67 protein-coding genes, 1 tRNA gene and 1 pseudogene (1 of these 69 running past the window's edge) are annotated in these 52,559 nt (G+C 67.1%); 30 read left to right on the forward strand and 39 right to left on the reverse strand.

Features of this window, described 5'->3' with window-relative positions; all coding sequences use genetic code 11:
* The 3 genes from BLT59_RS22670 to BLT59_RS22680 all read right to left on the reverse strand — a co-directional run.
* The coding region (locus BLT59_RS22670) for a helix-turn-helix domain-containing protein (RefSeq protein ID WP_139174101.1) at positions 1-288 on the reverse strand (288 nt) is incomplete at its 3' end.
* 55 nt (positions 289-343) lie between these two features.
* On the reverse strand, positions 344-586 hold the full coding sequence (locus tag BLT59_RS22675; protein ID WP_091785874.1) for a hypothetical protein: 243 nt from the start codon (positions 584-586) through the stop codon (positions 344-346).
* Positions 587-619: 33 nt separating this feature from the next.
* Positions 620-874, reverse strand: coding sequence for a hypothetical protein (locus tag BLT59_RS22680; RefSeq protein ID WP_091785877.1), 255 nt, complete (start codon positions 872-874; stop codon positions 620-622).
* Between the two features lie 251 nt (positions 875-1,125).
* Between BLT59_RS22680 and BLT59_RS22685 the strand changes: the two are divergent.
* Positions 1,126-1,811: pseudogene (locus tag BLT59_RS22685) on the forward strand (Y-family DNA polymerase); the annotation flags it as partial.
* Positions 1,812-2,244: 433 nt separating this feature from the next.
* Here the strand turns inward: BLT59_RS22685 and BLT59_RS30765 are convergent.
* Positions 2,245-2,463: a hypothetical protein gene (locus BLT59_RS30765; RefSeq protein WP_139174102.1), complete on the reverse strand. Its 219-nt coding sequence runs from the start codon at positions 2,461-2,463 to the stop codon at positions 2,245-2,247.
* Positions 2,464-2,754: 291 nt separating this feature from the next.
* A complete protein-coding gene (locus BLT59_RS22695) occupies positions 2,755-3,630 on the reverse strand; it encodes a transporter (protein WP_091785884.1) in 876 nt (291 codons plus the stop codon).
* Positions 3,631-4,841: 1,211 nt separating this feature from the next.
* Here BLT59_RS22695 and BLT59_RS22705 point away from each other — a divergent pair.
* From BLT59_RS22705 to BLT59_RS22715, 3 genes are all read left to right on the forward strand, one after another.
* Complete coding sequence (locus tag BLT59_RS22705; protein ID WP_091785890.1) at positions 4,842-5,066, forward strand: hypothetical protein; 225 nt, start codon at positions 4,842-4,844, stop codon at positions 5,064-5,066.
* Between the two features lie 73 nt (positions 5,067-5,139).
* The gene (locus BLT59_RS22710) at positions 5,140-5,289 is read left to right on the forward strand and encodes a hypothetical protein (protein ID WP_244514114.1); all 150 of its coding nucleotides are present in this window, start codon (positions 5,140-5,142) and stop codon (positions 5,287-5,289) included.
* Positions 5,273-5,491, forward strand: a complete 219-nt coding sequence (locus BLT59_RS22715) for a ubiquitin family protein (RefSeq protein WP_091785896.1) — start codon at positions 5,273-5,275, stop codon at positions 5,489-5,491. The genes BLT59_RS22710 and BLT59_RS22715 overlap by 17 nt, the downstream gene beginning before the upstream one ends.
* Before the next feature lie 357 nt (positions 5,492-5,848).
* Here the strand turns inward: BLT59_RS22715 and map are convergent, their stop codons facing one another.
* The 9 genes from map to BLT59_RS22755 all read right to left on the reverse strand — a co-directional run bounded on the left by map (position 5,849) and on the right by BLT59_RS22755 (position 9,715).
* Entirely contained in the window at positions 5,849-6,601 is a 753-nt protein-coding gene (map, locus tag BLT59_RS22720; RefSeq protein ID WP_091785899.1) for a type I methionyl aminopeptidase, read from the reverse strand.
* Between the two features lie 666 nt (positions 6,602-7,267).
* Complete coding sequence (locus tag BLT59_RS22725; protein WP_091785902.1) at positions 7,268-7,471, reverse strand: hypothetical protein; 204 nt, start codon at positions 7,469-7,471, stop codon at positions 7,268-7,270.
* A gap of 30 nt (positions 7,472-7,501) precedes the next feature.
* A complete protein-coding gene (locus tag BLT59_RS22730) occupies positions 7,502-7,720 on the reverse strand; it encodes a hypothetical protein (protein ID WP_091785905.1) in 219 nt (72 codons plus the stop codon).
* Positions 7,717-8,001, reverse strand: a complete 285-nt coding sequence (locus BLT59_RS22735) for a hypothetical protein (protein ID WP_091785908.1) — start codon at positions 7,999-8,001, stop codon at positions 7,717-7,719. Before BLT59_RS22735 ends, BLT59_RS22730 begins: the two co-directional genes overlap by 4 nt.
* Positions 7,998-8,258, reverse strand: coding sequence for a hypothetical protein (locus BLT59_RS22740; RefSeq protein WP_091785911.1), 261 nt, complete (start codon positions 8,256-8,258; stop codon positions 7,998-8,000). Before BLT59_RS22740 ends, BLT59_RS22735 begins: the two co-directional genes overlap by 4 nt.
* Before the next feature lie 24 nt (positions 8,259-8,282).
* On the reverse strand, positions 8,283-8,411 hold the full coding sequence (locus BLT59_RS32190) for a hypothetical protein (protein ID WP_280141070.1): 129 nt from the start codon (positions 8,409-8,411) through the stop codon (positions 8,283-8,285).
* A gap of 375 nt (positions 8,412-8,786) precedes the next feature.
* On the reverse strand, positions 8,787-8,981 hold the full coding sequence (locus BLT59_RS22745; protein WP_091785914.1) for a hypothetical protein: 195 nt from the start codon (positions 8,979-8,981) through the stop codon (positions 8,787-8,789).
* Between the two features lie 162 nt (positions 8,982-9,143).
* Positions 9,144-9,461 (reverse strand): hypothetical protein, encoded by a 318-nt coding sequence (locus tag BLT59_RS22750; RefSeq protein WP_091786119.1) that lies wholly within the window; start codon positions 9,459-9,461, stop codon positions 9,144-9,146.
* A 71-nt stretch (positions 9,462-9,532) separates the two neighbouring features.
* Positions 9,533-9,715 carry a hypothetical protein gene (locus BLT59_RS22755; RefSeq protein WP_091785917.1) on the reverse strand — a complete coding sequence of 61 codons (183 nt, stop codon included), beginning with the start codon at positions 9,713-9,715 and terminating at the stop codon, positions 9,533-9,535.
* Between the two features lie 409 nt (positions 9,716-10,124).
* On the opposite strand from BLT59_RS22755, the gene BLT59_RS22760 reads away from it, so the two are divergent.
* The 6 genes from BLT59_RS22760 (at position 10,125) to BLT59_RS22785 (ending at position 14,108) form a co-directional block, all read left to right on the forward strand.
* Complete coding sequence (locus BLT59_RS22760) at positions 10,125-10,985, forward strand: glucose 1-dehydrogenase (protein ID WP_091785920.1); 861 nt, start codon at positions 10,125-10,127, stop codon at positions 10,983-10,985.
* A gap of 34 nt (positions 10,986-11,019) precedes the next feature.
* Complete coding sequence (locus BLT59_RS22765) at positions 11,020-11,334, forward strand: hypothetical protein (RefSeq protein WP_091785923.1); 315 nt, start codon at positions 11,020-11,022, stop codon at positions 11,332-11,334.
* Positions 11,335-11,845: 511 nt separating this feature from the next.
* Positions 11,846-12,064 carry a hypothetical protein gene (locus BLT59_RS22770; RefSeq protein ID WP_091785926.1) on the forward strand — a complete coding sequence of 73 codons (219 nt, stop codon included), beginning with the start codon at positions 11,846-11,848 and terminating at the stop codon, positions 12,062-12,064.
* Positions 12,065-12,194: 130 nt separating this feature from the next.
* Positions 12,195-12,812, forward strand: coding sequence for a cell wall anchor protein (locus BLT59_RS22775; protein WP_091785930.1), 618 nt, complete (start codon positions 12,195-12,197; stop codon positions 12,810-12,812).
* Positions 12,813-12,884: 72 nt separating this feature from the next.
* The gene (locus tag BLT59_RS22780) at positions 12,885-13,463 is read left to right on the forward strand and encodes an NADPH-dependent FMN reductase (RefSeq protein WP_091785933.1); all 579 of its coding nucleotides are present in this window, start codon (positions 12,885-12,887) and stop codon (positions 13,461-13,463) included.
* Positions 13,464-13,775: 312 nt separating this feature from the next.
* Complete coding sequence (locus BLT59_RS22785) at positions 13,776-14,108, forward strand: hypothetical protein (protein ID WP_091785936.1); 333 nt, start codon at positions 13,776-13,778, stop codon at positions 14,106-14,108.
* Between the two features lie 201 nt (positions 14,109-14,309).
* On the opposite strand, the gene BLT59_RS22790 is transcribed toward BLT59_RS22785, so the two are convergent.
* Positions 14,310-14,525, reverse strand: a complete 216-nt coding sequence (locus tag BLT59_RS22790; RefSeq protein ID WP_091785939.1) for a hypothetical protein — start codon at positions 14,523-14,525, stop codon at positions 14,310-14,312.
* Positions 14,526-14,840: 315 nt separating this feature from the next.
* Here BLT59_RS22790 and BLT59_RS31440 point away from each other — a divergent pair, with 315 nt between their 5' ends.
* On the forward strand, positions 14,841-14,993 hold the full coding sequence (locus BLT59_RS31440) for a hypothetical protein (protein ID WP_173009151.1): 153 nt from the start codon (positions 14,841-14,843) through the stop codon (positions 14,991-14,993).
* A 3-nt stretch (positions 14,994-14,996) separates the two neighbouring features.
* Here BLT59_RS31440 and BLT59_RS22795 read toward each other — a convergent pair whose 3' ends face one another.
* Together BLT59_RS22795 and serA are read right to left on the reverse strand one after the other, a co-directional pair.
* Positions 14,997-15,476: a hypothetical protein gene (locus BLT59_RS22795; RefSeq protein ID WP_091785942.1), complete on the reverse strand. Its 480-nt coding sequence runs from the start codon at positions 15,474-15,476 to the stop codon at positions 14,997-14,999.
* Between the two features lie 175 nt (positions 15,477-15,651).
* Positions 15,652-16,902, reverse strand: a complete 1,251-nt coding sequence (gene serA / locus BLT59_RS22800; protein ID WP_091785944.1) for a phosphoglycerate dehydrogenase — start codon at positions 16,900-16,902, stop codon at positions 15,652-15,654.
* A 329-nt stretch (positions 16,903-17,231) separates the two neighbouring features.
* Here serA and BLT59_RS22805 point away from each other — a divergent pair, with 329 nt between their 5' ends.
* Positions 17,232-18,080: a transglutaminase-like domain-containing protein gene (locus tag BLT59_RS22805; RefSeq protein WP_091785947.1), complete on the forward strand. Its 849-nt coding sequence runs from the start codon at positions 17,232-17,234 to the stop codon at positions 18,078-18,080.
* 12 nt (positions 18,081-18,092) lie between these two features.
* On the opposite strand, the gene BLT59_RS22810 is transcribed toward BLT59_RS22805, so the two are convergent.
* Positions 18,093-18,860, reverse strand: coding sequence for a Crp/Fnr family transcriptional regulator (locus BLT59_RS22810; RefSeq protein WP_091785950.1), 768 nt, complete (start codon positions 18,858-18,860; stop codon positions 18,093-18,095).
* 548 nt (positions 18,861-19,408) lie between these two features.
* On the opposite strand from BLT59_RS22810, the gene rpsA reads away from it, so the two are divergent.
* The 4 genes from rpsA (at position 19,409) to BLT59_RS22830 (ending at position 23,175) form a co-directional block, all read left to right on the forward strand.
* Positions 19,409-21,121 carry a 30S ribosomal protein S1 gene (rpsA, locus tag BLT59_RS22815; protein ID WP_091785953.1) on the forward strand — a complete coding sequence of 571 codons (1,713 nt, stop codon included), beginning with the start codon at positions 19,409-19,411 and terminating at the stop codon, positions 21,119-21,121.
* A gap of 342 nt (positions 21,122-21,463) precedes the next feature.
* On the forward strand, positions 21,464-22,426 hold the full coding sequence (gene sppA, locus BLT59_RS22820) for a signal peptide peptidase SppA (RefSeq protein WP_091785955.1): 963 nt from the start codon (positions 21,464-21,466) through the stop codon (positions 22,424-22,426).
* A 50-nt stretch (positions 22,427-22,476) separates the two neighbouring features.
* Positions 22,477-22,788 carry an integration host factor subunit beta gene (locus tag BLT59_RS22825; protein ID WP_091785957.1) on the forward strand — a complete coding sequence of 104 codons (312 nt, stop codon included), beginning with the start codon at positions 22,477-22,479 and terminating at the stop codon, positions 22,786-22,788.
* Positions 22,789-22,806: 18 nt separating this feature from the next.
* Positions 22,807-23,175 (forward strand): LapA family protein, encoded by a 369-nt coding sequence (locus BLT59_RS22830; protein ID WP_091785958.1) that lies wholly within the window; start codon positions 22,807-22,809, stop codon positions 23,173-23,175.
* Positions 23,176-23,208: 33 nt separating this feature from the next.
* Here BLT59_RS22830 and BLT59_RS22835 read toward each other — a convergent pair whose 3' ends face one another.
* From BLT59_RS22835 to BLT59_RS22875, 9 genes are all read right to left on the reverse strand, one after another.
* On the reverse strand, positions 23,209-23,871 hold the full coding sequence (locus BLT59_RS22835; RefSeq protein WP_091785960.1) for a phosphoribosylanthranilate isomerase: 663 nt from the start codon (positions 23,869-23,871) through the stop codon (positions 23,209-23,211).
* Positions 23,872-24,268: 397 nt separating this feature from the next.
* Positions 24,269-25,375: a DUF2125 domain-containing protein gene (locus BLT59_RS22840; protein ID WP_091785962.1), complete on the reverse strand. Its 1,107-nt coding sequence runs from the start codon at positions 25,373-25,375 to the stop codon at positions 24,269-24,271.
* A gap of 135 nt (positions 25,376-25,510) precedes the next feature.
* Positions 25,511-25,957 carry a hypothetical protein gene (locus tag BLT59_RS22845; RefSeq protein WP_091785964.1) on the reverse strand — a complete coding sequence of 149 codons (447 nt, stop codon included), beginning with the start codon at positions 25,955-25,957 and terminating at the stop codon, positions 25,511-25,513.
* A 403-nt stretch (positions 25,958-26,360) separates the two neighbouring features.
* Positions 26,361-27,140 (reverse strand): lysophospholipid acyltransferase family protein, encoded by a 780-nt coding sequence (locus BLT59_RS22850; RefSeq protein WP_091785966.1) that lies wholly within the window; start codon positions 27,138-27,140, stop codon positions 26,361-26,363.
* Between the two features lie 75 nt (positions 27,141-27,215).
* The gene (locus BLT59_RS22855) at positions 27,216-27,731 is read right to left on the reverse strand and encodes a hypothetical protein (protein ID WP_091785969.1); all 516 of its coding nucleotides are present in this window, start codon (positions 27,729-27,731) and stop codon (positions 27,216-27,218) included.
* Positions 27,732-27,837: 106 nt separating this feature from the next.
* The gene (locus tag BLT59_RS22860; protein WP_091785971.1) at positions 27,838-31,035 is read right to left on the reverse strand and encodes an efflux RND transporter permease subunit; all 3,198 of its coding nucleotides are present in this window, start codon (positions 31,033-31,035) and stop codon (positions 27,838-27,840) included.
* Positions 31,036-31,142: 107 nt separating this feature from the next.
* The gene (locus BLT59_RS22865; protein WP_091785973.1) at positions 31,143-32,297 is read right to left on the reverse strand and encodes an efflux RND transporter periplasmic adaptor subunit; all 1,155 of its coding nucleotides are present in this window, start codon (positions 32,295-32,297) and stop codon (positions 31,143-31,145) included.
* A 145-nt stretch (positions 32,298-32,442) separates the two neighbouring features.
* Positions 32,443-32,763, reverse strand: a complete 321-nt coding sequence (locus BLT59_RS22870) for a rhodanese-like domain-containing protein (RefSeq protein WP_091785975.1) — start codon at positions 32,761-32,763, stop codon at positions 32,443-32,445.
* 162 nt (positions 32,764-32,925) lie between these two features.
* Positions 32,926-34,206 (reverse strand): glycosyltransferase family 4 protein, encoded by a 1,281-nt coding sequence (locus tag BLT59_RS22875; RefSeq protein ID WP_091785977.1) that lies wholly within the window; start codon positions 34,204-34,206, stop codon positions 32,926-32,928.
* 140 nt (positions 34,207-34,346) lie between these two features.
* On the opposite strand from BLT59_RS22875, the gene BLT59_RS22880 reads away from it, so the two are divergent.
* Positions 34,347-34,423: transfer RNA gene (locus tag BLT59_RS22880), tRNA-Pro, on the forward strand.
* 38 nt (positions 34,424-34,461) lie between these two features.
* Here BLT59_RS22880 and BLT59_RS22885 read toward each other — a convergent pair.
* Positions 34,462-34,821, reverse strand: a complete 360-nt coding sequence (locus BLT59_RS22885; RefSeq protein ID WP_244514115.1) for a tyrosine-type recombinase/integrase — start codon at positions 34,819-34,821, stop codon at positions 34,462-34,464.
* A 34-nt stretch (positions 34,822-34,855) separates the two neighbouring features.
* Between BLT59_RS22885 and BLT59_RS22890 the strand changes: the two genes are divergently transcribed.
* Genes BLT59_RS22890 through BLT59_RS22900 form a run of 3 tightly spaced genes read left to right on the forward strand, consistent with a single transcriptional unit; the run spans position 34,856 to position 36,224 of the window.
* Positions 34,856-35,623: a phage portal protein gene (locus tag BLT59_RS22890; RefSeq protein ID WP_244514116.1), complete on the forward strand. Its 768-nt coding sequence runs from the start codon at positions 34,856-34,858 to the stop codon at positions 35,621-35,623.
* A gap of 12 nt (positions 35,624-35,635) precedes the next feature.
* A complete protein-coding gene (locus tag BLT59_RS22895; protein WP_091785980.1) occupies positions 35,636-35,905 on the forward strand; it encodes a hypothetical protein in 270 nt (89 codons plus the stop codon).
* 7 nt (positions 35,906-35,912) lie between these two features.
* Positions 35,913-36,224 carry a phage major capsid family protein gene (locus BLT59_RS22900; RefSeq protein WP_244514117.1) on the forward strand — a complete coding sequence of 104 codons (312 nt, stop codon included), beginning with the start codon at positions 35,913-35,915 and terminating at the stop codon, positions 36,222-36,224.
* Positions 36,225-36,636: 412 nt separating this feature from the next.
* Here the strand turns inward: BLT59_RS22900 and BLT59_RS22905 are convergent, their stop codons facing one another.
* The 3 genes from BLT59_RS22905 to BLT59_RS22915 all read right to left on the reverse strand — a co-directional run bounded on the left by BLT59_RS22905 (position 36,637) and on the right by BLT59_RS22915 (position 40,329).
* Entirely contained in the window at positions 36,637-37,893 is a 1,257-nt protein-coding gene (locus BLT59_RS22905; RefSeq protein ID WP_091785986.1) for an adenylate/guanylate cyclase domain-containing protein, read from the reverse strand.
* Positions 37,894-38,268: 375 nt separating this feature from the next.
* Positions 38,269-39,038, reverse strand: a protein-coding gene (locus tag BLT59_RS22910; protein ID WP_091786121.1) for an IS5 family transposase whose coding sequence is annotated in 2 segments (ribosomal slippage) — positions 38,269-38,723 and positions 38,723-39,038 — 771 coding nt in all. Because the reading frame shifts where the segments join, the coding sequence is not laid out codon by codon here.
* A gap of 304 nt (positions 39,039-39,342) precedes the next feature.
* Positions 39,343-40,329, reverse strand: coding sequence for a helix-turn-helix domain-containing protein (locus tag BLT59_RS22915; RefSeq protein ID WP_091785989.1), 987 nt, complete (start codon positions 40,327-40,329; stop codon positions 39,343-39,345).
* 292 nt (positions 40,330-40,621) lie between these two features.
* Here BLT59_RS22915 and BLT59_RS22920 point away from each other — a divergent pair, with 292 nt between their 5' ends.
* Both BLT59_RS22920 and BLT59_RS22925 read left to right on the forward strand, forming a co-directional pair.
* Positions 40,622-41,947: a hypothetical protein gene (locus BLT59_RS22920; protein WP_175544100.1), complete on the forward strand. Its 1,326-nt coding sequence runs from the start codon at positions 40,622-40,624 to the stop codon at positions 41,945-41,947.
* 140 nt (positions 41,948-42,087) lie between these two features.
* Positions 42,088-42,285 (forward strand): hypothetical protein, encoded by a 198-nt coding sequence (locus BLT59_RS22925; RefSeq protein ID WP_091785992.1) that lies wholly within the window; start codon positions 42,088-42,090, stop codon positions 42,283-42,285.
* Between the two features lie 16 nt (positions 42,286-42,301).
* Here the strand turns inward: BLT59_RS22925 and BLT59_RS22930 are convergent, their stop codons facing one another.
* On the reverse strand, positions 42,302-42,556 hold the full coding sequence (locus tag BLT59_RS22930; RefSeq protein WP_091785997.1) for a hypothetical protein: 255 nt from the start codon (positions 42,554-42,556) through the stop codon (positions 42,302-42,304).
* Positions 42,557-42,564: 8 nt separating this feature from the next.
* Positions 42,565-42,810 (reverse strand): DUF6894 family protein, encoded by a 246-nt coding sequence (locus BLT59_RS22935; protein ID WP_091786001.1) that lies wholly within the window; start codon positions 42,808-42,810, stop codon positions 42,565-42,567.
* Positions 42,811-42,933: 123 nt separating this feature from the next.
* Between BLT59_RS22935 and BLT59_RS22940 the strand changes: the two genes are divergently transcribed.
* A complete protein-coding gene (locus BLT59_RS22940; RefSeq protein WP_091786004.1) occupies positions 42,934-43,152 on the forward strand; it encodes a hypothetical protein in 219 nt (72 codons plus the stop codon).
* Positions 43,145-43,639, forward strand: a complete 495-nt coding sequence (locus tag BLT59_RS22945) for a hypothetical protein (protein ID WP_091786007.1) — start codon at positions 43,145-43,147, stop codon at positions 43,637-43,639. The genes BLT59_RS22940 and BLT59_RS22945 overlap by 8 nt, the downstream gene beginning before the upstream one ends.
* A 110-nt stretch (positions 43,640-43,749) precedes the next feature.
* Here BLT59_RS22945 and BLT59_RS22950 read toward each other — a convergent pair whose 3' ends face one another.
* Complete coding sequence (locus BLT59_RS22950; RefSeq protein WP_091786010.1) at positions 43,750-44,631, reverse strand: SDR family oxidoreductase; 882 nt, start codon at positions 44,629-44,631, stop codon at positions 43,750-43,752.
* A 105-nt stretch (positions 44,632-44,736) separates the two neighbouring features.
* Between BLT59_RS22950 and BLT59_RS22955 the strand changes: the two genes are divergently transcribed.
* On the forward strand, positions 44,737-45,624 hold the full coding sequence (locus tag BLT59_RS22955) for a LysR family transcriptional regulator (RefSeq protein ID WP_091786013.1): 888 nt from the start codon (positions 44,737-44,739) through the stop codon (positions 45,622-45,624).
* A gap of 173 nt (positions 45,625-45,797) precedes the next feature.
* Here BLT59_RS22955 and BLT59_RS22960 read toward each other — a convergent pair whose 3' ends face one another.
* Together BLT59_RS22960 and BLT59_RS22965 are read right to left on the reverse strand one after the other, a co-directional pair.
* Complete coding sequence (locus tag BLT59_RS22960) at positions 45,798-46,058, reverse strand: DUF6894 family protein (RefSeq protein ID WP_091786017.1); 261 nt, start codon at positions 46,056-46,058, stop codon at positions 45,798-45,800.
* Positions 46,058-46,774: a Crp/Fnr family transcriptional regulator gene (locus BLT59_RS22965; RefSeq protein ID WP_091786020.1), complete on the reverse strand. Its 717-nt coding sequence runs from the start codon at positions 46,772-46,774 to the stop codon at positions 46,058-46,060. Before BLT59_RS22965 ends, BLT59_RS22960 begins: the two co-directional genes overlap by 1 nt.
* A gap of 268 nt (positions 46,775-47,042) precedes the next feature.
* Between BLT59_RS22965 and BLT59_RS22970 the strand changes: the two genes are divergently transcribed.
* Positions 47,043-48,203 carry a helix-turn-helix domain-containing protein gene (locus tag BLT59_RS22970; protein ID WP_175544101.1) on the forward strand — a complete coding sequence of 387 codons (1,161 nt, stop codon included), beginning with the start codon at positions 47,043-47,045 and terminating at the stop codon, positions 48,201-48,203.
* Positions 48,204-48,325: 122 nt separating this feature from the next.
* Here BLT59_RS22970 and BLT59_RS22975 read toward each other — a convergent pair whose 3' ends face one another.
* Positions 48,326-48,622, reverse strand: a complete 297-nt coding sequence (locus tag BLT59_RS22975) for a DUF6894 family protein (protein ID WP_091786023.1) — start codon at positions 48,620-48,622, stop codon at positions 48,326-48,328.
* Positions 48,623-49,500: 878 nt separating this feature from the next.
* Between BLT59_RS22975 and BLT59_RS31445 the strand changes: the two genes are divergently transcribed.
* The gene (locus BLT59_RS31445) at positions 49,501-49,674 is read left to right on the forward strand and encodes a Gfo/Idh/MocA family oxidoreductase (RefSeq protein ID WP_175544102.1); all 174 of its coding nucleotides are present in this window, start codon (positions 49,501-49,503) and stop codon (positions 49,672-49,674) included.
* Complete coding sequence (locus BLT59_RS22980; protein WP_175544103.1) at positions 49,613-50,254, forward strand: Gfo/Idh/MocA family protein; 642 nt, start codon at positions 49,613-49,615, stop codon at positions 50,252-50,254. The genes BLT59_RS31445 and BLT59_RS22980 overlap by 62 nt, the downstream gene beginning before the upstream one ends.
* Here BLT59_RS22980 and BLT59_RS22985 read toward each other — a convergent pair.
* Together BLT59_RS22985 and BLT59_RS31450 are read right to left on the reverse strand one after the other, a co-directional pair.
* Complete coding sequence (locus tag BLT59_RS22985) at positions 50,251-50,709, reverse strand: hypothetical protein (RefSeq protein WP_244514118.1); 459 nt, start codon at positions 50,707-50,709, stop codon at positions 50,251-50,253. The two genes, BLT59_RS22980 and BLT59_RS22985, sit on opposite strands and share 4 nt — an antisense overlap.
* Positions 50,710-50,814: 105 nt before the next feature.
* Entirely contained in the window at positions 50,815-50,961 is a 147-nt protein-coding gene (locus BLT59_RS31450; RefSeq protein WP_175544104.1) for a hypothetical protein, read from the reverse strand.
* A gap of 568 nt (positions 50,962-51,529) precedes the next feature.
* Between BLT59_RS31450 and BLT59_RS22990 the strand changes: the two genes are divergently transcribed.
* Positions 51,530-51,961, forward strand: coding sequence for a helix-turn-helix domain-containing protein (locus BLT59_RS22990; RefSeq protein WP_091786029.1), 432 nt, complete (start codon positions 51,530-51,532; stop codon positions 51,959-51,961).
* A 212-nt stretch (positions 51,962-52,173) separates the two neighbouring features.
* Positions 52,174-52,559 carry the 5' end (the start) of a putative bifunctional diguanylate cyclase/phosphodiesterase gene (locus tag BLT59_RS22995; RefSeq protein WP_091786032.1) on the forward strand. The gene runs 1,186 nt beyond the window's last position, so 386 of the gene's 1,572 nt are visible here — the first part of the coding sequence; it begins with the start codon at positions 52,174-52,176; the stop codon falls past the right edge of the window.

The following is a 52,559-nucleotide window of genomic DNA, read 5'->3' on the forward strand; positions in this document are numbered from 1 at the left end:
CACCTCGGCGACCGTCTCGGTCGAATGGGGTGGTGTCCCGGGCGGACGCGTCTTGTCGCGCAGCAGACCCTCGACGCCCGCCTCGGCGTAGCGCCGCTGCCAGCGCCACACGGCCGGACGGCTGACGCCCGCTCGCCGGGCGACGTCCTGGACACTCAGGCGCTCGGCCGAGAGCAAGACGATGCGGGCGCGCTGGATATGTTTGAGCGGGCGAGAGCGGTCGCTGGCGATCGCAGCCAGCCGTGCCGCGTCGCTCGCATCGAGAAGAACGCATACCGTCTGAGCCATGGCCCAGACTCGCACGCCTCACCGCCTGCGTGAATCCTCCGTCCGCGTCACTGCACTAGAACGGCCACGCCTCATCCTTCTGCTCCGGCACCGTTCGCTCGCCCGGCGCGACCAGCTCCACGATCTCGTCGAGCGGCTGCGTCACCCGGATGGTGCGCCCCGCCGCCGTGATGAAGGTCTCGTTGCGCATCAGGTCCGTGTCGCTGAGCGCCTGAACGCTCGTGACACGCAGCAGGTGGCGGCAACCGTCGCCATCCTGCACCTGAAGGAAGTTCCCGATCCGCCGAACGGCCGACATGGCGCTCTCCCACCTCGCTGATGGATTCCCGGTCTACGCGCCCTGCAGGCTCTCGGCGAAGTCCTCGGGGATCTCGCCCCACTCACCGAGGATCGTCACGCCCTCCAGCTCGCCGGTCTCGTCGTCAGCCACCACCTTCAGCGCAGCTGCGCCCGGCATGCGCTTGGCCAGGTTTTCGGCCTTCTTCACCGCCCCGCTCTCGGTCTGTGCCGGCTCCTGCCGGGCCGGCCGTAGCCGTTTCCGGTGCACCTCGAACGGTTGCACCACGAACGCCGTCTTCATCGCCATCGCCGTCTCTCGCTCGCCTCAGCCTGTCACCCGCTCTCCACCGGTCGCGCAGTCCGCATAAGACACAGCTGCGACCGGCATTTTCGACCCGGGTTCACGTTCATCCAACGGCCGGGAAGAAACGTCTCGTCCGCCGATTGCACCCGGCTGGCGCACAAGCATTGTTCTGCTTTTGTTCTAGCATGGCCAAGCCGCGGGTGCACCTCAACTGGATCGGCGCGCCGCTGGTCCAGACCCCCGACGCCGTGCCCGTGCCGCTGATCGTGCTCTCGAACAACGACGGCCGCGCCGTCGCCCGGATCCCCGAGGCCAAGGCGCTCGGCGTCCGGATGGGCGACCCGTACTTCAAGATCCGCGGCCCGTGGCGGGCGCAGGGCACGCGAGTGTTCTCGACGAACGACACTCTCTTCAGCGACGTGTCGGGGCGGACCGACACGGTCTACCGGCAGCTCAGCCCACAGGTGGAGATCTGCTCCACCGATGAGAGTTTCCTGAACCCGTCTGACGTGGCGCCGGCGCTCCGGGTCGACCTCGCCCGCGATCTGCGCGACCTGGACCCGAGTCCCGTGCGCGAGAGCCTGACCGTTGTGGGCGAGCGGATCATCCACGACCCGCGCGGCATGGCCTGCCTGCCGCTGGAGATGGTGGCGGCGCGGCGGAAGGCTGCGCGGTGGCGCGCTCGCTCTCCGGCCGGATCACCGAGCGGGCGGTGCTGGACGAGGTGGTGGCACGCGAGACGCGGCTCGGCTCGGCTCGGCTCGGCTCGGCTCGGCTCGGCGAGAAGCTGCGGCGCCAGCGGCTCGTCACCGGTCACGTCACGATCTTCTACCACACGAGCGAGCACGGCCGGGACGAGCCGATCCGCTCGGTCTCGACGACCGTGCCGCTGCCGGAGCACGGCTCGGACACGCTGGCGCTGATCAAGGCGGCGCGGCACTGGACGACGCAGGTCAGCGATTTCCTGCACTCGCGATCGCATCCTGCCGCACGCGCTCTGGTACGCTAACTCACCTTGTCGTCTGGCTCGGTAGGCTCCACGCTCGTACCGAGCGCTCCACCATGAGGCGGATCCGTCGGACCGTGCCCGTCCCGGTTCGATACGGCGCCGTGATCTGGATTGCGCCCGTGGTTCGGGTGCGTCGCCTGCCGGTGGGCCTGTGCCAACTCCCTGTGGGTCGGCAGCGCCCGCCAAGGAGCGGGGGCGGCCCCCAGACGAAGCACCGTAGGCGCGCGCGTGAAATACACCGCCAGCACCACCCACGGGACGACGAAGACAACAAATGCGGCGAGACCCATGACGATGCTCCGCGGATATTTGCCAGCAATGGTGAGAACGCTGGCGATCCGCTACTGATCCCAACGGGAGGAAATCAATTTATGTCGCGCCGCAACACAATGGTCGTTGGTGGCTGGGCGGCGCAGTATCGCGTGGTCTTGGCAAAATCGAAAGCGGAGATGCCGATACGCTTGCCCACGGTCCGTGATTTGGCTCGAAGCGGGCGGAAGCGGGTACTACCGCCGAGCAGCGAGAGAAAGGAACCTGTTTGATGGCTGCGGATCTGATGTCGGCCCACTTGAAAGGTCCGCATCGGGCGGATCTCCGCCTGTCACCGTCAGGGCGAGGCGGGCATTTAGCGGATAGCCGTTCCGCACGTTCTCGATCCGTAGCAGGCTTCGGGAAGGTCTGGTTCCAGGTACCCGATGAATTAGCCGTCACGACAGGGCCGGGCGGCGGTTGAGCCGCGCGCTTTTGATCGGGCCAAGCTTGAGCGGTCTTCAGCTCCTGCTGATCCGGTCCGTTCAGACATTCGGGATGCTGCGGGGACGTTCGTGCCCCATCGCAGGAGAGAATGCACTCACACCGCGTGTCCGAGACGGTGTCAGAATTTGCCTAGGATGGGGCTCGGCTCGGGCATTTCGCCCTTCTCCTGGTAGATCGGCACCGTGGCGCGCAACCAGCCGCGGGTCTCGAGTCCGGCGTAGTTGCGCTGAACGACGTCCCGCGTGACGTAGGCTTGAAGATTGACCGGACCGAAGTTGTATCCGACCAGGCCGCCTACAGCGAACTGGCCCTGCCGAGCATAGGACGGGTTGGTGGTCGGCAGGTCGGTCGATCCGAAGGCTACCGGCCCGATCTCCCACTTGCCGAAATGCTTGGTGGCCGTGAGGTCGAGATTGAGGAAGTCCGGGTAGAAACTACCGCTGGCCGACCGCGTATCGAAGAAGGTCCCGTACAGGAAGTTGCCAGTCAGGTTCCAGCCATCGCCATTGTAGGTGATGGCGAAGCGTTGGTGCAGAACCGGATTTTGGATGACGATCTTGGTGTCGCTCGGAAGGTACGCGCCGAGCAGATAACTGAAATTGAGGTTGTTGCCGAGCTTCCAGGCCACCTGTGCAGCGAGCAGCGTCTGACCGAACCCGCTTTGGTACGCCGCGCCCCGCGTGCTCGAAGCCGTGATCGGCTGCAACACGACAAATTGCAGTCGGCCGCCAACCACTTCGGCCGGTGTCGCCCAGATGAAGGACGGCAGGTTGATGTTCGAGTCGGTGCCGCGTGGGGTGATAGCGCGCGAGCCGAAACTCGACGTGTCGATGAAGTAGAGTCCAATCGGCAACGGGGCGCCCGGGGCTTGCCCCACGGTTTGTCCGGGCTGCGCCGACGAGCCTGCCTGCGCGGAAATGGCAGCCCACCCGCAGGTGAGCGCAGCCGCGATGGCAGCGGTATGGGTTGCCCGGATAAGCCCAGCTGTCGTCATTCCGCGGCCCAAACCTCTCCGTCGTCGGATCGGCCTTTATTGCATGCCGGCACGGATTAAGCGGCCTTCTCGTGCGTGGTGTGCAGAGTTGCGAGGTGAGCGTAGCCATAGGGCAACAGCCGACACAACGAAGGCTTGCCTTTTCGGTTGTTCCCAATCCACTTTTTCAGTGAGGCCCGGCGAGGGGCGGAGCATCCGCTTCCGGGCGAAAAGCCAGAGTCTGCCCTCCACCCGGAGCCGGAGTTTCCGGAGGACTGACGAGCGGCCCCTTTGGAGAAGCGCAGACGGCGGCCGGGCGGCTGGGTTGGCTCGGTCGCCGGACCCGAGTGGCTGCCGTGATGCCTCCAGCTGCGTCACGACCGCGTGATGTTGGCAGGGGCCACGTTCCAGGCGGCCCCCTGCCGAGAATTCAACGATCGTGTTGTGCGGTTAAGCCCGCGCGCTTTACCGTGCGGGTGCGGTGGCGCTCCCGCCTGCACCGACGCCAGGACGCGCGGTCCCGGTTCCGGGCACCGCCGCGGCGCCAGCTGCGGGTGAGCGAGTGCTGGTACCTGTCGTCTCTTCGGTCGCCTTCTGCCCTTCGCTCTTCACGGAACCCGGGTTGTTCATGTTGCCCGTAGCGCTACCGCCGCCGGCTGGCTGTTGGGCGTAGGCTGTGCCGGTCAGAGCAACAGTAAGCGCGGCCGCAAGGCCGTACATCTTCATGCGCATAGGCGGTTCCTCAATCGTCCCAATTTCGGGATCGTACATCAACGCTGCCCGCGCACTTTTTGTTCGGTAGAGACCAACCATGATGGCTGCGAGGACAGAAGGGAGATCGAGTATCATCGAGGCGAGGATCCAGTGGCAGGCACCTGCCGGCAGTGCTGGTGACCGCCGGTGGTTGAAGGACGAGGGGACGCTGTAGAAGCCCCTGGTCGGTCTGGGGGATGTCCGCCAGTGCGCTTTCGGGAGCCGGTGCACGAAAGCGGAAGTCGCCCGTCGAGCCCTGAGCCGGGTGCAGATCCGCCGCGCTTGCGCAAAATTGCTGGGCGCGCAGGCGTTTCTCCGGAACCAGGCCAACCCGCAAAGCACTCAAAGAGCTGGAAGTCGTTACACACGATCGACTGACCAGAAATCCTCTCGGATTGCGGAACGGTTTTGTCAGCTTGGCCGTAACTTGACCAATCGAGCCGCGACAGCGCGGGTGAGAAGACCGAGGCGGTCCAAGCATGAAGCGCGCCCCATTCCGCATCATGATCCGTATCAACGGCGATCAGCGCATCCTGCTCGCGACGTCGGAGCGAGAGGCGGCGCTCAAGGCCGAATCCGTTCTTCGACGATATGACGCCCCGCCCGGCGGGGCGGGTTTCATCATCGAAGCGACCGACACCCAGGCGAGCACGCGCATAGCGGCCTATCTGGCCGACGTCGCCCTTGAGATGGAAATCGCGTGATGGACCTTCGAGGATGACTGTGTCGGACAACAGAGTCCCATACGTGCTGGGTGCCGCGGGGGTGCGATCGGTCGTGATCATCGACGGCGGCAGCACATTGGCGGTCCGATTACGGTCGCCCGACGACAATGAGTTCTGCGTCTTGCTGCCGATCGCTGTCGTGGGCGACCTCCTGTTCCAGCTCGCAGATGTGATGAGCCTCGGCCTTGACCCACTTCCATGACCGAAAGGATGCCAGCTTAGGCGAAGGCGATGACCCGGTGCTCGACGCGGTCGCCGTCCTCCAGTGCCACGGCTACACGGTTGAACCGGATGACGACTTCGCCCGCTGGCGGATCGATGGCGGTGACTGGATCTCGCTCAACGCCCTATTTGTGATGGCTGTGCGGTTAGGCTTGAGGGACGGGCCAGGACGAGCACAATAGCCCTTGCCGGCGAAACCAAGATCCTGACCGACGCGGGTTTCGCCGATATGATCCTGGGAAGGCTCGCGACAAACCCTCAACTGGGCCAATCCAACACTTGGTGCCGTCCGCTCAGGACCTCAGACCGGCGTTGTCCGTCGGCCCACGAATGACCGCTTTCGGGAAGCGCCGACGGCTCTCTTCATGACTGCATGGGTCGGGCGCCGAATGGCCGGTGCGTGTGGTCTCCTGTCGATCTGCTTGCGAGCAGCGCAGGCCTTGAAGCCGACGTTCTTTGCAGGGCCGCAAATTGCCAAACCCTGCTTGGGCGGGCATGCCGTATCGGGGCGCATCAGCCGCTGCCGGTCACGTGCGCTCCTATGGTGATGGTGTCGTCAAGACCAATGGCCCGTTCCGGGTCGCGACAACCGTGTGCTCGTATTGCACTGTCGGAGCTCTTGGTTGGCTATAGAGCGTCCAGCCATCGTCGCCATTCTCAGCGAATTCTGCTCCGAGAGACAGGAATGGCTCGACGGTAAAGACGAGCCCGTCCGTCATGATCCGCCGTTCTGAAGCATCGGGCCAAGTTGCGATCTCCGTCGGCTCTTCATGCAGCGACAGGCCGACCCCGTGGCTGGCGAGATTGCGCACGAGCGTATAGCCGTTCTGCCGAGCGAAGGTGCCAACGGCTTGACCGATGCCGGCAAACGGCTTGCCGGTGCTGACCTGACGCAATCCGGTCCACATTGCCCGACGCCCGTCGCGACAGAGCCGTTGGACCGCTCGTGTCACCGGAGGCACAGCGAACGACGCGCCCGTATCTGCGAAATAACCATCCTTCTCGGCGGAGACATCGATATTGATGAGGTCCCCCGCCCTGACACGACGATCGCCGGGTATGCCATGGGCGATCTGCTCGTTGACACTGATGCAGGTCGCGCCCGGGAAGCCATAGACCAGTTCGGGAGCCGGGCGAGCACCGGCCGCATTCAGGTAGTCCCGGCCGATTTGGTCCAATTCACGCTCGGTCATGCCGGGCTCGATGGCGCGGCCCATCACCTCGAGCGTGTCGGCAACGATGCGTCCGATCTTCTTGAGCCCTACGAGGTCGTCGTCGCTCGACACGGTCATGCGGTATCTCTTGCGAGCCCCAAAGTGGCTGTAGTGGCGCGAAATTCTAAAGTCCGCAATTTCCGTATCGATGCTGACTGCCCTCCACGCAGAGCCTCAAGCCAGGGCTCATCGCAGACGACGGCTTCAAGGCGCTCGTGATGACGTTCCACATGCCTGACTGGGGGCGAGTGTGCTGAAAAACTCGGGTCCTGTTCGAAGCAACACCGCCAAAGCTGTCGGCCCGGGAGCTTTCTACCATAGATGAATCCCTCATAAGCTGTGGCGGCTGGATCGCACTGCCGGGAAGAGGTAAGTTTTCTCTTCGGGCACCCTCTCCGATGACGTTTAAGGTGCTGGCACCGCGTTTTTCATCGAAACCGGGCGAAAGCGGCCATCGCGGTCCTGAGATCGTGCTCCGGTATCAGGTCGAAGAGACGTGGACGCGGCCTCCACGGACCGCCACCGCGTCGAGGTCCGCCGGGGTCTGGCTGAACGCCAAGCCGTCGGCCTCCAGGCGCGCCAGCGCTCAGGCGGCGTGTTTGGCGCGCTCGCGGCCGGGCAGGCCGGCGCGCTCCGCGATCTCGGTGGGCGTAGACGGCTCGGATTTGGGCGTAGCCAGGAAATACGGGCGGATGTCTCGGCGCGGCCGGGCGCCTCGAGGCGATGGAGCCTTCGGCATGCTGCTTACAAGCCATCCACGAACATGAGCAGCAGTGCTGAGACCAGCAACAGAGGAGCCAGAATGCTGGCTGCAAGCACGTCGCGCCTCTTCATTGACTTACGTTCCCAGCGGGCGGCCGCCAGGTTCAATGCGGCGTAGCCGGTGATCGGCCCTGAAAGCCATAAGGCAGCGAACAAGATCCAGCCGGTGAGTGTCTGCGGCGTCATCGCGCTTGTCGCTTCTATCCCGACGACGACCTACGCCGACGCCGCTGCCAGCAGGCAACTGCGTGCGGTCTCGAGCCGCTCCTCGTCCGACCGCTCCGGCATATCGGCAGCGATCCTCGCGACGATCTCCCGCGTGGCCGCCTCGTCCAATCCTAGCGCGCGCGCAAATCCGTCAAGGCGCCGCATCATGTGCTGGATCGCGGCGCGCTGGCGCGAGGCCTCCGGTTGATCAGACCGGACATCCGTCATCGCCACCGCTCCTCCTTGCAGGCGAGAAGGTGGACCACGTGCATGCAGCGCGCTTGGGCCGTTTGCGATTTCGCACCCGCCATGCACGCCTCCATGCCAATCGACAGCAGTCCGAGATCCAGGTCTTTCTCCGATGCACAGGTGAAGATCGGCTCAAATCCCTCGAAGCGGCTTACCCGCCAGAAAATGACGACGATCAACACCAGGCAGAACGCTGCAACCAGGATCTTGTTGTCGTAGAACCAGTGCCGGCCTTCGGCTGTGGCAACTCGTCCGTTCATCGCGTCACCGAATGTGCCAGCAGGATCGCGGTTCGGACCATGTGCCGCTTCCAGACCGGCTTGTCGGTGGTCAGCGCCTCGGCCGCGCGCGTGTTCGCGCGGAGCGTCACAACGAGGTTGAGGGTCCAGCCCTTCGCGAGTGGGTACGATTCGGAGGCGAGGTCGGCCGGAACCGCGTGGACCGTGGCGTCGATTTCCTGATCGCTGACCTCGGCGGCCTTGCGCAGCTCGGGGGCGGTCGCGGGTTCTTTGGCCATGGTGAAGAGCTACCGGAGGCGGCCTCAGCCGTCCATGAGGCCCATGCGCATTGCCTCATCGAGGAGCTCAGCGCCGGTCATCACCTCGCCATTCACCCGCCACAGCGCGGGATCTTCGGCAAACGGCTCGACCATGTAGCCGGCAGCGACCAAGGCCGCGACAGCTTCGGGAATAGGATTGCGGGCAGGACACATGGGACGAGGCTAACGTGGCGGGGGGAGGGGGTCCATTGCGCGCTTGGAGACAGGCGCCGCGAGGTGACGCGCTCACGTGAAATCGGTAGGATCACCCCGACTGTTAGTCGCCTTGTCGCAGGTTCGAGTTCGGCTCGGGGAGCCACAAGACCGGCTCCATCACAATCAAGACTTTCAGTGCCCTCGCCGATACGAGGCCGCCGCTACGCGGCGCCACGGTGAAGGCTCGACTTCTCCGCGTCCACGGCAATCCGCTTTTCCTGATCGGCGCTCAGGCTCAGGATACGCGACCCGAACGACCTTGCCGTCGTCAGCAAGCCACGGAGCCGTCGCTCAGCGACGGCGGGCGCGGAGCGCGTACAGAACCGCGAAGGCGATGATCACGCCGACGAGCAGCAGGGATGGCATGCCGAGGAGTCCGTTGGACTGTGCCGGCTCGGTTCCAGGTGTTGGATTGATCGCCTGCGCGTGAACGCGGGTGGCTGCCAAGCCGAGAAGCGACACGGCCAGGGAAACCGGTCTCCACATGATGCGTCTCCGGCGTTGAACAGGAGGCCGGCAGACGCCCGGCCTCCTCAGATCCGGATACCGAGCGCGGCGCGCCAACAAGGGTCTGCGACCGCCATGCCCGGCGCGGTTGCGGAAGACGCGGCCCAAGCGCCGCGCCTCCGGGACAACCCGGCGAAACTTCTATGAGTGCTGCTGACGCTTCAGGCTGCTCTGCGCCCCGGACTCGTCCGTCTTCGGGTTTGCCATGCCGCTGGTATTGCCGTCCTCGTCAGGCCCCACATCGGCGAGCACCTGCCGGTTGCCGGCATGGTCCTGATACTGCTCCGTCTGAACGTTCTTGCTGTCCAAGCCGCGCTCGTCACTGTGTCGCGACTTGTCCCGGTTGCTGAGCACCATGTTCTCCGGCAAAACGCCGTCGGGCAGCTCCGACATGGCCCCTGTTCCGGAGCCCTTGCCCTGGGCGCCCGGGCCGATCTTGTGCCGACTTGCATTCGCCATGATCATCCTCCGGTGCGGTTCAACGAAATCGTTGGGCGCAACCAGAGGCTGCACCCACGCGCAGCGCGCGCTCAGCGGTCCTGCTGGTAGCCCTGGTTGGTGGTGTTCACCTTGGAATTTCCGGATTGGCCGACCTTGTCCGGATCCTTTGTCTGAGATCCGGGCCGGCCCTGGGTGAGCGGCGCCTCTGTGGCGCTACCGGGTCCCTTGTCGGAGCGGTTGGCCGGAGGAACAGGCGGTGGCTTGGTCGTCATGTGTACTCCTCGGTGCCCAATGTGGGGCCAACCCGACAAGATCCGCATCGTTCCGCACCAGGCTTATTTGGCCACGCTTGACAGCGAAGCCTGGCGCGCAGTGCCGATAGAGCACAAATATACGTTCTACTTCCCGAGTAGACGCCGCGATCGATCGGCACCGGCGGCGTCTATACTGCGCTGACACGCGAAACAATGATCGCCGGGTCGGGTTGTCGAACCAGGGGCCAGGGCTCCCGAGGATCCCTCAGAACGTGAATCCGGTCCGCGCCGTCGGAAGACGTCGACGGGTGTGAGACCCGGCCGGATCGATTCAGCCGTCGAAGCGGCGGTCCGCCTTCCTGTTCGACGCAGCGCGTCGAGACCCGTGCACCGCGGGCGCCTCGCCACCTTTGCAAGGAGCGTCATCATGACCGACTTTCCGAAGCCGCCCTTCGACAGGCAGCGACAGCTCACCCCGCCGGCCCGCGACGCAGACATGGACCCACGCCCGGATTACGGCGAGGCGCATTACCGCGGCTCGGGCCGGCTCGCCGGCCGCAAGACGATCATCACCGGTGCGGATAGCGGGATCGGCCGCGCGGTGGCACTGGCCTTCGCCCGAGAGGGCGCGGACGTGCTGATCAGCTACTACGACGAGCACGACGATGCCCGCGAGACCTGCCGCTTGGTGGAATCGGCAGGCCGCACCGCCATCGCTATGGCAGGGGACATCAAGGACCCGAAACATTGCCGTGCCATCGTCGACAAGGCGGTGGCGGCGTTCGGACAGGTCGACGTGCTCGTCAACAACGCCGCGCACCAGAAAACCTTCGCCAATCCGGAGGAGATCTCCGATGAGGAGTGGGAAGTCACCTTCGCGACCAACATCCACGCGATGTTCTATCTGGTGAAAGCCGCTCTGCCGCACATGAAGGCCGGAAGCGCGATCATCAACACCACCTCGGTAAACGCCGATACGCCCAGCCCGCAATTGCTGGCCTACGCCACCACCAAGGGCGCGATCCAGAACTTCACCGGCGGCCTGGCGCAGCTGCTGGCGGAGCGCGACATCCGGGTGAATTGCGTGGCCCCCGGGCCGATCTGGACGCCGCTCATCCCCTCCACCATGCCGGAGGAGAAGGTGCGTACCTTCGGCTCGCAGGTGCCGATGAAACGCCCCGGCCAGCCCTGCGAACTCGCTCCGGTCTACGTGATGCTGGCCAGCCCGGAATCGAGCTACGTCTCCGGCGCCACCGTCGCGGTGACCGGCGGCAAGCCGATTATCTGACCCGAGCCCGCTCCTTTTTCCCAGGAAAGCATCGATGACCCAGAATCCGGCTGATCCGAAACCATCCGCCCGCCCGAACCTTCGCAGCTTCAGCGCCAATGCCGACCGAAATGGTCAGGATCTCGGGCAGGATGAAGCCCGGGATCTCGGCCGCCCGGCGGAGCTCGAGCGTGAGCGCCAATCCGATCCGAGCTGGGAGGCCGAGGTCGCCCGCATCGCGTCGGGGCAGCAGCGTCTCGACGCGGTGGGCGGCGGCAGCATGGCCTCGGTCGAAGCGACGGAGGCCGAGACACCGCCCGAGAACCTCCGCCATCTCGGCGACGCGAGCACCGGCCCGCGATCATCCTGACCTCGCGAGGAGGACGCGCGAGACATGATCCCGACCCGTGTCGGTGCCGTCAGCGACCATGTGTTTCCGGCCCTGATCGCCGCGCTGTCGCGGCGGCCGGGGCGAAGCCCCACGACCCCGCCGGATCCTGCAGGCCGGGCCGGTCTGGCACACGGCCTAGACGGTCCTGACGCGCTATGAGGGCGGCCTCGTGCCCCCGCTCTCGATGCGGCGCCATCTCGCCTGCGACGCAGTGGGTGCCCTCGGCTTCGTCGGTGCCGCGGCCCCGCTGCGTAGCGAGCCGGCGTGGGACCGGGTCTTGCTGGCCGTCCTGGGCCCGAGAGCACTTGTTCTGATCGCTGCACGCGGCCGGCAAGTCTCCCGAGGAATACAGAGGGGCCGGCGCGGTCGATGCGTCGGTCCTGGGCGGGAACGAGAGCGATGAGGCCGGGACATGGAGCGCGCCCGCCGCGTCACTGCCGCGCCTGAAGGGTCGATGCTGGCTCCGGCCGGTGCGGACGCGTGATCGGTGATGATGTCCGGTCTCGGCCTGCCGCTCGTGATCCCTTCAGTGTTCACCTTCGGCTGGATCCTCATCCAGACGGCCGATAGGTGGGGCGAGGCCGTGACCGAGGGGCTGTGTGCCCTGTTCCTGCTGAGCGTGCTGCTGACCGTGATCGCGCCGCTGGCCTTCTTCGGCAGCCGGCATGCCACCGGCCCCGTCCTCATCCGGTCCATGTCGGGCGGCTAGGCTGGACCGGCAGATTCTGCCGCTCGGCGGATCCTGCCGGAAGGAAGCCCCGGAGCATTGTTGAAATCATTGGGAAAATCCTGGAACGGTCCGTGCCTGCCCTCACCGAAAGCGGTCGCGGAGGCGTACCATGTCGGTGAATGCGGTTACGGGCAGTTCTCTCCAGCGGGATCTTGTCAGCGCCCTGAGGCAGGCGCGCGCGGCGAATGCCACGCGTCTCGACATCGGCACCACAGCGGCGGCGAGCCAGGCGACCGGCACAGCGGCCGAGGCGGGGAGTCCTGCCCAGGCCACCGGCACAGCCTCGACACCGGCTATGTCGAACGATCTGCTGGCGTCGCTCCTGCAGCTGCAATCCGACTTCAGCCAGATGGGTCTTCAGAACGGCGTCACGGCGCCGGCGGAAGCCACGGCCAATGCTGACGACACGTCCACGACCGGCACGGCGCCGGACCAGGCCGCGGCCGGCGCGGCTCCCGTCCACCCTCATCGCGGCCACCATGGCCATCGGCCGGTTTCGGATGAGACGCAGAACGGAGAGCCCGAGCAGACCGGCAGCGCGACGGATGCGTCCACGTCCGCGAGCACGTCCGCGAGCGCGACGCCGACCGGCGAAGCCGCGGCGGCGACGGGCAGCGGGAGCGACCTGCAATCCTTCCTGCAACAGGTGACGAAGGCGATCACCGCCTATGCGACCGGCGGGCCTCTCGGCATCGCGGCCGCGCTCACCAGCAGCACCAAGGCCTGATGACCCCGGGCGTGCGTGGCGTCTGGAGCCGCGCGGTGACCTCTGGCATGATCCGACGAACCGGAGATCGCCATGCCCCTGACCGTCCCCGTGATCGTCGGCAGCGTTCGGACCGACCGCATCGGCATCCGCGCCGCCCGCTTCCTGATCGCGCAGCTTGAGGCGCGCGGCCACGTCGCTCCGCTGGTCGATCCGGCCGAGCTGAGGCTCCCGCTCCTGGACCGGATGTACAAGGAATACCCGGCCGGGACCGCGCCGGAGCCCCTGCAGCGGCTCGCCGAACTCTTCCGCCGTGCCGACGCCTTTCTTGTGGTCACGGCCGAGTACAACCACGGCGTCCCGCCAGCGCTGTCCAACACCCTCGATCACTTCCTCGAGGAGTACTTCTGGCGGCCCTCGGCCATCTGCTGCTATTCGGCCGGCCAGTTCGGCGGCGTCCGGGCAGCGATGCCGCTGCGGGCGATGCTCGCCGAAATGGGCATGTCCAGCATCCCGTCGCTCCTGCCGATCCCGCGGCTCCATAAGGTCATCGATGCGCAGGGCGTCCCCACCGAGCCGTGGCTCGCGACGGCGGCCGCCCGCTTCCTCGACGAGCTGGAATGGCACGCCGAGGCGCTGCGGGATCGGCGCCAGCGCGGCACGCCGTACTGAGAAGGGGGCGCCGGCGGCCGGAACCCGCGGCACGCCGCGTCACCCGCGAATCAGCACTATTCGCGCAGCGACACGTGCCTTCAAACGCGCGAATCTCTGCGATGACGCCATCGAAGAGGCGCATTTAATACTCCAATTGCACAAATACTCAGCATATGATTGCAGAACAACTTTGCACCGGCGATCCACCGAAACGGTGAACCCGCGGAGCGGCAAGGTCGCGAGACAGTATTACGCTGTTGCAAAAAGGTGGCTGCACACGGCGTCGAAGTATGAGAGCTTGGCCGTGTTCCCGAACCCGGACCGATTCCGATGAAGATCGACGAGAGGGCGCTCCTGCAGGAGCGCGTGCGGACGCTTGTCCTGCGCCATGCCCTGGAAGCCGTGCTAGACCGCCTTGCCTCGGTCGCGCGCGATGCGGGGAAGGATGCCGAAGCGGAATTCCTGAACCTGGAGCAGTCGCTCGTCACAGCGGCCCGCAGCCTCGCGGATCGGGCCAGTGCGCAGAAACTGGCAGTTCTGGTCGCCGTCGAGGACGCGAGCACCACCATCCGGGCCGCCTTCGACAACGCGCATGAGCGCCTCGATGTGCTGCGGCCGACCCACCTCACCCTGGTCGAACCGACCGCGGCCGTCGCCGCCTAGGCGCGGCGCGGCTTTGAGCGTGGCCGCCGGTTCAGGGAACCGGTACCAGCAGGTCGCCCCCTCGATGCATCCGGCAGCGATGCGGCCGGGTTCCGAAGCGCGGATCGCCGTAATCGGCACTCTTCGCCGGCAACTGTGCCCTTCGGTATGGCCCAATAGCCGGAGCGTCGGTACGGGCAGGTTCGGCCGATGCCCGGCGGGTCACTGCTTGGCGCGGTTGATGATCGCCCAGAGAACGCGCGCGACCGGCTCGGTGACGGTGCGGCGATACTTGCGGTGAACCAATTGGCCGTTGTGGAAGACGTCCTGCTCCACATAAAGCCGCTCGCCGTCCCAGCGGACGATGTTGTCGGACTCGATGGTCTCCTCGACGCCGAGATCGCCTCGGAGAATCGAGTTGCCTGTCTGGGTCAGCATACGCGCGTCCTCGTTCACGCAGTCGGTTCCATCCGGGAAGCGCCATCGCGGCCCGTGCAGCGCGACCCCAGGCAACCCCCGACGCCGTGCAGCATAGGAGCGCATCGGTGCACTTGCCAGCGGCGCGGTGGACGCATTCGACCTGCCGTCACGTCACGCCGGACTGTTGCCGCGCTCGAAGGTGCTGGGACCACGCTTAACGTTACCCATGTGCGCTTTGGCACGTCCAGCTCGACCGTGAGGTGCGATGCTTCACATGCGCATCCGGTCTGCATGCACGACGCAGGCTGAAACGGACGCGCGACGGAGGCGTCCATGCTCGCTCGCCCGTTCCGCCTGTTCGCTCCTGCGCTGGCAGCCCTCGGCCTCGTGGCCCTGCGCCTCGCAAGCCCATTCGTTGGGCCGGTATCGCCGCAGCAGCCCAGCGCCTCCGAGGATGCCGGCGTGGTCTTCCGGCACTATCTCTGACGTTCAACCGCGTCGGCTGAGAACGGAAGCCGGACTCGGCAGCGGACAGGAGGCTCCGGCCGCGGGCCCGAGGACGATGTCCCCCTGGCGCGGATTGTTCACCGTGAACGGGGCCGTCTCCTGAAGGCCGATGAAGCCGCGCCCGAGCTGCGGCACGAACAGGTCGCCGCCGAACCGGACGAAGCAGCGGTCGAGCACCGCCTCGTAGTCGAAGGTCCGCTGGGTGACCGGGGCCCCGCCCGCCTGCGGCACGCCGCAATAGCCCGCGATATCGATCTGTCCTGGCCGCGACAGCCGCACCGGCAGGGACCGGCCCGGCAGCAGCGTCGTGGGGGGTCCGCCGTCCTGGCGGGCGACCAGAACGAGGTTCGACCGGTTATAGACGCGGCGCAGGCAATCCGCCGACGCGCTCGAGACGACCGAGGCCGCCCCGGCTATGCCGAGCACGAGGGTGGCCCATGCGCATGCTACCCGCTTCGTCACCGCAATTCCTCCGCCGGTCGGGCGCTCGATCGGTCGAAGCCGTCGATGATGCCGTCCATGACTTGAACAGCGGCCAGCTTGGCCGCGCAAGACGAACGCGGCAAGACCAAGGGCGTTCACGCGCGTCGCTTAAATTCCCGTTTGGCCGATGGTCGCGCGGAACGCGCCTTCCCGCTCAGCGTCGCTCGTAGAGCAGGCGGGCGCGGATCGTGCCCGGAATGGCGCGGATCTCGGCGAGCAGCGCCTCCGCATCCGCATCGGTGGCGTCCGTCTCCAGCACCACGTAACCGACCTCGCCGTCGGTCTGGTAGAACTGCGCGGCAATGTTGACGCGGCCGCGGGAGAACACGTCGTTGAGGCGCCCGAGCATGCCGGGCAGGTTCCGCTGCACGTGGATGAAGCGCGTCCCGGTCGGACGTGCCGGGAGCTGCACCTGCGGGAAATTCACGGCGCCGACCGTGGAGCCGATATCGGAGTAATCCACCAGCTTGCGCGCCACCTCGGAGCCGATGCGCTCCTGAGCCTCCTCGGTGGAGCCGCCGATATGCGGAGTCAGGATCACGTTCTCGAGCCCCTGGAGGGGGCTCACGAAGGGTTCGGCGTTGGAGCCGGGCTCCACCGGGAAGACGTCGACGGCCGCGCCCTTGAGATGGCCGTCGCGCAACGCCGCCGCCAGCGCCTCGAGATCGACCACGGTGCCCCGGGCGTTGTTGATCAGGAAGGCGCCGGGCTTCATCGCGCGGATCTCGGCCGCGCCGATCATGTTGGCGGTGGCTTCGGTCTCCGGTACGTGAAGCGAGACGACGTCGCTCTGCGCCAGGAGCGCCTTCAGCGTCTCGACCGGCTCGGTGTTGCCGTGGCGCAGCTTGTCGGTGTGGTCGTAATACAGAACCCGCATGCCCATGGCTTCGGCGAGCGTGGAGAGCTGCGTCCCGATATTGCCGTAGCCGACGATGCCCAGCGTCTTGCCGCGGACCTCCAGAGAACCCGTGGCCGACTTGTCCCAGCGGCCGGCGTGGGCGCCGACCGAGCGCGGAACGATCCGGCGCAACAGCATCACGATCTCGCCGATCGTCAGCTCCGCCACCGAACGTGTGTTGGAGAAGGGGGCGTTGAAGACCGGAATGCCCAGGTGGCGGGCCGCCTCCAGATCGACCTGGTTCGTGCCGACCGAGAAGCAGCCCACCGCCAGGAGCCGGTCCGCCGCCTCGAAGGCGGCCGCATCGAGCTGCGTGCGGGAGCGGATCCCGACCATGTGCACGCCCTGGAGCGCCTCATGCAGGGCCTCCCGGTCGAGCGCCTTCGGCAGCCGGGTCAGGTTGGTGTAGCCGGCTGCCCGCATCAGCGCCACGGCGCTGTCGTTGATGCCCTCGAGCAGGAGGACCCGGATCTTGTCCTTCGGCAGGGAAAGCTTGTCGGGTATCATGGGCATCGATCGTCCGGCAGCAGGTCGTTCCGGCCGAAGCCCGCCGACCCTGGATTCGCGGGGTCAGGGAATAGGAGGCTGCCGTGTGCGTTGCAACATCGCGCGACGCCGACCCGCCCGGCAAGGCCGCAGCCCCGCCCTCGGCCTGCTGCATGGCTTCGGCAGAAAGGACCCGACCCACCTGCTGCCGAATATTCAGGCAGCTCAAAGTGTCTTGAACCGGCCTCGCAGACGGAACTTGACATCGCCTCGTGGCTTGTAGGGCTCTCTACTGTAACGACCCGCCTTCCGGCACGACCGGACAGCGACCTGCCTCACGGTCCTCGACGATGCACATTCGCACCGGCTTCTCGATCGCCTTCGATACGTTCGGCCCAACGCCGATGAACCTGCTCCTCAACATACGGCCGGAGCGCAGGCACGATCTCGTGACCCCGGAGGTGATTACGTTCGACCCTCCGGTCGCGGCGACGCAGCATGTCGATGCCTTCGGCAATGTCTGCACCCGCATCGTTGCACCGGGCGGGCGGATCACCATGGCGGCGGATTTCACGATCGCCGACAACGGCGTGCCGGATGATCAGGCACCGGGTGCGCGGCAGGTTGCCGTGCAGGATCTGCCCGAGGACGTCCTGCAGTACCTGCTCGGCTCCCGTTACTGCGATACCGACAAGCTCTCGGGCATGGCGTGGTCCCAGTTCGGCGGCACGCCGGAAGGATGGGCCCGGGTTCAGGCGATCGTCGACTTCGCCCACTCGCGTCTGCGATTCGACTATCAGCAGGCCGATGCCACCCGCACTGCCTTCGACGGCTACAATCAGGGCGTCGGGGTCTGCCGCGACTTCGCGCATCTGGCGATCACCCTGTGCCGGTGCATGAACATCCCGGCGCGCTACGCCACCGGCTACCTCGGCGATATCGGCGTTCCGAAGGACCCGGCGCCGATGGACTTCTCCGCGTGGTTCGAAGTCTTCCTCGAAGGGCCCGACGGGCCGCGCTGGTACACGTTCGACGCCCGGCACAACCGGCCCCGCATCGGCCGGATCGTCATGGCCCGCGGCCGCGATGCCACCGACTGTGCCCTGACCACGAGCTTCGGCGCAGCCCATCTGGTCCGTTTCGACGTTCATACCGACGACGTGACCGCAGCACCGGATGCGCTGGCTCGCGCCGCCTGAGGCGACCGGGCGTTAGACGGTCTCGACGATCCCACGGACGGGTGCCGGGTTGTTCGCCAGGTGCAGGAACGTCGGATCGAACTCCGCGACTTCCGTCAGCGCATCCCAGTCCTCGATGGTCAGGATGCCACCGCTCAAGGTGACGAGGCCGCGGCCCCGCAGGGTGCGCAGAACCCTGTTCAGGTGGACGCTGGTCAGGCCCAGGGCATCGGCGAGTTCGGATTGCTTGGGCACAAGGGGGCAGCTCAGATCGCGCGCGAGCCCGACGGCCTTCTGTCGGAGATACAACTCGCAGAACAGGTGGGCGACGCGACCGAGGGCCTGACGCCGCCCGAGACTGGTGATCCGCTCGCGGTAATGGGCGGCATCGATGAGGCTGTCGCGCCAGAGCGTGGCCGCCAGTCCCGGGTTCCGCAGAAGGACAGGGCGCAGATCGTCATGGGCGATCAGCGCGACGACGCTGGCCGTCAGCGTGGCGAGGTTGTGATCCATCCGGTGCAGGTGGAGGCTTTGCAGGTCCGGCAGGTCGCCCGCGATGTAGAACGACAGGATCTGACGCCCACCTTCGGAGAGGGCGGCGTATCGATAGACCCAGCCCTGCAGGACCAGACAGCTGTGGTTTGGCCGGTCACCGAATCGGACGATGTCGTGGCGGGCCGGCAGGTTCCGGACCGTGTGGGGCAGATGGAGGAGCGCGTCGCGGTCGGATTCCGCGAGGCGCGTGATGCTGTCGAGCTTGCGCGCCAGCATCTCCATCGGGGTGTTGTACCCGTCCGGCATCGGCTGGTCAGGTCCGGAATCGCGGCGCGCGCAGAGCTGCACGCTGAGGTCTGTCACGACGAAGTCGGGCAGCGCGAAAGTCGAGGTCAGGACGCGGCACGCTTCTCCTCCACATGGCCCCGGATCGCCGGACCGGCCCGGATTCCGGGCAACCGGGCCGGCCCCTGGCGCCCGGCGGATACAGCGCCGGCAAGTGTCCACCCGGGGACAGACTTGCCGCATCTGTTGCCGGCGGCAAGACCCCCCTTCCGCAGTGCCCCAATATCCGCCCGCCGAGCCTAAAACCCTCGTCGGTTGAAGTCGCAAGGGTGATGTTGTAAGGGACGCGCGTCCTCCCGGATCCGCCTTCGCGCGCACGTCTTCTGGCGCGCCCGCAGGGCCACTGGCGGGACCGCCCTCGTCATCCGTATCGACGCGTCGGCAAGCCGGTTCCCGCGGGACCGGCCGCCTCTCCCGAAAGACTCCGGGGAGGCCGCGGCGAACGGGGGCGCCTGCAACGCGAGCCGCCGACGCAACGGGCCTCCGCCGGAGGCCGTTCAGGAGACAGAATGACCGCAGGTACCGCTCTGGGGCATAGCCCGAGCCGCGACGATTTCGCCGCACTCCTCGAGGAGAGCTTCCTCGAACACGAGATCACCGAAGGGTCCGTCGTCAAGGGTCGCGTCGTCGCGATCGAGAAGGACGTGGCCGTCATCGACATCGGCGCCAAGACGGAAGGCCGTGTCGCGCTGAAGGAATTCACCGGTCCCGGCCGCGAGGGCGAGCTGAAGGTCGGCGACGAGGTCGAGGTCTACGTCGACCGGATCGAGAACGCGCTCGGCGAGGCGGTCATCTCGCGCGACAAGGCGCGTCGCGAGGAGAGCTGGGTCAAGCTCGAGAAGTCGTTCGAGAACAACGACCGCGTCACCGGCACGATCTTCAACCAGGTCAAGGGCGGCTACACCGTCGACCTCGACGGCGCCGTGGCGTTCCTCCCGCGCTCGCAGGTCGACATCCGTCCGGTCCGCGACGTCACCCCGCTGCTCGGTACCCCGCAGCCGTTCCAGATCCTCAAGATGGACCGCCGCCGCGGCAACATCGTCGTGTCGCGCCGGACCGTGCTCGAGGAGAGCCGCGCCGAGCAGCGCTCCGAGCTGGTGGCCAACCTTGAGGAAGGTCAGGTCATCGACGGCGTCGTCAAGAACATCACCGAGTACGGCGCCTTCGTCGATCTCGGCGGGATCGACGGCCTGCTGCACGTCACCGACATGGCGTGGCGCCGCGTGAACCACCCGTCCGAGGTCGTGACCATCGGCCAGACGGTCAAGGTCAAGATCATCAAGATCAACCACGAGACGCACCGCATCTCGCTCGGCATCAAGCAGCTGCTGGCCGATCCGTGGGAGGGCATCGCCGCCCGCTACCCGGAGGGCGCCAAGCTCAAGGGCCGCGTGACCAACATCACCGATTACGGCGCCTTCGTGGAGCTGGAGCCGGGGATCGAGGGCCTGATCCACGTCTCCGAGATGAGCTGGACCAAGAAGAACGTCCATCCGGGCAAGATCGTCTCCACCTCCCAGGAGGTCGAGGTTCAGATCCTGGAGGTCGATCCGGTCAAGCGCCGCATCTCGCTGGGCCTCAAGCAGACCCTGCAGAACCCCTGGGAGGCCTTCGCCGAGAAGCACCCGGTCGGTTCCGAGGTCGAGGGCGAGGTCAAGAACAAGACCGAGTTCGGCCTGTTCATCGGCCTCGAGGGCGATGTCGACGGCATGGTCCACCTGTCGGATCTCGACTGGAACCGTCCCGGCGAGCAGGTCATCGAGGAGTTCAAGAAGGGCGACATGGTCCGCGCCCAGGTTCTCGACGTCGACGTCGAGAAGGAGCGGATTTCGCTGGGCGTGAAGCAGCTCGGCGGTGACCCCTTCGCCGAGGCCGGCGAGATCAAGAAGGGTCAGATCGTCACCTGTGAGGTGGTCGAGGTGAAGGATGCCGGCGTCGAGGTGAAGATCGTCGACACCGACATGCAGACCTTCATCCGTCGCGCCGAACTCGCCCGCGACCGTGGTGACCAGCGCCCTGAGCGCTTCGCCACCGGCGAGAAGTTCGACGCCCGCGTCGTCCAGTTCGACCGGAAGGCCCGCCGCGTGCAGGTCTCGATCAAGGCCCTTGAGGTCGCCGAGGAGAAGGAGGCCATGGCCCAGTTCGGCTCCGCCGATTCGGGCGCCTCGCTCGGTGACATCCTCGGCGCCGCCTTCAACAAGAAGCGCTCCGACGACGAGTAAGACGCCGCCATCCGCCGCCCGGCCGGTCCGGGCGGCGGATCCGCAATACCGAGACCCGCGCAGGACCAATGTCCTGCGCGGGTTCTTTTTTGGTCCGACACTTCAAGGTTGCCGACGGCCGATCCCAGGTCGCGCCCGACCGTCCCAGGCGACAGCGACGGGCGACCCCGACATTTTCTTCGCGCGCCCCATATCCACGCCCGCGGTAAATGCTCTAGAACACCGGCCTCGCACGGCTCGGACCGAGCGAGCCGAAGGAAACCAAGGACTTGCCCGGCGCGGGGACGCGGCTCCCGCACCCCGTCGAGGGGCCGGCCGGAGGGTTTTAGGGGAAGCGACCGCATGGCAGCCGATGCCGAACTGCTGATTGACCGGCGGCGCCTGCGTCGCAGGTTGTCCCTCTGGCGCGTGCTCGGCGTCGGCGGGCTCATCGTGGCGGTCGGAGCCCTCGGCTACCGGGTGCGTTCGGGAGCGGATGGCGCCTTCGCGGTGCAGCCGCAGATCGCCCGCATCTCGGTCTCAGGCTTCATCGCCGGCAGCGAATCCACCGCCAAGCTGATGAAGCGGGTGGGCGACTCCGACGCCGTTAAGGGCGTCGTCGTCTCGATCAACTCGCCCGGTGGCACGACCACCGGATCGGAGGAGATCTTCCGCAACCTGCGGGCGCTCGCCGCCAAGAAGCCGATCGTCGCCTTCGTGGACGGCACCGCCGCCTCCGGCGCCTACATCACCGCCATCGCGGCCGATCACATCGTCGCGCGTGAGACCAGCTTGGTCGGTTCCATCGGCGTGCTGTTCCAGTATCCCGATTTCTCTGGGCTCCTGGACAAGGTCGGCGTGAAGGTCGAGTCGGTGAAATCGTCGCCGCTCAAGGCCGAGCCCTCGGGATTCACCCCGACCTCGCCGGAGGCGCGCGCCGCGCTGGCCTCCGTGGTCGGCGACACCTATGCGTGGTTCAAGGGCCTCGTGGCCGAGCGCCGCGGCATGGATCCGTCCCAGCTCAACACCGTGTCGGATGGCCGGGTGTTCAGCGGGCGCCAGAGCGTGCCGCTGAAGCTGGTGGACGAACTCGGCAGCGAGCGGCAGGCGGTGGCGTGGCTGGAAAGCGCCCGCGGCGTCCAGAAGAATCTGCCGATCAAGGATTGGAAGCCCTCGTCTGAGAGCAACTTCTCCCTGTGGTCGGCCGCCGGAATCGGCGCAGACCTTCTGGGCCTGGACGGCCTTGCGGCGCGGTTCAGGACCGTCGGCGCCGAAGCACAGGCCGCGCAGGGCGGGATGCTCGCCCTCTGGCGTCCGGAACCCTGAACGAGCGCCGCCGCGCAGCCCGCCCCGATCCCGCGAGAAGACTAGACGCCATGATCAAGTCGGAGCTCGTCCTCAAGATCGCCGAGCAGAACCCGCATCTCTACCAGCGCGACGTGGAGATCCTGGTCAACGCGATCCTCGACACCATTTCCGATGCGCTCGCTCGCGGCGACCGGGTCGAGCTGCGCGGCTTCGGCGCCTTCTCGGTGAAGCGCCGCGAGGCGCGCCGGGGACGCAACCCGCGCACGGGTGCCGCCGTTGCCGTGTCCGAGAAGGCGATCCCGGTGTTCAAGACCGGGAAGGAGATGCGCCAGCGCCTCAACGCCGCGGGGATCGGCGAGAGTGCCTCGGCGGCCGAGTAGGAAGGACCTGAGAGCGCGATGATCCGTTTTCTGAAGAGCCTCGTGCTGCTGCCGATCGCCGCTTTGGTGATCCTGCTGGCGGTGGCCAACCGCGCGCCGGTGCAGCTCTCCTTCGATCCGTTCAACGCGGACGCGCCGGTCTTCAGCGTCGCCCTGCCGCTCTACGCGATCCTGTTCGGTGCGGTGGCGCTCGGGATCGTCGTGGGCGGCATCTTCACCTGGCTGGGTCAGGGCAAGACCCGCGCCCGGGCGCGCTACCATCGCCGCGAGGCCGTCCGGCACGAACGTGAGGTGTCGCGGCTGCGGGCCTACGCGCCGGACAGCGAGACTTCGACCGCCTACACGGTCCCGAATACCGGCCGGACGGCGCTACCGGCGCCGCGGTAAGCCTCTCCCGATCAGCGCGACGGCGCCGAACACTTATCGCGGGCGTCGCGCGGCCGCCACGAACGCCGCGATCTTGGCCGGATCCTTCGCGCCCGGCGCCGTTTCGACCCCGGACGAGACATCGACGGCGCCGAGTCCCGTTCGGCCGAGGGCATCGGCGACGTTGTCGGAATCGAGACCGCCCGACAGCATCGTGCCGGACGGAAGCGCGGCGCCGCGCAGGATGTCCCAATCGAAGCACCGGCCGTTGCCGCCCGGCAGGGTGGCCTCCGGCGGCGCCTTGGCGTCCAGCAGGATCCGGTCGGCGATCGCCGCGTAAGCCGGCAGGAATGCGAGATCCGCGGGCGTCGCGATACCGATCGCCTTCATCACCGGCCGGCCGGACCGGGCGCGGATCGCCGCGACGCGCTCCGGGCTCTCGCGCCCATGGAGTTGGATGAGATCCGGATCCACGGCATCGAGCGCCGCGGCAAGCAGAGCGTCGTCCGGATCGACGAGCAGGATCACCCGCTCGGCCCGCCCGCGGGCGTGGGCCGACAGAGCTGCGGCCCGGTCGAGCGCGACGTGCCGAGGGCTGCGCGGGAAGTGCACGAGGCCGATCCAGTCCGCTCCGGCCTCAAGGGCGGCGGTCAGGGTCTCCTCGGTGCTGAGCCCGCAGATCTTGACGCGGGTCGGGGGTGCGGATTCGAAGGCCATCGGGCTCCTATAGCCGATCCCGCGCCGCCGATCAGGCCAGCGCCGCTGTCGATCACCGCCGCGCGGGCCGAGCCTCGCACATCAGGCAAGACGCATCGCAGATCGGCCGACGATTGCGCCAGGGTCGAGGCCGCGCGCCTGCTTCTCCCATTCATCCCGGGATCGGGTGGCGGAGCCCGGGATCCGGACATGTCGACGCGCTAAGAACACGCCCCGGCCAGGGTTCGGGGTTGCCCGCCTCCGGCATGCCCCAACGGGTCCAGGCTCGTCCGCGGCCCACCCTGATCGACGGCGGGTGGCATCGATGGGGAGCCCTCAGGCCGTGCGGGAGAAGAATCGCATCGCTGCATCCAAGCCGACAACGCCGGCCCGGCTCCCGGCACGAACAGGAACCGCGCTAGTACAGCGCCGGCACGAAGACGTTCGGGATCGGGAAGCCGCTGAAGACGATTTTCCCGTCGACGAGCCGAAGGGGCGGAAGTGCCTTGAGCGGAGTCGCATCGGATGGCGCGTCGGGGCTCGGACGCCGGCTGAGCCCCAAGAGGCCGCCGACCAGCTGGCCCACCAGGGCGCCCCTGTCGGACCCGAAACGCTGACCGACGATGCTGCCGACCAGCGCATCGACGCCGGCCGCCCGCAGATCGATCTGGCCCGCCGGGCGATGGGCACTGTCGAGGGCGAGGGTGCCCTTGGCCTGTACGCGCTGCGCCCCCTTGGCGAGCGCCAGAGCGGTGAGATCCAAGGTGCCGCCGGCCTGACGCCAGCGCTCCAGCTCGCGTGCCACCGTCCCGGTCTGCAGCACGGTCGCCTGTGTCAGGGTCGCGTCCAGGGCCAGATCGGCCGGGTCCTGGCTTCCGGTGACCGCGTCGAGCTGCGGCACCGCGGCCTGGTTCAGGCGCAGGCTGACATCCACGGCGCCGTCCGATTCATAGCGGCCGGGGCTCGGCCGCGCATGGAGTTCAAGATGCCGGCCCGCGACCGCGATCGGACCGGGCTCGGCGCCCTTCACGGTGACGTTCGGTTTGTCGACGACCAGCGAGGCTCGGGTGAAACCGTCCGCGGCGCCGTGGAAGCTGCCCTGAAGGGCTCCCCAGGAAGCATCACCGGTCAGATCGCCCTGCTCGACATGGAACGGGCCGACGCTCTCGAACACGACGAGACGGGGCTGGTAGATCTGCACCACTGCGGTGCTCGGCCCGAGGCGGAACCGCCCATCGGCCCGGTCGAGGGTCACGCCGCTGCAGCGCAGCTCCAGACGGAACGGATAGCCGCCGAGGGCGCGATCCGTGCAGGTCCAGGTGCGCCCAGCCGCCGCCTCTCGTGCGATCCAGCCGTCGATCTCGCTGGCCGCGCGCTCCCGCATCCACAGCCAGCCGGCCGACCATCCGACCACCACGATCGTCAGCAGGATGTAGGGGAGGAACAGCCCGAGCCGGGACCGCCGTGCGCCCGATCCCGGGGCTGTCTGGGCGGCGCCCTCCGGCCGCGTCCGATCCTGCACCATGCGTTCCGCTCCCCGACCCGGTCTCCGCAGAGACATCGCGGCCCCGCCTTGAGGCCACGCAAGGGGCGAAACTGGGGCAGTTGCGCCCTGGGTCGACCGCCGCGAACCAGATCCGACTGCCCGTCGCGTTTCCGGTCAGACCTGCGCCGGCTCGACGGTGTCGACCTGCAGATCTTCGACGATCGCCACCCGCTCGGCCTCGTTCTCGGCAAGGCGATGCACATGCATCTCGGTGGCGCCCCGGCGGCGGACACGGTCCAGCCAAGTCCGACGCAGATGATCGCGCGGGCTCTCGCTGGAGCTGGCCACCGAGACCATCTCGGCAATGCCGGCATTGTCCCGACGCACGGCGATCACCACGGCCTGCGCCATCTCGTCGAGCTCGAAGCCCCCGGCCGGATGGACCCCGACCACATAGCGCCGGCCCGAGCGGCCGCGCCAGGCCGAGAGCGGAAGCGCGGGGGAGCCGCGAAGACCTGCGGTCGTCTTGAGGCGTTCTTCACGCACGTCCTGCCTCCGGCTGCGATCGTCCTTCAGGTCGCGAAGCGCGGCCGACCAGGACAGGGCTCTTCTGTTCGCCATTTGTTCCAACCTAACGCGCGATATCCACAGGCGTCAAGGGCGACGTTCCTAAGAGGGGATGTGGTGACGATGCCCGTTATCCACAAGCGGAAGCGACTCGTTCCGGAGAAGGAAGCATCCGTCGCGAGCGGCCTCGGACCGCGTCCGAGCGCGTGGCGATAACTGACCGGAGGCCCCGATTCGACACGGCCAGGCGGGTCGTTGCATCGGCCTCCTCTGGCTTCGGTACCCCGATACGGCGCCGGCCTCTAAGAGGCCGCTCGGCTGGCGGTGCAGTCCGCTGAAATCCGCCTTCAGGACTGGTGCGCAGCACGTCTCGCTGTTGCAGTGACCGGACGGCTCAGCGCCGCTTGCCCGCCCTCGCTCGGATCCAGAGCCGCCCCGCGACGGAGACCGGAACGGCTCAGCGGCGAGGCCCCGCCGCGGCCGCGGCCTCGTCGACTGGTACGGCGTGGCCGGCGGCTGCGAGGCCTTCCAGCCCCCCCTGGACCAGGGCGTTCGAGGCGGTTTCAAGCCGTTCCTGTACCAGCGCCTGGAATTCCTGGCGCGGCAGGCCGGGCGGGATGGCGGGCAGGAATTCGATCACGGCCTTCCCCGGCCGACGCACGAGGCTGTTGCGCGCCCAGAAGAGACCGGTGTTCAGCGCCACGGGCTGACAGGGGACCTGCAGCGCCGTGTAGAGATGGGAGAGCCCCTGCTTGTAGGCGGGGGGCGCTCCGACAGGCCGGCGGGTACCCTCGGGAAAGATGATGAGCTGACGCCCTTGCCGAATCGCGTCGCCGGCGGCGGCATTCATCAGGCTCATGGCCCGGGTGCCCTTGGACCGGTCGATCGCCACCATGCCGCTGCGCGACAGGTACCAGCCGATCAGCGGGATGAGCAGCAGCTCCTTCTTCAGGACGTAGGCGAAATCCGGCAGCACCGTGCAGAGGGCCAGGGTCTCCAGGGCCGATTGGTGTTTCGCCGCCACCAGCAGCGGCCCCGGCGGGATGTTGTCCAGCCCGCGGAACTCGACCTGGATCCCGGCGACAACCCGCAGCAGCCACAGGGTGATCCGCCCCCAGGCGCGGGCGAGCCGCAGCACGGATCGCCCGGAAACCAGCATGGGCAGCCCGGCGACCGCGAGGACGGTCGTGACGGCGTAGAAGCAGAGATTGAAGGCGAAGGAGCGCAGGGCGAGCATCGGGTACCGTGTCGTGGCGGTCTTCCTGTAGCGCGCCCGCATATCCGCGGCCAAGGGCGACGTCACCGGGGCCGATCAGGCGCCCTCCGGCAGCCCTGCATCGCGGATCAGCCCGGCATTGCGCCCGGCGACGAGCCAGTAGACCAAGCCGGCACTCGCACCGACCACGAACAGGATCAGCGTCAGGCGCACCTCGCCGGCGAGAAGAGCGGCGTCGCGGCCCCCGCTCGACCGGACTGCGCCGCGCGTTAGCCAGGGGAGGGCGGCGGTCAGCAGGCCGCAGCCGGCGCCGTACCACAGGAGGCCGCGGCGCCCGAAGATCTCACCGCCGAGCCCGATCAGGGCGGGGGGCATGAACAGCAGCACGAACAGCGCCTTGGCGAGGCCCGCGATCAACAGTGCCAATCCCTCCGGCGGCAGGCCAGCGGAGAGGTCGGACAGGGCCATGTCGATGCCCGCGAGCGCGCCGTTCGTCAGCCAGAGCTGGGCGGCCGGATCGACGAACAGCGCCAGGACGAGGACGGCGAAACCGGTCGGAACCGCGAGCAGGAGGGCGAAGGCCCAGAGAAGCAGGCGGCTGAAAGCATACATGCCGCGAGCCTCTACACCGGCCGTCCTTACCCGTCGCGCGAAAGCCGCGCCCGATCCTCGCGGATCCGGCGCGGCTTCCATGATGTGGCCGCCGAGGCGCCGCGCGTCAGCCGTGGGCCGGAGCGGCGCCGCCGGGATCGCCGTGGGTGTGCTTTTTCCGGAACCGGCCGAGCCACAGCGAGAAGTGGCGGATCACCACGTAGAAGACCGGCGTCAGGAACAGCCCGAAGAAGGTCGCGCCGATCATCCCGAAGAACACCGCGGTGCCGAGCGCCTGGCGCATCTCGGCGCCGGGGCCGGTGGCGATGACCAGCGGCAGGGTGCCGAGAATGAACGCGAAGGCGGTCATCAGGATCGGGCGCAGGCGGAGCCGGCAGGCCTCCACCGCCGCCTCGACCGGGCCGCGATGCTCCCGCTGCTCGATATCGTGCGCGAACTCGACGATCAGGATCGCGTTCTTCGCCGCGAGGCCGATGAGCACGATCAGGCCGATCTGGGTCAGGATGTTGTTGTCCTGTCCCCGGAACTGCACGCCCGCCAGGGCGGCGAGCACCCCGGTCGGCACCACCAGCAGGATCGCGAGCGGCAGAGCCCAGGATTCGTACTGCGCGGCGAGCACCAGGAAGACGAGCAGCACGCCGAGGGCGAAGACCGCGCCCGCGGTGCCGCTGGCCGCCTTCTGCTGGTAGGCGATCTCGGTCCAGTCGTAGGAATAGCCATCGGGGAGCGCCTTCTTGGCGATCTCCTCCATGGCGTTGAGCGCCTGACCGGTGGAGACGCCGGGCTTGGCCACGCCCTGCACCGGAACCGAATAGTACAGGTTGAACCGCTGCACGATCTGCGGACCGGTGACGTCGCGCACCGAGGCGAGCGTCCCCATCGGTACCAGCGCGCCGGTGGAGGAGCGCACCTTGATCTGCGAGATGTCCTGCACCGACGAGCGGAATGCCGCGTCGCCCTGCAGGCGCACCTGGTAGATGCGGCCGAGCGTGTTGAAGTCGTTGACGTAGGTGCCGCCGAGATCCGCCTGCACCGACGAGAAGACGTTGGCGAGCGGCACGTTCAGCATCCGCGCGATGGTGCGGTCGATGTCGAGGAAGAGCTGCGGCGTCGAGTTGTCGAAGGTCGTGAAGACGCGCTGTACGTCCGCGCTCTGGTTGGCCTGGCCGATCACCTCGCCGGCCGCCGCCATGAGCGCGCCGATGTCGGACGATTGGCGGCTCTCGATCTGCATCTTGAAGCCGCCGCCGTTGCCGAGGCCGCGGACGGGCGGCGGCGGGATCACGATGACCCGCGCCTCCTGGATGTCCGAGGTGGCCTTCAGCACGTCGCCGGTGACGACCGCCGCACTCCGGCCCGTCTGGGCACGCTCCTTGGCGCCCTTGAGGGTCAGGAACATCACGCCGGCATTGGTGGTGTTGGTGAAGGTCGCCCCGTCAAAGCCCGCGATGATCACCGCGTTGGCAACGCCATCGACCGTGCGGGCCTGCTTGGCGGCCCGCAAACACACCTCCGTGGTACGGTCCAGCGATGAGCCGGATGGGAGCTGCACGACGCCGATCAGGTAGCCCTGATCCTGGTCCGGGATGAAGCCCGTGGGCGTCGTCTGCGCAAGATGCAGCGTGCCGGCGATCACCGCCGCGTAGATCAGAAGCATCACGCCGAGGCCGACGATGCCGCCGGTCAGGACGCGGATCGTCCGGCCATAGGCGTTCGACGTGGCGTCGAAGGCGCGGTTGAAGCCGTTGGCCAGCCAGTTCACGAACCGGGTCAGGAAGAATTTCGGCTCCTTGCGGGCGTGATGGGGCACCAGCAGCAGCTTGCAGAGGGCCGGCGACAGGGTCAGCGAGTTGAAGGCCGAGATCAGGGTCGAGGCCGCGATGGTCAGCGCGAACTGCTTGTAGAACTGGCCCGAAATGCCCGGGATGAACGCCGTCGGCACGAACACCGCCGCGAGCACCAGCGCGATGGCGATCACCGCGCCGCCGACCTCGTCCATGGTCTTGTGGGCGGCGTCGCCCGGCGACAGGCCCTCGGCCATGTTGCGCTCGACGTTCTCCACCACCACGATCGCGTCGTCGACCACGATGCCGATGGCGAGCACCAGCCCGAACAGAGTCAGGTTGTTGAGCGAGAAGCCGAAGGCCGCCATCGCCGCGAAGGTGCCGATCAGCGAGACCGGAATGGCGATGACCGGGATCAGTGCCGTCCGCCAGCTTTGGAGGAAGACCAGCACCACGATGACGACGAGGCCGACGGCCTCGAACAGCGTCTTGTAGACCTCGTGGATCGACTCCTCGATGAACTCCGTCGGGTTGTAAGCGATGCGGTACTCGACGTCCGGCGGGAAGTTCTTCTTGACCTCCTCCATCACCTTCTTGACCGACGCCGCCGCGTCGAGCGCGTTGGTGCCCGGCCGCTGGAAAGCGCCGATGCCCACAGCGGGCGTGTCGTTGAGGAACGAGTTGGTCGTGTAGTCCTTCTGGCCCATCTCGACGCGGGCGATATCCTTCACCCGCACGAGGCGCCCGTCCTGCGCCTTGATGATCACCTCGGCGAATTGCTCGGGCGTCTTGAACCGGGCCTGCGACTGCACGACGAGCTGGAACGCCTCGCCCTTGGCCGCCGGCGGGCCGTTCAGCTGGCCGGCGGCCACCTGGACGTTCTGCTCCTGCAGGGCGGTCGTGACGTCGGTGACCGAGAGGCCGTAGGCGGCGAGCTTGTTGGGATCGACCCAGACGCGCTCGGCGTACTCGTTGCCGCCGAAGATCGTGATGTCGCCGACGCCGTCGAGGCGCAGCAGCTCGTCGCGGATGTTCAGGTAGATGTAGTTGGCGAGGTAGTTCTGATCGTAGGTCTTGTTCGGCGAGAGCAGGTGCACGACCAGCATCAGATCGGGCGAGGCCTTGCGGACCGTGACGCCGAGGTTGCGCACGTCCGGCGGCAGGCGCGGCTGCGCCACCGAGAGCCGGTTCTGCACCAGCACGTTGGCGATATCGAGGTTGGTGCCGACCTTGAAGGTCACGGTCAGCAGCATGTTGCCGTCGTTGGTCGACAACGACGTCATGTAGAGCATGTTGTCGACGCCGTTGACCTCCTGCTCGATCGGCGTCGCGATCGTGGCGGCCACGGTCTCGGCATTGGCACCCGGATAGGAGGCGCGCACCGTCACGGTCGGCGGCACGATCTCGGGATACTGCGAGACCGGCAGGCTCTCGTAGGCCACGAAGCCGAGGATCAGGAACACGATCGACGTGACGGACGCGAAGATCGGCCTGTCGACGAAGAAATGGGCGAAACGCATCGGTCAAACCTCTGAGGCCCGCCGGTCTCCCGGTCGGGGCCCTGCGTCGTCGGTGCGGAGCGCGCCGCGCGGCGCGCGCGACGGCGTTGGTGTCGAGCCGTTGGGGCTCAGGTCTTGCTCGGGGGCAACTCGATGGTCTCGGGGGTGACCTTCGCGCCCGGCCGGACCCGCGAGAGGCCGTTGACCACCACGGTCTCGTCACCCTTCAGCCCCGACTGGATCACCCGGTAGCCGTCGACCTTCGGTCCCAGAACGACGTCCTTCTGCTGGATCACGTTCTCGGGTCCGACGATGTAGACGATCCGCTTGTCCTGGTTGGCGGCGACCGCCTCGTCGGGGATCAGCACGCCCTGGGCCGGCTTGGTCGCCGGCATCGAGACGATGCCGAACAGGCCGGGCTTGATGAACAGGTCGCCGTTGGGGACGGTCGCCCGCAGCAGGATCGTGCCGGTGGCGTTGTCGACGCGGTTGTCGACGAAGTCCAGGGTGCCCTTGCGGCTCGGCTTGGCCTCGCCGGACAGGGCGATCAGGATCGGCACGCCCTTGCCCTGCTGGGTCTGGCCCATGCCGATGCCGAGGCTGTTCTGGTACTTGAGGAACGACTTCTCATCGACCGTGTAGCTGAAATAGATCGGGTCAAGGGACACGATCGTCGTCAGCATCGTCTGGTCGGCGCTGACGATGTTGCCCTCGGTCACCAGGCGCCGGCTGATACGGCCGTTGATCGGCGCCTTCACCTCGCTGAAATCGTAGTTCAGCTGGGCGTTGTTGAGGGCGGCCTGGGCGCTGTCGACGTCGGCCTGAGCGGTCAAGGAGGCCTGCCGACGCTGGTCGGTGACCTGCTCGGAGATGTTGCCGCTGCGGGACAGGGTCTGGGCGCGCTCGAGGTCCGTCTGGGAGAAGGACTGGCGCGCCTTGGCGGAGGCCAAAGCTGCCTGGGCCTGCTCCAGGGCCGCCTTGTAGGGCCGCCGGTCGATGACGAACAGGACGTCGCCCTTCTTCACGGTCTGGCCGTCGACGAAGTTGATCTTCTCAAGGTAGCCGGTGACGCGGGCACGGACCTCCACGTATTCGATCGCATCAAATCGACCGGTATACTGGTCCTGCTCGACGATCTGACGCACCACCGGCTTGGCCACGGTGACCTTCGGTGGCGGCCCGCCCGGCGCCTGCGCGCGGGCCGGTGTCGCGAGAGGGCCTGTCGCGAGACCCGCGATCAGGCCTGACAAGACGGTGAGAAGGCTGGGAAGCCGGCTGCGCATCGGGTCCTGCTGTCCGTTGGCCGACCGTTCGGTCGTGCCGAGCTTGACGATTGTTCCGCCGCGAGTGGGCCGTAACCCGCGCCTCACGCTCTTGCTTGTGCGCGAGCGCACATCACGGGCTCGTGAGCTGGATTGAAACAGCAGGTCAGGCGATTGTTTCGCCTGCGCCGTACCAATCCTTGAATCCACCTTTGTAGTGTTCCGCGAGATCGAGCCCGGCATTCTGCGCGGCCATCAGCGCGTGGACCGAGCGGACCCCGGAGGCACACGAGAAAACCGGCCGCCGGCCATCCGCCGCGACGAGGTCTGCCACGGCTTGCGGGTCGAAGGTGGAGAGGGGATGCGAGACCGCGCCGGGAATGTGCCCGGCCTCATATTCATGCGGCTCGCGCACATCGATGATCAGCATCGAGCCATCGCGAATCCCGCTTTTGACCGTCTCACGATCGAGGTCGACCACCCGCATCGGCAGGATCTCCGTTCCGCCCGCGCTTGGCCGGCCTGGCTGACTGACGCTTTTCCTTATTCGTCAGACCCGAGCGGCGCAACGTGCGTGGCCGGCTTCACCGGCTCCGCGGCCAGGACGCGGCGACGCGGAGTGGCCCGCCGCGCGGATCGCGGAGCTCTCTCAGAGCATGGCGAGGGTCGGAGTCACGGCGGCGAAATGCGCGGGCCAGTCCGGCGGACGGTACCCGTCGAGGCGTCCCGTCAATTCGGCGCGCAGGGGTGCATCCGGCTGTGCCAGCGCTTCGATCGCCTCGATCCAGCCGGGGCCGTCCAGGGGATCGCGGAACAGGGCGAACCCCTCGCCGATCTCCCGGTGGACGGCAATGTCGGAGGCGATGACCGGCAATCCCGAGGCTGCCGCTTCGACCACGGGAATGCCGAACCCCTCGGTGAAGGACGGCATCAGCAGGCCGGTGCAGCTGCGCATCAGCGCCGCGAGCCCGTGCGTGGACAATCCCGACGCCTCGATGACGTGGGCGCGCACGCCGGGGCACCGCTCGAGCATGTCGATGGCGCTCTCGGCCTCCCAGCCGCGACGCCCGACCACGATGAGCCGCGGGGTGGCGGCCCCGTGGCGCTCGGCCAGGAGCCGCCAGATCTGGAACAGCAGCAGATGGTTCTTGCGTGACTCGATCGTGCCACAGACCAGGAAGGTCGGCCGGTCGGGCCTGAACTGCGGTCCCGTGCGTCCGAAGGCGGGCTCGACCCCGAGATGGCCCACCGCCACCGGCGGCCGACCGAATCCCTCGGCGGCGAGATGCGCGAGGGTGCGACGGCCGGTATCCTCCGAGTTCACCAGAATCGCGGCGGCGTGCCGGCCGATCGTGCGCAGGCGCGCCCGGTGGCGGTCGGCCTCGCCGAACCGGCCGTATTCGGGATGGGTGATCGGGATGAGATCGTGGACGAAGAAGGCCGGCCGCACGTCGCGCCGCGTGTAGAGCCAGTCGAAGCGCCGCGGATCGTCGAGGCGCAGATGCGAGGTGTGCAGGTAGAGCGAATCCCGCGGCAGAGTGGCGAGCGAACGTCCGCGCAGCGCGATGTCGACCGCCTTCCGCGCCTGGATCCGTCGCCGGTCGGCGGCACCGGGCTGCGGCGCGGAGAGGGGCGGCGGCACTGCGGCCGGGTCTCCGCAGCGGGTCGCCAGTTGCCGATAGACCGGGTCCGATACGGCGTCCCGGTCTTCGACCCAGCCGGCCGCCACCGCCTCGACGATCGCCAGAGCCTGCGCGCGATCAAGGATGCGCGGTCCGAAGGCCGTCGAGACCACGCCGACGGCTGTCTCCGCTGGGCGGAGAAAGGCACGCGCGTAGGCGAGGTCGACACGGTCGATCCCCGACGGACTCGCGTGGCGCAGGCGCGTGACGAGGCGCGTGAGATCGAAGGCGATCGGTCGGTCCGTCATGATCCTCTGGCAGTCGTCGGGGCCGGGCCTCCCGTAGCGGTCCTGATCCGCAAGTGCCAGCATCTCGGCGCATAACCCCGGCCCCGCAGGGGTTGCGCGGGCGCAGCGCGGAGGCTAAGAGCCGCAAGCCCAAGCGGCGTCGGAGTGTAGCGCAGCCCGGTAGCGCACCTGTCTGGGGGACAGGGGGTCGTCGGTTCAAGTCCGGCCACTCCGACCATTTTTACAACGGCTTAGCGGTCTTTCCGGAACCGCACATCAGGCCGTTTGCAGTCCCGTTTGCAAACCGGTCCGGTTCCGACGGTGATCGTCGAGCTTCGCGATTGCCGATTCGGCGAGGCTGCGCGTGCGAGCGAGATAGCGATCCAGGATCTTCTGGGCATGCGCTTGGCTGTGCCCGGTGATCGTCGCAATCTCCGGGACCGTGCAGCCGGCCTCGGCCAGCATCGTCACCGCCGTGCCCCGGAGATCGTGGAAGTGCAGGTCCTCCGTGATCCGCGCGGCCGCGAACGTCTCCCTCCACACCTCATGGAACCGACGCTTGCGCCAAGCCGCCCCGCGGTAGGCGACGAGGATCGTCGTAGCCCGGCGCGGCGCCGCATCGAGCGCAGCCTTCAAGGCGCGCGTCGCCGGTACGTAGATGAGCCGCCGGATGGCGGGCCTCCTCGGCCTCGGCGGCCACCCGGTGCTGCGCTGGATGGCCGGGCACGTGGCGATCAAGACCGACGACGCCGGCAACATCAAGCCGACCAAGCAGCGCTCGGCCGACCGGATCGACGGCGTGGTCGCCGGCATCATGGGGCTCGGCCTCGCGATCGGACAGGAACCCGGCATGGACCTCGACGCCTTCCTCGAAGCCCCCTCTGGGCCTGATCGCGTGGGATTCGCCGCCGCGCTCCGGCGCCAGGTCCTGGCCAGGATGGCCGGATGGGAGTCGAAGGCCGCGCCGCTGCGCTTCGCCCGGCAGACGGTCTCGGTGGCGCTCGCGGCCGACGAGGTCGCCAACAAGCTCTTCGCCAACGGCGTGCGCCCCAGCGGCCTGCTGCAGATGGACCAGGTCCTCAAGCCCGACCAGCGCAAGGACCTGCGCGAGAACGTGGTCGCGCCGCTCGCCGGATCGAGCAACGCCGGCGGCGTCTTCGTCCTCGAGGGCGGGATGAAGGTCTCGGCCGTCAGCCTGTCGCCGGCCGACAGCCAGCTGCTCGAGTCGCGCCGCTGGCACGTCGAGGAGATCTGCCGCTGGTTCGGCATCCCGCCGATCCTGATCGGGCACGCCTCCGAGGGGCAGACCGTGTGGGGCACGGGCGTCGAGCAGATCGCCCTGTCGTGGCTGGCGCTCGGCCTGCGGGCGCAGCTCCGGCGGATCGAGGCGGCGATCAATCTCCGCCTGATCGAGCCGGCCGAGCGGGCGACGCTCTAGGCCGAGTTCGCGGTGGACGGCCTGCTGCGGGCCGACAGCGCGGCCCGGGCCAAGCTCTACGCGTCCTTCGCGCAGAACGGCATCATGGACCGCGACGAGATCCGCGAGAAGGAGAACCTCGACCGCCGCGGCGGCGGGGCCGCCAGGCTGACTGTCCAGGCGAACCTGCTGCCGATCGACGATCTCGGCACGGTGGCGGTGATGCCCCGCGAGCGGCCGGTCGAACCCGGCTCGGCCGTCGCCGAACCCGGCCCGGCCCATGCCGAGCCCGCTACCGCATAGGCCGACCATGCATCCGCATCTCATCGTCGCCCCCCTCGAACTGAAGTTCGCGGGCCCTCCTGACGCGGGCACCTTCGAGGGCTACGGCGCCGTCTTCGGCAACGTCGACCTGCACGGCGACCGGATCCTGCCCGGCGCGCTCGCCTATGCGGCGCAGATCTTCGACCGCGAGGACGCCAGCGTGCTGATCTCCACCGAGGACCGGGACAACTTCGTGAAGAACATGGTCACGATCCTGGCCGAGGAGCGGCTGGCGCTGGTGGTGCGGCGGCCGCAGGCTCTGATCAAGGGAACGTTCGCGGCGCAATCGAGCAAGTGAACCCGCGAGCCATGGCCTGATAGGCTGCCCCATTCGGCTGCAAATCGGGCGCCGCTACTCGCAAGCGGACGATCCGGTTCCGACCCAACCCAGCCGTTTCTGCCGCCGTCGGCACTTCCCCATAGCAGTCATTCGCCGGCCGTCCGGCAACGTCGGCTCGGCGCAGCGAGCCGTCATGGGACCGACGCCCGTAAGCCAATAGCTTCGTTGGCCCATTAGTCGGCCTCGACATAGTGCCCCGGCAGATCCGCTTAAGCGCATCTATCTCGACAAATTTATGACGAAGATGGTCATCATCAGCGAAATAAATTTGCATTTTCTGAACGATGCCAAACGGATAAATTTTAGAAAAGGCAGATTATATGGCAATGAAAATCGGCAGTCACAACAGGTAGGCGTTATTGTGTGACATCTAAGAGTTAATTCTGGCCTCACTCCGGTGCATAAAGACCTGTCGTCCAGTCAGAACGTAAGCATTTAACTCGCCGAACCCCTTAAGAAAGACTTTTCCACGTTCTTCTAATTGATAATTTTCCTTCAGACGCCAATAAGTTGTCTCCGTGACCTGGATCTGACCTTGCTCAGAACTCTGCTCCATTCTGCTGGCGAGGTTCACCGTATCCCCCCATAGGTCGAACGAGAGCTTTCGGAGTCCAATAACGCCGCTGATAAGCTGACCCGTAGCTATCCCCACTCGTACTGCTATGGGGTAACCGCTCCGCTGAGCAAAGCTTTCTACCTCCGAAACTAAATCTAATGCAAAGTTAGCCATCGATTCGGCCGCGCTCCGTGTTTCACCATCAATTCCAGAGACGGCCATGTAGCCATCTCCGACAGTCTTAACCTTCTCGACGCCGTGAATTTCGGTAAGGTCGTCAGCAATGGAGAATATTTCGTTCAGAACTTCGACCAAGTGGTGAGGCGAGAGCTGCTTTGTTAATGTCGTAAATCCTACTAAATCGGCAAATAATACATGTGCCTCGCCATGGGATTCGGCGATCACTTGATCACCTTGTTTCAGGCGCGCCGCAATATGGCGAGGGAGCATGTTGTCGATCAATGCCTCCGATCGCGCGCGCTCACTTTCGATCTCCTTGTCTTGAAGGAAACTCGTGCGCTGCAGACTTTCGTAGCGAAACGTGACTATAGATCCCGCCGCGATAGCTGAAATGATAAAGAAGTTGTTCGCTACCGCTAAATCTACTCGCAGGCCGGATGCCAACACGGCCGCATTGTAGGCCAGCATCAGACTGAGTCCGCCAAATAGAGAGGGCACAAATAGCAATCTGAAAAAGCCGAAGTTGAACATCAAACACAATACAATGCCGCTCATGCCCACAGTAAGACCGTTCTGCATGTTGGAGATTATGAAGACAACGCTAGCTCCAGCAAGGAACACGTCTAAGGCAAGGATCGCTTGGGGCAGCCGGTCGCCGCCGAAAAACGTCATGGACAGCAATAATAAGGCAGTCACTGAAAAGCGGATCGCCAAAGAAAGCGCTACGATCTCTGGAGCTGTTATGTAGTCCCAAATCGCAAATAACAAATAAATTGCCGAGCCCAGCGCCAGCGCCGATTTCGACGCATTAGAATATGCTTTGGCATAGTGAGACTGAAATTCTTCCTCCAGATCAGCGGGAAATGACGGGAACATTGCACGCTCCATCATTTAATGATATCCGGTCATTGGGATTCCGCTCCAGATCTTTGTCAAAATCATTTGAGGCACTGCATCGACTATTATATAAAGGGCAGCGCTCCGGTGTTGCGTCTGCACGGATACGCGGACCTACCGTGCATATATAAGCATGTCATGGGTCCTGTATAGCGAGAGTAGTTTGCCTGCTATCGTGCTTTGGTGCTCTCCATCTTGGAACCATGTGCAGTCGGTCAGCATAATAATCCGGCCTGATGACGGCACGGCATTCCAGTCGGCCGGGCGGGGCTTAGTCGCTTCACCTGACCAAGGGAAAGACCGCACGGGCCTAGCCGACCTCGCGAATCACCATTCGGGAGATCGTTACCTTCGAAGTGCTAGGGCGTGTCATCGCTTGAGCCAGTCGAGGGCTGCGGCGAGGGAGAGGACGCCGATGAAGCTGGCGGCGGTTTTCTCGTAACGGGTTGCGATGGCCCGCCATTCCTTAAGCCTGGCCCAGAGGCGCTCGACCTGATTGCGGTTGTTGTAGATCCAGTCCGGACAGGCGACGGGGGTCTCGTGGCGCTGAGGCGGGATCGCGGGGCGCGCACCCATGTTCCAGATGTGCGCGCGAAAGGCGTGACTGGTGTAGCCGCGGTCTCCGACGACCCACCTGGGCACGCCTGGCAGTTGGTCGAGCAGCGGAACCGCGTGGGGCAGTTCGTGAGCCTGTCCCGGTGCTATCCGGAAGGTGATGGCGCGGCCTTGCCCGTCGGCGATCACGCAAGCCTTGGTGCCATAGCCGCCACGCGAGCGGCCAACAGCCTCACGAGCGTCTCGCTCGGCCCCAGATCCCCCCTTTTGGCGGCACCGGCCGCTTTCTGATGTGCGCGTATGTTCGTGCCGTCGAGGAACACCATCCCGAGTTGAACCCCGCGCTCCTGCACGAGGCGGAGGAGCCGTTCCCAAACGCCAGCACGGGACCAGCGGATGAAGATCTGTGCGGCCCGCCACCAAGGACCCAGATCCTCCGGAATGGCCCGCCATTTGGCTCCGTTCTGATGACGCCAGAGAATGGCCGAGAGCGTGCGTTGCAGGTCCTGCGGTGGCGTCTTGGCTTTCGGCCGACACGCTTCGACCAGGGGCTCCAGCTCAGACCATTGCACGTCGCTCAGCATCATCCCTCCTGCCTTGGAGAAAGGAAAACGCGAGCACCACCAGTCCGTTCAGGCGACGACAGGCCTTAGAGGCAGCCTGCTTCTTCGTTTCAGATGAATGCATCAGCGCGACCGCTACCGGCTATGCTCTGTCGGTCAGGTCCGCTCAGACGTCCGGCAAGCGGACCTTTCGAACGCCTGAGAAGGGTCGCGAGCTGTCACGGAGATGACGTCGGCTTCCGTGCATCGCCGCCCGGAAGCAGACGGACAGAAACCCGCCATGAGCAGCCATTCGGCTTGCGACCCGATGCGGTCTTTAAGCTGCCTAGGACGATAGCCCGAAGGCGGATGCGGCCGACTGGAAGTCCTGCCTCTGCGCGCGCCGGTAGTCACGCGGGCTCAGACCGTAGCGTTCCTTGAAGCGGCGGGCGAAATGGGCTTGGCTGGCGAAGCCGCAGCCATAGGCCAGCATGCCGATCGGCAGGTGGACGCAGGCCGGGTCGGATAGCTGCTTTGCGGCCTTCTCCAAGCGGCGTTCCCAGATGTAGTCGGAGATGTGCTGGCCGCGCTCGTGGAACAGCTCCTGCAGCCGGCGTAGCGAAAGCCCCATCGCGGCGGCGAGATGTGGTGGGTCCAAAATCGGATCGCCCAGATGGGCCTCAATATGGGCCTTGGCCCGCTGGACCGTGACGTTGCCGTGTATGGAACGCGGCACCTCCTGCGCCATCCGTTCGGCGAGGCTCGCTATGATCAGGTCCGTTCCGATCGACGCCATGCGCGCGGCCGCGTCTGCGGTGAGCCGATCGCTCACCCGGATCAGGTCTCGGATGAAGGTGTTCGCCAGGGTCGTGGAGGCGAGGTCCGCTCCGACCGTGAGTGCACAGAACTGCCGGGACGGGCCCAGCATAGCCTCGAAGCGCTCGCGCGGCAGATCGATGACCAGGGAAATACCGGTGTTCGTCTCGCAGACGGCCGGGCGGGCGTCGATGACGACGAAGTCGCCCGTCCGGAATACAGCCTCCTGATCGCCTTGATGGATGGCGTCCCGGCCAGAGAGCTTCATGGTCGCGTAGAGGCGGTCGGGCTGCCCATGGCGTCGGATCGCGTCGGGCGTCGCTTCCGTCCGCATGGCTGTGTGGGCCATTTTAGTGATCGGCGCAGGTCCGATGCTGGTGACGTCCAGCCTGCCCTGAAACGGACCCTCGTGAAGGGGCTGAAGGTCGATCGGGATCAATCGCTCGCAGATTGTCTCCCGCCAACGCCGGAACGCGTTTCTGGGGTGAATTCCGTCTGTCGAGAAGAACGGCTGCATCCGTAGCCCCGGTTCACAGCTCGCCTGCCCATGGCGCAGGCTGCGGAACTGGGTCTTTATTGTATATAATCTATCCTCTCAACACGGAGGTGCCGGGAGCGGGCGCGGAGGCAAATCCGCTTCCCGATCAATGCCGCTCGAACGCGGGCGGGCTGACATCCACCCACAGCAGACCTCCCGGCACCGCCCGCGATGGCGCGCACCTGACTGCAGCAGTGGCAGACGAAAGCGTGACGCGGCCGGGTCCGATTCGCGCTGAACCGCCGTCGCCTCGCCCCGGAGACGCCCACCGATGGCCGAACCGCTCGTCATCTCGTTCGCGGCCGACACGTCCCGCGCCCAGGGCGCGATGGCGACGCTGGCCGCGCAGATCGTCGGCAACATGGCGACGATCGGCGTCGCCATGTCGGGCGGCGCGGCCAACAGCAACGGCTTCGGCGCCTCGCTCCAGGGCCTCGCCAGCAACGCCCAGCGGGCGGCGGCCGCCGTCGGCCAGGACGTGCGCGCGATCGCGTCCGCCACCGCGAACGCCGCCACCGCCGACAAGGCCACCCTGGTGGGCGTCGTCCGTGCTTTCACGGGCGCCGCCGCCAGCTCGAACACCGCCGGTGCGGCCGTGCGCTCCGGCCTGTCGGCCACCACCTCGACCATCGCGGGCGTGGCCGCGCAGATCCCCTCGCTCAACACCCTGCTCGCCGCCTTTCTCGGCTTCGAGGCCGCCAAGCTCGTGTTCGACAGCGTCGCCGCCTCGATCGACGCGGCGCGCGCGCACATCGCGGAGTTCGTCCGGATCGGCCGCGAGGCCGAGAAGGCCGGGGTCGGCGCCGGCTTCTTCCAGCGCGCCACCCTCGACGCGGAGAAGCTCGGCCTGACGGTCGAGCAGGTCACTGCCGCGCTCCAGCACGCCCAGGCGGCGAGCGAGGTCCGGATCGGCGAGGGCCGGGACGGCGCCAACAGCTCGGCGATCGACGCGCGCCTGACCCAGAACGTCCGCGCCGGCAATCTCGCGGCCGCCGACAAGGAATCCTTCGACGCCGCCGGCACGCAGGAGGCGAAGATCAAGGTCATGCTCGACCTGATCGACAAGCTCCGGGCCGACCAGCGCGACCTCGCGGCCTTCGACCTCGCCGGCCACTTCTTCGGCCCCGATTTCGAGCGCCAGCTGCGCAGCGGCGTCGACCTGACCGGCCAGTTGCGGGAGACGCTCGCCAGCACGGCGACCACCGTGGCGGGCGTGCGCATCGTCGGCGAGGACGAGGTCGAGCGGGCGAGGGCGCTCGACGCCAAGGCGAAGGACATCGCCGACACCTTCGCCACCGCCCTGGCGCCGATCCAGCGCGACACCTCGAACGCGGTGCTCGACACCTACCAGGCGTTCCTCAGCGTCGAGAGCGTGATCGCCCGCGTCGTGCAGATCGCCGCCAACCTCTGCCAGACGGTGAGCGGCGTGGTGGGCAAGGTGCGCGACCTCGTCGGCGCCATCCCCGGCATCGGCAAGATCCTCACCGCCGGCAACCCGCTCACCTTCTTCCAGGAGGTCGGGCGCGCGACCGGGCTCCTCGATCCGGAGCAGCAGGGGCCGCCGGTCTGGGAGTTCGTGGCCAAGGGGCGCGGCTGATCCAGTCTGTGATCTGCGAGGATGTCGAGGGCAACCCGGATCGTAGCCGGCGCAGGTCGTTGCGTCGGGCAAGCCATTGACGCCTCGCGCCTTTTCCAAGCGCAAGGTGCCGATATGTCCGCTCCCATACCGAGACAGCCATGCGTTTCGAGATCCGATCCGCCGGCCGCTACCTCTGGACCTGGGTGCTGCTCGACGAGACGCATCTGACGGAGATGGAATCGGACCGGACCTTCCCGTCCGAGGCACAAGCATCCGCCGCCGCGCTGGCTTTCTCGAAGCTCGTCACGCGGGCCGGAAGAACGCTATCCGCGCCGACGTCGGGAGGCCTGCTCTAGTCGTTGAGGCCGACCATCAGCCGCCCTGCAGGCTCTCGGCGAAGTCGTCGGGGATCTCGCCCCACTGGCCGAGGATCGTCACGCCCTCCAGCTCGCCGGTCTCGTCGTCGGCCACCACCTTCAGCGCCGCCGCGCCCGGCATCCGCTTGGCCAGGGTCTCGGCCTTCTTCACCGCTCCGCTCTCGCTCTGTGCCGGCTCCTGACGCGCCGGCCGCAGCCGCTTCCGGTGCAGCTCGAACGGCTGCACCACATAGCTCGTCCTCATCGCCATCGCGCCGCTCACGCCCGCTCGCCGTCCACCCGCACAGCGGTGAACGCGCGGAACAGCACGGGCCGGCCTGCGGCATCGCGCACGTCGACCGCCCACACCGTCCAATCCTGGCTGCCGACGCCCGTCATCAGGCCCAGCGCCACCCGGTCCGCGTGCTGTCGAACCTCGCGGATGCTCGACAGCCACCGCCCCCGCAGATCGAACACGGCATCACCGCCCCCCAGGCAGTGGAAGCGGTAAAGCCTTCGCGGCATTGGCGTTTTTCCAACCTCTCCACACCTGCCCACCGCAAACGGCGCGCGATCCGAAACAGCCATTGAACCACGCCCCATCGTCCGCTTTGTTCCCGATGTGTTCTAGTCGAGGTTGCGATCCGGATGCAGGCCCTGCCGCACGAAGCTCCTGTGGAGATCCCCCTGTCCGAGGCCGAAACGATCGCCGCGGCCTATCTCCGGGCCGCCCACGGCGATGCCCGGGCGGCGCTCGTGCGGGCGATCACGGATGCGCTGATCGACCTCGACGCGGCCGAGCGGCGTGCGGCCGGACAGGGGCGTCTGATCTCGCACGGCTACGCGCGGGGCCGCGTGCATGGCTGACGCCCGGTCCCAGCGTCTGGGCGACATCGCCGGCGACCGGCTGGCGATCGACTGCGCGACCTGCCGCCGCCACGGCAGCTACCGCCTGGACGGCCTGATGGCCCGGTTCGGCCCGGAGATCGCGACGCTCGACCTCCTGCGCGCGCTCACCGCCTCCTGCCGCCACCAGCGCGATCCGGGCGCCAAGGTCGCGCGCCAGGACGAGAGCCAGTGCCTCGCGACGCTGCGTCTGCCGAAGCTGCCCGACCTGGATCCGCCGGTCCCGCCGGGCCGGCCGTTCGCGATCGAGGTCTGGGACACGCGCGGCCGGATCGAGCTGCGGCTCGGCGTGATTTACCCGCTCGATGGCGCACGCGCGGCCTTCGAGGCGGTGAAGGACGCCTATCCGCGGGACGAGGTGACGCTGCGGCAGGGGGCACGGGTGCTGTGCCGGCGCGCGCGGCCGGGGGCACCGGACCACGTCGATGCCGATCCCGGCGGTGCTTGAGGGTGATCGGTCCCCCGGTGGCGGCGCCGGACGCGTGCAGCGCGCGTGTGGGTCTCGGCGCGGGCGGTGCGGGCGCCCTTCGCGTCGGTCGCCGCGAGGGAGGAGAACGCTCAGGCGGTTGCCGCCCCCTGGGCGATGAGCGCGGCAGCGAAGTCGCGGTAGCTGTGCAAAGGGCGGCCGAGGATGCCGGTCAACCGCTCGCGGTCGCCCGCCTCCGGGATCATGCCGTCGCTGACGTAGCGCTCGGCCATCAGACGCATCTCGTAGGCCATCCACTTCGGCATGAACGTCGCCATGTTCCCCTCGAACCCGCTCGGATCGTCGCCGCCGTAGGAGACCGGGCGGCCGAGAACCTCAGTCCAGATCGCCGCCGCGTCCGCGCCCGTGAGCGTGTCGGGACCGACGAGGTTGAGGGTCTCGATCGGCAGCTTGCCCGGCGCCTGGTCGCGGCGGATCAGCTCGACCGCCGCGACCTCGGCGATGTCGCGTGCATCGACCATGGCGACGCCCTTGGATCCGATCGGCATCGGGTAGACCGCGTGGTTCAGGATCACGTCCTTGATCATGACCTCGTTGTCGATGAAGTAGCTCGGGCGCAGGATTGTGGCGCTGAAGCCCATCGCCTCCAGCATGCGCTCGGCGCCGTACTTCACCGCGAAGTGCGGGACGTTGACGGCGCGGTCGGCGCCGAACACCGACAGGTAGACGACCCGCTCGACGCCCGCGGCGCGCGCGACGTTCAGGGTGATGATCGCCTGGGTGAACTCGTCACCCGTGACCGCATTCAGCAGGAACAGCGTGCGGACGCCGGAGAAGGCGGCGCGCAGCGCGTCGATGTCGAGCAGGTCCCCCTTCACGACCTCGACGCCGGAGCCGAAATCGGCCTTGGCGGGATCGCGGGTCAGCACGCGGACGCGCGCGCCGCGCTGCGTGAGATGCTGGACGACGTTGCGGCCAACGCGGCCGGTGGCACCGGTGACGAGGATGGTCATGGGGTCATTCCTTCGGGTCGAGCTGTTTCGATGACCCCAAGATGAGCGATCCACACCTGCACCAATAGCGGCTATATCTGGACACGCCGTCTCGCTGGTGGAACGATGGATCTGCTCGCCCTCGCCGATTTCACCCTCGTTGCCCGTCATGGCGGGTTCGGGAAGGCGGCCCGTTCCACCGGACGCCCGAAGGCGACGTTGTCACGACGCGTGGCCGAGCTGGAGGGCAGCCTGAGCTTGCGCCTGTTCGAGCGGGGCGCGCGTGACCTAAAGCTGACGCAGGAAGGGCGGGCGCTGTTCGAGCGGGCGGGCTCGCTACTCACCGAACTGGAGGAGACCGCCGCGGCGATCGCCTCGGGCGGCGAGCGGCCCCGTGGGCGCCTGCGGATCAGCGCACCCCTGCTGTTCTCTCAGACCGTGATGGGAAAGCTCGCAGCGAGCTTCGCCCTCAGATACCCGGAGGTCCGGCTGGAGGTCACGACGGAGGACCGGGCCGTCGACATGATCGAGGAGGGCATCGACCTCGTGATCCGGGTGAACCCGGACCCGGACGAACGCCTCGTCGGCCGAGCGTTCTTGCGCGATCGTCTTGTGGTCGTGGCAGGTCCCGACGTCGCCCGACCGACCGACGGCACGGCCGTTCCGGCCGTGGTGCGGGGCGACGACCGCGCGGCATGGCGGGTGAGGACGCCGACCGGTCATGCCACGATCGCGGTCGAGCCAATCCTCAACTTGGGTTCGCTCATCATGGTTCGCGACGCGGTGCGCGCAGGCGTCGGGGCCGGACGCTTGCCCGTCTCGCTCGTAAGCCGCGATCTTGCGGAGGGCACGTTGGTACACTGGGGCGACGTGGACGCACCGGACATCGCGCTGTGGGTCCTCTACCCGACGCGCCGACTGCTCAGCGCGCGCGTCTTGGCCTTCCTCGACCATCTGAAGCAGGCGTTTCCGAACGGGACGCCGGACGAGCTGTCATCCTACGCCGGCGGATGAGAACCCCTCGAGCCGGGCCCGTGTGATCGCGGAAACCTCTGGCCGCCCGTCGTCCTTTGAACGTCCGCTTCCGGAGCGCCTGGGCCACGTCCCCAACGACCGGGCTGGGTCGATCCGCGACGGCCTGCTCCTCGGCGGAAAAGCCGTGGCGTGGCCGTTCATGCCGGTCGGGCTCAGTCCCAGACACCCTCCTCCGGAAGCGTGTCGCTGAACGGCACCGTCAGAACGGGCTTGTCCCGCTCGTCCGTGACCTCGAAGGAGCAGACCATCCAATCGCGGATCGTCTCATTGCGACCCCGCGCGATCAGGTCCCGCGCCTCCGAGAGGGCGTGCGCGCGCGCTGCGTTCACGTCGGCAAGCTCGTCGCCCTCGCGGTCCGCCGCCAGACCACCGGATCCCGGACGATGCCGAAGGTTGAAGAAATAGCGCGGCATCAGGCGCCCTCGATCAGGCGGGCGTACTCGGCTTCCGGCAGGCCGTAGCCGGCACCGGCAGTCTCCTCCAGCGCCTTGCGGTCCAGGATCGTCAGGCGACCGCGCCTCGCCTTGATCAGGCGGTAGCCCTCCAGCGCCTGCACCGCCAAGGTCGCGCTGCTCCGCTGCACGCCCAGCATCAGCGAGACGAATTCGTGGGTCATCACCACCTCGTCGCCGTCCACCCGATCGTGGCACATCAGAAGCCAGCGCGCGAGGCGCACCTCGCTCTGGTAGGTCGCATTCACGAAGGCGGCCTGCACCGCCTCGACGAACAACACCTGGATGTAGCGCAGCAGGAGCTTGCGCAGGCTCGGGCTCTGATCGACGGCCGCACACAGGGCCACCATGTCGATGGCCAGCATCTCGCCCGGAGACTGGATGAAGATGTGGTGGGGGGTGCGGTCTACGCCCAGCAGCACGGGTGAGGCTCCGATCAAGCCTTCTCGGCCGACGATCCCCGCCCCGGCTTTGCTGCCCTCTGGAGCCTCGGTCGCGAGCGAGGCGTAGCCGCTGTCGGGGAAGAACAACTGCTTGATCGGCTGGTTGGGCGCGATCAGCGTCTGCTTCAACTCGACCTTGATCGGCTCCAGATGCGGCTGGAGCCGATCAAGGTCGTCTTGTGAGAGCGCCTTCAGCAGGCCATTGCGGACGGCGGTTTGCTGAGGTTGAGACACGGCTCTGCTCCCGATCGGGGCAAGAGCACGCAGGGTCTCCCAAGCGCCTCGCCCGGATGACCCGGCAGGCAATGAATTCTATGTAAGGATACGTGGGGCGAATACAACGCGAATAATAATTTGTCGGATACCCCGCCGATCGAATTTTGAGGCCAACACCGAGCCTGATCGGACCTGGCCGGGGAGTTCGACTGACGTATATTACCCTGAATAGCGAGCTTTGCGCCTCCTGAATGGCAGGCCGCGCAGCCGCCCAGGGCTCTCCCTGATGAACCTAGACCACCGGCCCTCGGTCCTGCTGACCGACGATGACGCCCTGATCGGCTTCGATCTATGCGACGCCCTCGAACGTGCGGGCTACCGCGTGCTCGGGCCCGTGGCGACCGCCGCGGAGGCCCTGACCCTGCTGGATCGGGAGACACCGGTGCTGGCCGTCATCGACATCATGCTCAAGGACGGTCCCTGCGGCGCGCTGGCTCGGGACCTCGGGAGGCGGGGCGTGCCTTTCCTCATCCATTCCGGCTGCCGGAAGGAAGAATCGCTGGCGGGTGAGTTTCAGGGGATGTCCTGGCTCAGCAAGCCGGCCATGCCGCAGGATGTGCTGGCGCTCGTGGACGAACTGGCCCGCGTGGCCGCCGTGTCTGGGCCTGAAGTGCCCGGCCCCGAGCCCGTCGTACCCATTCGCTTGGTCCCTCCCGATGCAGGCAGCAGCAACCCGCTGATCCGCAAGCTGGAGAGCCTCACGTCGCTGTCGGACGCGGACCGGTCCGTGCTGGCGCGGATCAGCGCTGGGACGCGCCGTGTCGGGCCCGGCACCGACCTCGTGCGCGAAGGCGATGCGCCCGCGGGCGTGTTCCTGGTGATGGACGGCATCGCCTACCGCCACAAGCTGCGCGCCAACGGAGCGCGGCAGATCATGGCCTACTTGGTGCCGGGTGACCTGTGCGACCTCGACGTGGCCCTGCTGCGCGAGATGGACCACACCATCACCACGTTCTCCGCCTGCAAGGTGGTGCGCCTGACGCCTGAGACGGTGGAGGACCTTCTGGAGAACCATAGGTCGATCGCCCGGGCCCTGCGCCTGTCGCAGCTCGTGGACGAGGCGACCGCCCGCGAGTGGCTGGTGAACCTCGGCCGGCGTCCGGCCCGGGAGCGGATCGCGCACCTGTTCTGCGAGCTGTTCGTTCGGATGCGGGCCGCGGGAGTGGCCGGGCAGGACGGCTACGCGCTGCCGATCACGCAGGTGGATCTGGCCGACACCACGGGCCTCACCTCCGTACATGTGAACCGCACGCTCCGGGACCTCCGGCGCGAGGGACTGATCGAGTTGAGGAGCGGGCGGCTGACGATCCTGAACCTGCCGGGGCTGCGTGCGACGGCGGAGTTCCGTGCCAACTACCTGCACCTGGGAAATCGAGCCGCCGCATGAACCTGCGCCGGCCACCCGTGCAGGTCGCGACCAACAACCCCGATGCCGAGAGCGGCTTGTCTGATGGAACGGCGTTCCTGCGGCTGGCCTGAACGTGCCACGCGCTCATGGCCGGTGCAGGTCTACCGGACCAGTCGGAGATCAGGTGGGGTGACCGAATTCCGCGTCGCCTCGGAACGAGGCAGGATCGCCGACGAGACTTGGGCGGAGAAGTCGAGCCGAAACAGGATCAAACCGGCCTCGTCGGTGACGTTCATGTGCCAGTCTTCACCGAGGGCGATGCGGTGCGCGTCATCCTTCAGGATCTCCGAGGCGTAGCGGATCGCCTCCACCCGAGCTTCCTGGAAGTCGGACAACTCGGTGCCGTGGTTATCGCGCTGATCACGACTGTCGAAGAGGTGGAAATAAAAGCGCGGCATGACAGCTCCAACCCAGTGAGGCGGGAGCGTGATGCTCTCAGTTGCGGCCACGCCCAGGATTACAGCCGCGATGGCTGGGTATCTATCAGGTCACACCGCGCACATCTCTCATGTAGATTGGTTTTTATTTAGCCGGAATGCCGCAAGGGGTGTGATCGGTCGCTCCGACGCTGAGCGCCCATCCGAGATCGGCTGGCGGCGGAACCTACGATCCTCGGTGCGACCCGTTCAGCGAGCGCCTGCCTCCGAACCCCGAAGACGGCGGTCTGAGTGGCTGAGGCGGGTTGGGGCGGAACGTCCGCTTCACCGCATCCGCACTCCGGAAGCGGCCAGACCGAGATCCGCCCGTCTCGGAGTTCACGGATGCGGAAAACCGGGTTCCTAGATGACCGATCAGCCGCAGAAGTCTCGTGCCGGTCGCCGAGCCGGCCGATCGCCCGTCCTAAGCGCGCCCGAAGTGACGAAGCACGAGTGGCTCGCTCCGCGCGAGCCGTAAGCCGCGCGGTTGCGACCGGTGCGCGCGTCCGGCGAAGAGGGCGAGGCCGATCAGGCCGACCGATCCGGTCAGGGCCACGGCCACGCACCACCAGAAGGCGACATCAAGCATGGCTGCTACAGGGCTCCGATTGCGATCGGAACTCTCGAGCCGCTTGGTGAACGGCTGGTTAAGCACCGGCTCGCTCGAGAGTTGTTTCCTCCGGCGCCATCCGAATCGTGCGACCGAGCCGCCGCAGGCGGGTTTAACCCAGGGGTCGACCCCGCCCCGCCCGGGGCCGTCGGGATCCCGGCAGCCGCCCCTACGCCCAATGGATGGGGATTGAGAACGGAGCCCTGCCGCTACGCCCCGAATCCGGTGCGCGTGGCGTCCGGGGACAGAGATGCAGATCGGGATCATCGGCTGCGGCTATGTCGCCGACTTCTACATGCCGACCCTCGTCAACCATCCCGAACTGGTCTTGGCCGGCGTCTACGACCGGGAACCGGAGCGGCGTGCCGCCTTCTGCCGTCACTATCGGGCGCGCCTTCGACAGTCTGGAGGCGCTGCTGGCTGAGCCCGAGATCGGTCTCATCCTCAACCTGGCCAATCCGCACAGCCACTTCGCGGTCAACAAAGCCGCGCTGGAGGCCGGCAAGCACGTCTATTCCGAGACGCCGCTCGCCATGGGGTACGCGCAGGCCGAAGCCCTGGCGGACCTCGCCGAATCAAAGGGCCTGTCGTTGAGCGGCGCGCCCGCGAGCATCCTGGGTGAAGCGGGGACGACGGTGCGGGACGCCGTCGCGGCTGGCCAAGTCGGTCGAGTCCGGCTCGTCTATGCCGAGCTGGAGGACGGCGTCCAAGCCCTGGCTGCGCGGCCGGATGTCGACATCGTCGACATCGCTACACCCAACAGCGACCACATGGACAGCGCGCTGGCCTGCATCGAGGCCGGCAAGGCCATCCTGATCGAGAAGCCGATCGCGCTCTCCGCGCGAGAGCCCGATCATGCCCCTCGCCGACAGTGTCCGCACGCTCGACATCCTGGAGCGGATCCGTCCCCGCCGCCCGCATCCGCTGGAAGCCGTCGCCTGACCGGCGACGGCCCGTCGCACCGACGGCCGCGATCCGCGCGGATTCGTGTCGCAGCCCGCTAGCGCGCCGCGGGGCTGAGGGTCAGGGTTCCCCGGAACGGTTGCGACTTGTCGTTCACGCTGGTGCAGCCGTAGGGATATTGACCGGCCGCGATCGTCCGCACGCGGATCTCGCCCTTGCCGTTCTGCTTGACCGTGTAGCCGTCGTTGCTCGCCACGTGCACGACGTCGCCGTCGTGGTGAAGAACGTTCTTGTTTTCGAAGATCTGCGGCGCGGTCAGGACGATCTGGCTCGTGGTGTGGTTCTGAACCCGGATGCTGACATCCGTATCGGCCGGCAGGCGCAGGTCGGCCGGCGCGCACTTCGCGGCTCCGTTCTCGACCGTCATGATCAGATCGACGGTCGGCATCGTCCCGGCGGCGCCGGCGCCGCCGGCGATCGACCCGACCACGAGAACCGCCGCGACGCGCCAAAGCGACCGTGCGGCCACAGGTCGGTAACCGGATCCAGACATCATACGCGTTCTTCCCGCCATGTCGTTGCAAAGAGTGACACTGGCTCAACCACACGGGGGAAGTTGCAGTTCAAACCTGCAACGGCCCATGCGCCGCCGCGGATGGGCTCAGCGAACCATGGGCGTCGGCTTGGCCGCAGCGAGCTTGCGCAGGATCCGCTCGATATGCGCGCGAAGGGCAGCCGTCTCGGGCACCGGCTCGCCCTGACCGGCGGCTGCGGTTGGCTCCGGGAGGGTAATGAGAGAATCAGTCATCGACGCGGGCGCTGTGACGGGAAATCGACCATACTGCCGGGCTTGGCAGGTTAATACATCATTTCATAGATTCTCTTGACCGGCTCATGCAGTGTTGGCGCGGGTGATAAGGGGGAATTCCCGGCGGCAATAGAGACCGGCACCCTGGCGACCGACTCACGGGACCCGAAGGGCCCCAGGGACGGAATCTTCGCCGAGGGCCAGTGGCGCAGTCCCGTCCTGTTTCCAGGGCGATCCTCGGACCATCGCCTCGCGCGACGATCTTCCATGATCTCGGTACTCTTCATCCTGTCCGCGGATCGCAAATTATTCGATCTCGTGGTTGGCCGGACCGGTCTACGCTTCGGTGGAGACCATCACGCGACCATGGGCATGAGAGATCTTCGAAGCCGACACGGTCCGACGTCGCGACGATGCGCCTTCAACGCGCCATCAACAGACACGCCATGCGCAACATGCAGCTGTCAATTAGGCAACTTATCGGTGCACTAAGCAGTTTTCGGTTGTGTTTTTCGCGGTGCGTGTGGGTTAGTCGCACGCGTTCCGACGTGCCGAAGGTCTCCATCCGATGTCCTCCTCCCCGAAGCCGAAATCTGCCACCGAGGCCGACCGCACGATCGGCGGCCGCATCGCGACGCTGCGCGTGGCTCAAGGGCTGAGCCAGACGGATCTCGGTCAGGCGATCGGCGTCAGCTTCCAGCAAGTTCAGAAATACGAGAAGGGCCGCAACCGTATCGGCGCAGGCCGGCTCCAGGCGATCGCCGACCTGCTGCGGGTGCCGGTCAATACCTTCTTCGCCGATCCGCAGGACGGCGCCAGCGGGAAAGTTGGTCCGACGGCCCTGTTCGATGATCCGACGGTCATGGAACTCGTAGTGGCATTCACCAGCATCCCCGACGAGACGACCCGCGGCGGAATCCTGTCCATCGTCAAGGCGGCAGCCGCGCTCCACGAAAGCCGCACGGGCGCGCAACATCCGGACGCCGCCGTCGAGCTGTGACAAAGCCGGTACGGCGCGAGGGTTTCCCGGGATCCACGGCACGAATTCCGATGATGGCGCTCGCGCGCATCCGCGGCGAAGCGCGCCTTAACTCAGATTAACCAAGACAAAGACCGGCAAAGATGTAGACAGGCTCCCGCATTCAAAGCGTGATTTACAGCGTTTTAGCGGACAGCATGTTTCAATCTTGCGACGGAAGCCGGGTCCAGAACATGCCGACCGAAACGTCGACCGCCTGGGGCCGCGGCGAGTTGTACGAGACCCTGTGCCTGCTCGTCATCGGGGTCGGGATCTGGTTCGTCGGTGTCACGCTCGGGACTTTCGCCTATCTCAACGGCCTGGTCGGCACCTACAACCTGACGGATCTCCTGCTCCTGGCCGCCTGCATGGGGGTGGCGCAGTGGGGCGCCAGCATCCGCAAATCGATCATCCTCCGCCGGCTCATGCTCGAACGCGCCGCCGCTGCCGCACAGGCCGAGGCGATCGCGCGGCATGACGGACTGACCGGGCTCGCCAACCGCCGCCGCTTCATCGAGGCCGTGGAGCGGGCGCACGCATCGGCGGCCGGAGACGCGGCGGTGCTGCTGATCGACCTCGA

This window comes from Methylobacterium sp. UNC378MF (genome assembly GCF_900103195.1).
Classification (GTDB): Bacteria; Pseudomonadota; Alphaproteobacteria; order Rhizobiales; family Beijerinckiaceae; genus Methylobacterium.

Bases quoted from the DNA above. Each gene is read 5' to 3' on its own strand.
- BLT59_RS22950 (WP_091786010.1), bottom strand. From the start codon at position 44,631: ATGACCATCCTCGTCACCGGTGCCACCGGCCGCGTTGGCCGCAACGTC.
- BLT59_RS22805 (WP_091785947.1), top strand. From the start codon at position 17,232: ATGCACATTCGCACCGGCTTCTCGATCGCCTTCGATACGTTCGGCCCA.
- BLT59_RS22765 (WP_091785923.1), top strand. From the start codon at position 11,020: ATGACCCAGAATCCGGCTGATCCGAAACCATCCGCCCGCCCGAACCTT.
- BLT59_RS22860 (WP_091785971.1), bottom strand. From the start codon at position 31,035: ATGCGTTTCGCCCATTTCTTCGTCGACAGGCCGATCTTCGCGTCCGTC.
- BLT59_RS22725 (WP_091785902.1), bottom strand. From the start codon at position 7,471: ATGACGCCGCAGACACTCACCGGCTGGATCTTGTTCGCTGCCTTATGG.
- BLT59_RS22835 (WP_091785960.1), bottom strand. From the start codon at position 23,871: ATGGCCTTCGAATCCGCACCCCCGACCCGCGTCAAGATCTGCGGGCTC.
- BLT59_RS22975 (WP_091786023.1), bottom strand. From the start codon at position 48,622: ATGCCGCGCTTTTATTTCCACCTCTTCGACAGTCGTGATCAGCGCGAT.
- BLT59_RS22865 (WP_091785973.1), bottom strand. From the start codon at position 32,297: ATGCGCAGCCGGCTTCCCAGCCTTCTCACCGTCTTGTCAGGCCTGATC.
- BLT59_RS22675 (WP_091785874.1), bottom strand. From the start codon at position 586: ATGTCGGCCGTTCGGCGGATCGGGAACTTCCTTCAGGTGCAGGATGGC.
- BLT59_RS22970 (WP_175544101.1), top strand. From the start codon at position 47,043: ATGAACCTAGACCACCGGCCCTCGGTCCTGCTGACCGACGATGACGCC.
- BLT59_RS22985 (WP_244514118.1), bottom strand. From the start codon at position 50,709: ATGATGTCTGGATCCGGTTACCGACCTGTGGCCGCACGGTCGCTTTGG.
- serA (WP_091785944.1), bottom strand. From the start codon at position 16,902: ATGATACCCGACAAGCTTTCCCTGCCGAAGGACAAGATCCGGGTCCTC.
- BLT59_RS30765 (WP_139174102.1), bottom strand. From the start codon at position 2,463: ATGCGGACCTTTCAAGTGGGCCGACATCAGATCCGCAGCCATCAAACA.
- BLT59_RS31440 (WP_173009151.1), top strand. From the start codon at position 14,841: ATGCTCGCTCGCCCGTTCCGCCTGTTCGCTCCTGCGCTGGCAGCCCTC.
- BLT59_RS22955 (WP_091786013.1), top strand. From the start codon at position 44,737: ATGGATCTGCTCGCCCTCGCCGATTTCACCCTCGTTGCCCGTCATGGC.
- BLT59_RS22760 (WP_091785920.1), top strand. From the start codon at position 10,125: ATGACCGACTTTCCGAAGCCGCCCTTCGACAGGCAGCGACAGCTCACC.
- BLT59_RS22735 (WP_091785908.1), bottom strand. From the start codon at position 8,001: ATGAACGGACGAGTTGCCACAGCCGAAGGCCGGCACTGGTTCTACGAC.
- BLT59_RS22940 (WP_091786004.1), top strand. From the start codon at position 42,934: ATGCAGGCCCTGCCGCACGAAGCTCCTGTGGAGATCCCCCTGTCCGAG.
- BLT59_RS22850 (WP_091785966.1), bottom strand. From the start codon at position 27,140: ATGCTCGCCCTGCGCTCCTTCGCCTTCAATCTCTGCTTCTACGCCGTC.
- BLT59_RS22810 (WP_091785950.1), bottom strand. From the start codon at position 18,860: ATGCCGGACGGGTACAACACCCCGATGGAGATGCTGGCGCGCAAGCTC.
- BLT59_RS22825 (WP_091785957.1), top strand. From the start codon at position 22,477: ATGATCAAGTCGGAGCTCGTCCTCAAGATCGCCGAGCAGAACCCGCAT.
- BLT59_RS22875 (WP_091785977.1), bottom strand. From the start codon at position 34,206: ATGACGGACCGACCGATCGCCTTCGATCTCACGCGCCTCGTCACGCGC.
- BLT59_RS22750 (WP_091786119.1), bottom strand. From the start codon at position 9,461: ATGGCGAATGCAAGTCGGCACAAGATCGGCCCGGGCGCCCAGGGCAAG.
- BLT59_RS22915 (WP_091785989.1), bottom strand. From the start codon at position 40,329: ATGCAGCCGTTCTTCTCGACAGACGGAATTCACCCCAGAAACGCGTTC.
- BLT59_RS22960 (WP_091786017.1), bottom strand. From the start codon at position 46,058: ATGCCGCGCTATTTCTTCAACCTTCGGCATCGTCCGGGATCCGGTGGT.
- BLT59_RS22790 (WP_091785939.1), bottom strand. From the start codon at position 14,525: ATGCTGACCCAGACAGGCAACTCGATTCTCCGAGGCGATCTCGGCGTC.
- BLT59_RS22920 (WP_175544100.1), top strand. From the start codon at position 40,622: ATGGCCGAACCGCTCGTCATCTCGTTCGCGGCCGACACGTCCCGCGCC.
- BLT59_RS22945 (WP_091786007.1), top strand. From the start codon at position 43,145: ATGGCTGACGCCCGGTCCCAGCGTCTGGGCGACATCGCCGGCGACCGG.
- BLT59_RS22830 (WP_091785958.1), top strand. From the start codon at position 22,807: ATGATCCGTTTTCTGAAGAGCCTCGTGCTGCTGCCGATCGCCGCTTTG.
- BLT59_RS22925 (WP_091785992.1), top strand. From the start codon at position 42,088: ATGCGTTTCGAGATCCGATCCGCCGGCCGCTACCTCTGGACCTGGGTG.
- sppA (WP_091785955.1), top strand. From the start codon at position 21,464: ATGGCAGCCGATGCCGAACTGCTGATTGACCGGCGGCGCCTGCGTCGC.
- BLT59_RS22785 (WP_091785936.1), top strand. From the start codon at position 13,776: ATGAAGATCGACGAGAGGGCGCTCCTGCAGGAGCGCGTGCGGACGCTT.
- BLT59_RS22930 (WP_091785997.1), bottom strand. From the start codon at position 42,556: ATGGCGATGAGGACGAGCTATGTGGTGCAGCCGTTCGAGCTGCACCGG.
- BLT59_RS22770 (WP_091785926.1), top strand. From the start codon at position 11,846: ATGATGTCCGGTCTCGGCCTGCCGCTCGTGATCCCTTCAGTGTTCACC.
- BLT59_RS22855 (WP_091785969.1), bottom strand. From the start codon at position 27,731: ATGTATGCTTTCAGCCGCCTGCTTCTCTGGGCCTTCGCCCTCCTGCTC.
- BLT59_RS22935 (WP_091786001.1), bottom strand. From the start codon at position 42,810: ATGCCGCGAAGGCTTTACCGCTTCCACTGCCTGGGGGGCGGTGATGCC.
- BLT59_RS22905 (WP_091785986.1), bottom strand. From the start codon at position 37,893: ATGATGGAGCGTGCAATGTTCCCGTCATTTCCCGCTGATCTGGAGGAA.
- BLT59_RS22705 (WP_091785890.1), top strand. From the start codon at position 4,842: ATGAAGCGCGCCCCATTCCGCATCATGATCCGTATCAACGGCGATCAG.
- BLT59_RS31450 (WP_175544104.1), bottom strand. From the start codon at position 50,961: ATGACTGATTCTCTCATTACCCTCCCGGAGCCAACCGCAGCCGCCGGT.
- BLT59_RS22845 (WP_091785964.1), bottom strand. From the start codon at position 25,957: ATGGCGAACAGAAGAGCCCTGTCCTGGTCGGCCGCGCTTCGCGACCTG.
- BLT59_RS22755 (WP_091785917.1), bottom strand. From the start codon at position 9,715: ATGACGACCAAGCCACCGCCTGTTCCTCCGGCCAACCGCTCCGACAAG.
- BLT59_RS22780 (WP_091785933.1), top strand. From the start codon at position 12,885: ATGCCCCTGACCGTCCCCGTGATCGTCGGCAGCGTTCGGACCGACCGC.
- BLT59_RS22990 (WP_091786029.1), top strand. From the start codon at position 51,530: ATGTCCTCCTCCCCGAAGCCGAAATCTGCCACCGAGGCCGACCGCACG.
- BLT59_RS22745 (WP_091785914.1), bottom strand. From the start codon at position 8,981: ATGTGGAGACCGGTTTCCCTGGCCGTGTCGCTTCTCGGCTTGGCAGCC.
- BLT59_RS22740 (WP_091785911.1), bottom strand. From the start codon at position 8,258: ATGGCCAAAGAACCCGCGACCGCCCCCGAGCTGCGCAAGGCCGCCGAG.
- BLT59_RS22730 (WP_091785905.1), bottom strand. From the start codon at position 7,720: ATGACGGATGTCCGGTCTGATCAACCGGAGGCCTCGCGCCAGCGCGCC.
- BLT59_RS22870 (WP_091785975.1), bottom strand. From the start codon at position 32,763: ATGCGGGTGGTCGACCTCGATCGTGAGACGGTCAAAAGCGGGATTCGC.
- BLT59_RS22695 (WP_091785884.1), bottom strand. From the start codon at position 3,630: ATGACGACAGCTGGGCTTATCCGGGCAACCCATACCGCTGCCATCGCG.
- BLT59_RS22775 (WP_091785930.1), top strand. From the start codon at position 12,195: ATGTCGGTGAATGCGGTTACGGGCAGTTCTCTCCAGCGGGATCTTGTC.
- map (WP_091785899.1), bottom strand. From the start codon at position 6,601: ATGACCGTGTCGAGCGACGACGACCTCGTAGGGCTCAAGAAGATCGGA.
- BLT59_RS22680 (WP_091785877.1), bottom strand. From the start codon at position 874: ATGGCGATGAAGACGGCGTTCGTGGTGCAACCGTTCGAGGTGCACCGG.
- BLT59_RS22890 (WP_244514116.1), top strand. From the start codon at position 34,856: ATGGCGGGCCTCCTCGGCCTCGGCGGCCACCCGGTGCTGCGCTGGATG.
- BLT59_RS22900 (WP_244514117.1), top strand. From the start codon at position 35,913: ATGCATCCGCATCTCATCGTCGCCCCCCTCGAACTGAAGTTCGCGGGC.
- BLT59_RS31445 (WP_175544102.1), top strand. From the start codon at position 49,501: ATGCAGATCGGGATCATCGGCTGCGGCTATGTCGCCGACTTCTACATG.
- rpsA (WP_091785953.1), top strand. From the start codon at position 19,409: ATGACCGCAGGTACCGCTCTGGGGCATAGCCCGAGCCGCGACGATTTC.
- BLT59_RS22840 (WP_091785962.1), bottom strand. From the start codon at position 25,375: ATGGTGCAGGATCGGACGCGGCCGGAGGGCGCCGCCCAGACAGCCCCG.